The 55,888-nt window shown below is 67.5% G+C and carries 57 protein-coding genes (1 of these 57 cut by a window edge); 29 read left to right on the top strand and 28 right to left on the bottom strand.

Going from position 1 to position 55,888, the window contains the following annotated elements; translation table 11 throughout:
- A protein-coding gene (locus tag CQ040_RS16285) for a hemolysin family protein (RefSeq protein WP_105527896.1) crosses the window boundary here: on the top strand, positions 1-1,152 show its 3' portion. 165 nt of this gene lie to the left of the window's left edge; the window shows 1,152 of its 1,317 coding nt (coding positions 166-1,317); its start codon lies off the left edge, out of view; its stop codon occupies positions 1,150-1,152.
- Positions 1,149-2,210 carry a hemolysin family protein gene (locus tag CQ040_RS16280; protein WP_028502964.1) on the top strand — a complete coding sequence of 354 codons (1,062 nt, stop codon included), beginning with the start codon at positions 1,149-1,151 and terminating at the stop codon, positions 2,208-2,210. The genes CQ040_RS16285 and CQ040_RS16280 overlap by 4 nt, the downstream gene beginning before the upstream one ends.
- Before the next feature lie 67 nt (positions 2,211-2,277).
- Here CQ040_RS16280 and CQ040_RS16275 read toward each other — a convergent pair whose 3' ends face one another.
- Positions 2,278-3,345, bottom strand: a complete 1,068-nt coding sequence (locus tag CQ040_RS16275; RefSeq protein WP_105527895.1) for an NADH:flavin oxidoreductase/NADH oxidase — start codon at positions 3,343-3,345, stop codon at positions 2,278-2,280.
- A gap of 56 nt (positions 3,346-3,401) precedes the next feature.
- On the opposite strand from CQ040_RS16275, the gene CQ040_RS16270 reads away from it, so the two are divergent.
- The 6 genes from CQ040_RS16270 to CQ040_RS16245 are packed head-to-tail and all read left to right on the top strand — an operon-like array spanning position 3,402 to position 8,145.
- A complete protein-coding gene (locus CQ040_RS16270; RefSeq protein WP_105527894.1) occupies positions 3,402-4,235 on the top strand; it encodes an NAD(P)H-hydrate dehydratase in 834 nt (277 codons plus the stop codon).
- The gene (locus CQ040_RS16265) at positions 4,232-5,467 is read left to right on the top strand and encodes a hypothetical protein (protein WP_105527893.1); all 1,236 of its coding nucleotides are present in this window, start codon (positions 4,232-4,234) and stop codon (positions 5,465-5,467) included. Before CQ040_RS16270 ends, CQ040_RS16265 begins: the two co-directional genes overlap by 4 nt.
- 4 nt (positions 5,468-5,471) lie before the next feature.
- Positions 5,472-5,816: a thiamine-binding protein gene (locus CQ040_RS16260; RefSeq protein ID WP_105527892.1), complete on the top strand. Its 345-nt coding sequence runs from the start codon at positions 5,472-5,474 to the stop codon at positions 5,814-5,816.
- Positions 5,809-6,285, top strand: coding sequence for a GNAT family N-acetyltransferase (locus CQ040_RS16255; RefSeq protein WP_105527891.1), 477 nt, complete (start codon positions 5,809-5,811; stop codon positions 6,283-6,285). The genes CQ040_RS16260 and CQ040_RS16255 overlap by 8 nt, the downstream gene beginning before the upstream one ends.
- A 9-nt stretch (positions 6,286-6,294) precedes the next feature.
- Complete coding sequence (locus CQ040_RS16250; protein ID WP_105527890.1) at positions 6,295-7,524, top strand: MFS transporter; 1,230 nt, start codon at positions 6,295-6,297, stop codon at positions 7,522-7,524.
- A gap of 9 nt (positions 7,525-7,533) precedes the next feature.
- Positions 7,534-8,145 carry an NUDIX domain-containing protein gene (locus tag CQ040_RS16245; protein WP_105527889.1) on the top strand — a complete coding sequence of 204 codons (612 nt, stop codon included), beginning with the start codon at positions 7,534-7,536 and terminating at the stop codon, positions 8,143-8,145.
- A 10-nt stretch (positions 8,146-8,155) separates the two neighbouring features.
- Here the strand turns inward: CQ040_RS16245 and CQ040_RS16240 are convergent, their stop codons facing one another.
- From CQ040_RS16240 to CQ040_RS16230, 3 genes are all read right to left on the bottom strand, one after another.
- On the bottom strand, positions 8,156-9,361 hold the full coding sequence (locus CQ040_RS16240) for a homoserine O-acetyltransferase (RefSeq protein ID WP_105527888.1): 1,206 nt from the start codon (positions 9,359-9,361) through the stop codon (positions 8,156-8,158).
- 124 nt (positions 9,362-9,485) lie between these two features.
- Positions 9,486-10,430, bottom strand: coding sequence for an endonuclease/exonuclease/phosphatase family protein (locus tag CQ040_RS16235; protein WP_181156974.1), 945 nt, complete (start codon positions 10,428-10,430; stop codon positions 9,486-9,488).
- Positions 10,431-10,556: 126 nt separating this feature from the next.
- The gene (locus tag CQ040_RS16230) at positions 10,557-11,879 is read right to left on the bottom strand and encodes a bifunctional o-acetylhomoserine/o-acetylserine sulfhydrylase (RefSeq protein ID WP_028502954.1); all 1,323 of its coding nucleotides are present in this window, start codon (positions 11,877-11,879) and stop codon (positions 10,557-10,559) included.
- Positions 11,880-12,074: 195 nt separating this feature from the next.
- On the opposite strand from CQ040_RS16230, the gene CQ040_RS16225 reads away from it, so the two are divergent.
- From CQ040_RS16225 to CQ040_RS16215, 3 genes are read left to right on the top strand one after another with little or no spacing between them, the layout of a single operon-like run.
- Positions 12,075-12,857 (top strand): SDR family oxidoreductase, encoded by a 783-nt coding sequence (locus CQ040_RS16225; protein WP_028502953.1) that lies wholly within the window; start codon positions 12,075-12,077, stop codon positions 12,855-12,857.
- 2 nt (positions 12,858-12,859) lie between these two features.
- Complete coding sequence (locus CQ040_RS16220; RefSeq protein ID WP_105527886.1) at positions 12,860-13,573, top strand: uracil-DNA glycosylase; 714 nt, start codon at positions 12,860-12,862, stop codon at positions 13,571-13,573.
- A gap of 4 nt (positions 13,574-13,577) precedes the next feature.
- Positions 13,578-14,195: a GNAT family N-acetyltransferase gene (locus CQ040_RS16215; RefSeq protein WP_105527885.1), complete on the top strand. Its 618-nt coding sequence runs from the start codon at positions 13,578-13,580 to the stop codon at positions 14,193-14,195.
- Between the two features lie 12 nt (positions 14,196-14,207).
- Here the strand turns inward: CQ040_RS16215 and CQ040_RS16210 are convergent, their stop codons facing one another.
- The 6 genes from CQ040_RS16210 to CQ040_RS16185 all read right to left on the bottom strand — a co-directional run bounded on the left by CQ040_RS16210 (position 14,208) and on the right by CQ040_RS16185 (position 20,163).
- A complete protein-coding gene (locus CQ040_RS16210; protein ID WP_105527884.1) occupies positions 14,208-15,005 on the bottom strand; it encodes an ABC transporter ATP-binding protein in 798 nt (265 codons plus the stop codon).
- Positions 15,002-15,793, bottom strand: a complete 792-nt coding sequence (locus CQ040_RS16205) for an ABC transporter ATP-binding protein (RefSeq protein WP_105527883.1) — start codon at positions 15,791-15,793, stop codon at positions 15,002-15,004. The genes CQ040_RS16210 and CQ040_RS16205 overlap by 4 nt, the downstream gene beginning before the upstream one ends.
- Entirely contained in the window at positions 15,790-16,659 is an 870-nt protein-coding gene (locus CQ040_RS16200) for an ABC transporter permease (RefSeq protein ID WP_105527882.1), read from the bottom strand. Before CQ040_RS16200 ends, CQ040_RS16205 begins: the two co-directional genes overlap by 4 nt.
- Positions 16,656-17,606 (bottom strand): ABC transporter permease, encoded by a 951-nt coding sequence (locus CQ040_RS16195; RefSeq protein ID WP_105527881.1) that lies wholly within the window; start codon positions 17,604-17,606, stop codon positions 16,656-16,658. Before CQ040_RS16195 ends, CQ040_RS16200 begins: the two co-directional genes overlap by 4 nt.
- 17 nt (positions 17,607-17,623) lie before the next feature.
- A complete protein-coding gene (locus tag CQ040_RS16190) occupies positions 17,624-19,144 on the bottom strand; it encodes an ABC transporter substrate-binding protein (RefSeq protein WP_105527880.1) in 1,521 nt (506 codons plus the stop codon).
- A 92-nt stretch (positions 19,145-19,236) separates the two neighbouring features.
- Positions 19,237-20,163 carry an alpha/beta fold hydrolase gene (locus CQ040_RS16185; protein ID WP_105527879.1) on the bottom strand — a complete coding sequence of 309 codons (927 nt, stop codon included), beginning with the start codon at positions 20,161-20,163 and terminating at the stop codon, positions 19,237-19,239.
- Positions 20,164-20,334: 171 nt separating this feature from the next.
- Between CQ040_RS16185 and CQ040_RS16180 the strand changes: the two genes are divergently transcribed.
- From CQ040_RS16180 to CQ040_RS16170, 3 genes are read left to right on the top strand one after another with little or no spacing between them, the layout of a single operon-like run.
- Positions 20,335-20,811: a carboxymuconolactone decarboxylase family protein gene (locus tag CQ040_RS16180; protein ID WP_105527878.1), complete on the top strand. Its 477-nt coding sequence runs from the start codon at positions 20,335-20,337 to the stop codon at positions 20,809-20,811.
- Positions 20,808-21,551, top strand: coding sequence for a tyrosine-protein phosphatase (locus CQ040_RS16175; RefSeq protein WP_105527877.1), 744 nt, complete (start codon positions 20,808-20,810; stop codon positions 21,549-21,551). The genes CQ040_RS16180 and CQ040_RS16175 overlap by 4 nt, the downstream gene beginning before the upstream one ends.
- Before the next feature lie 44 nt (positions 21,552-21,595).
- Positions 21,596-22,066: an SIP domain-containing protein gene (locus tag CQ040_RS16170; protein WP_105527876.1), complete on the top strand. Its 471-nt coding sequence runs from the start codon at positions 21,596-21,598 to the stop codon at positions 22,064-22,066.
- A gap of 33 nt (positions 22,067-22,099) precedes the next feature.
- On the opposite strand, the gene CQ040_RS16165 is transcribed toward CQ040_RS16170, so the two are convergent.
- The 4 genes from CQ040_RS16165 to CQ040_RS21085 all read right to left on the bottom strand — a co-directional run bounded on the left by CQ040_RS16165 (position 22,100) and on the right by CQ040_RS21085 (position 26,242).
- Positions 22,100-22,543 (bottom strand): Fe-S oxidoreductase, encoded by a 444-nt coding sequence (locus CQ040_RS16165; protein ID WP_105527875.1) that lies wholly within the window; start codon positions 22,541-22,543, stop codon positions 22,100-22,102.
- Positions 22,540-23,343 carry an arginase family protein gene (locus CQ040_RS16160; RefSeq protein WP_105527874.1) on the bottom strand — a complete coding sequence of 268 codons (804 nt, stop codon included), beginning with the start codon at positions 23,341-23,343 and terminating at the stop codon, positions 22,540-22,542. The genes CQ040_RS16165 and CQ040_RS16160 overlap by 4 nt, the downstream gene beginning before the upstream one ends.
- 63 nt (positions 23,344-23,406) lie before the next feature.
- A complete protein-coding gene (locus CQ040_RS16155) occupies positions 23,407-24,150 on the bottom strand; it encodes a PspA/IM30 family protein (protein ID WP_028502939.1) in 744 nt (247 codons plus the stop codon).
- Positions 24,151-24,208: 58 nt separating this feature from the next.
- Entirely contained in the window at positions 24,209-26,242 is a 2,034-nt protein-coding gene (locus tag CQ040_RS21085) for a TPM domain-containing protein (RefSeq protein ID WP_105527873.1), read from the bottom strand.
- Between the two features lie 122 nt (positions 26,243-26,364).
- Here CQ040_RS21085 and CQ040_RS16145 point away from each other — a divergent pair, with 122 nt between their 5' ends.
- Genes CQ040_RS16145 through CQ040_RS16125 form a run of 5 tightly spaced genes read left to right on the top strand, consistent with a single transcriptional unit; the run spans position 26,365 to position 30,438 of the window.
- Positions 26,365-27,204, top strand: coding sequence for a DUF3097 domain-containing protein (locus CQ040_RS16145; protein ID WP_105527872.1), 840 nt, complete (start codon positions 26,365-26,367; stop codon positions 27,202-27,204).
- Positions 27,205-27,257: 53 nt separating this feature from the next.
- Positions 27,258-27,983 (top strand): tRNA (guanosine(46)-N7)-methyltransferase TrmB, encoded by a 726-nt coding sequence (gene trmB, locus CQ040_RS16140; protein ID WP_105527871.1) that lies wholly within the window; start codon positions 27,258-27,260, stop codon positions 27,981-27,983.
- Entirely contained in the window at positions 27,980-28,870 is an 891-nt protein-coding gene (locus tag CQ040_RS16135; RefSeq protein WP_105527870.1) for a CPBP family intramembrane glutamic endopeptidase, read from the top strand. Before trmB ends, CQ040_RS16135 begins: the two co-directional genes overlap by 4 nt.
- Before the next feature lie 53 nt (positions 28,871-28,923).
- Positions 28,924-29,316, top strand: coding sequence for a DUF1304 domain-containing protein (locus tag CQ040_RS16130; RefSeq protein ID WP_105527869.1), 393 nt, complete (start codon positions 28,924-28,926; stop codon positions 29,314-29,316).
- 45 nt (positions 29,317-29,361) lie between these two features.
- Entirely contained in the window at positions 29,362-30,438 is a 1,077-nt protein-coding gene (locus tag CQ040_RS16125) for a DNA polymerase IV (RefSeq protein WP_181156976.1), read from the top strand.
- Between the two features lie 43 nt (positions 30,439-30,481).
- Here the strand turns inward: CQ040_RS16125 and CQ040_RS16120 are convergent, their stop codons facing one another.
- From CQ040_RS16120 to CQ040_RS16105, 4 genes are all read right to left on the bottom strand, one after another.
- Positions 30,482-30,883 (bottom strand): RidA family protein, encoded by a 402-nt coding sequence (locus CQ040_RS16120; protein ID WP_105527868.1) that lies wholly within the window; start codon positions 30,881-30,883, stop codon positions 30,482-30,484.
- 56 nt (positions 30,884-30,939) lie between these two features.
- Entirely contained in the window at positions 30,940-31,917 is a 978-nt protein-coding gene (locus CQ040_RS16115; protein WP_105527867.1) for a zinc-binding dehydrogenase, read from the bottom strand.
- Positions 31,918-31,944: 27 nt separating this feature from the next.
- Complete coding sequence (locus CQ040_RS16110) at positions 31,945-32,409, bottom strand: MarR family winged helix-turn-helix transcriptional regulator (RefSeq protein WP_181156978.1); 465 nt, start codon at positions 32,407-32,409, stop codon at positions 31,945-31,947.
- Between the two features lie 94 nt (positions 32,410-32,503).
- Positions 32,504-32,890, bottom strand: coding sequence for an SHOCT domain-containing protein (locus CQ040_RS16105; RefSeq protein WP_105527866.1), 387 nt, complete (start codon positions 32,888-32,890; stop codon positions 32,504-32,506).
- A gap of 194 nt (positions 32,891-33,084) precedes the next feature.
- Here CQ040_RS16105 and CQ040_RS16100 point away from each other — a divergent pair, with 194 nt between their 5' ends.
- The 3 genes from CQ040_RS16100 to CQ040_RS21190 all read left to right on the top strand — a co-directional run bounded on the left by CQ040_RS16100 (position 33,085) and on the right by CQ040_RS21190 (position 38,556).
- Complete coding sequence (locus CQ040_RS16100) at positions 33,085-34,755, top strand: SulP family inorganic anion transporter (RefSeq protein WP_258131522.1); 1,671 nt, start codon at positions 33,085-33,087, stop codon at positions 34,753-34,755.
- A gap of 121 nt (positions 34,756-34,876) precedes the next feature.
- Positions 34,877-35,857: an FUSC family protein gene (locus CQ040_RS16095; RefSeq protein ID WP_258131520.1), complete on the top strand. Its 981-nt coding sequence runs from the start codon at positions 34,877-34,879 to the stop codon at positions 35,855-35,857.
- A gap of 143 nt (positions 35,858-36,000) precedes the next feature.
- Positions 36,001-38,556 carry a LuxR C-terminal-related transcriptional regulator gene (locus tag CQ040_RS21190; RefSeq protein WP_181156982.1) on the top strand — a complete coding sequence of 852 codons (2,556 nt, stop codon included), beginning with the start codon at positions 36,001-36,003 and terminating at the stop codon, positions 38,554-38,556.
- A 30-nt stretch (positions 38,557-38,586) separates the two neighbouring features.
- On the opposite strand, the gene CQ040_RS16085 is transcribed toward CQ040_RS21190, so the two are convergent.
- From CQ040_RS16085 to CQ040_RS20775, 6 genes are all read right to left on the bottom strand, one after another.
- Positions 38,587-40,929 carry an arylsulfatase gene (locus CQ040_RS16085; RefSeq protein WP_105527864.1) on the bottom strand — a complete coding sequence of 781 codons (2,343 nt, stop codon included), beginning with the start codon at positions 40,927-40,929 and terminating at the stop codon, positions 38,587-38,589.
- 125 nt (positions 40,930-41,054) lie between these two features.
- Positions 41,055-41,771: a GAP family protein gene (locus CQ040_RS16080; RefSeq protein WP_105527863.1), complete on the bottom strand. Its 717-nt coding sequence runs from the start codon at positions 41,769-41,771 to the stop codon at positions 41,055-41,057.
- A 45-nt stretch (positions 41,772-41,816) separates the two neighbouring features.
- The gene (locus CQ040_RS16075; RefSeq protein ID WP_105527862.1) at positions 41,817-42,488 is read right to left on the bottom strand and encodes a GAP family protein; all 672 of its coding nucleotides are present in this window, start codon (positions 42,486-42,488) and stop codon (positions 41,817-41,819) included.
- Positions 42,488-44,140, bottom strand: a complete 1,653-nt coding sequence (locus CQ040_RS16070) for a SulP family inorganic anion transporter (RefSeq protein ID WP_258131519.1) — start codon at positions 44,138-44,140, stop codon at positions 42,488-42,490. The genes CQ040_RS16075 and CQ040_RS16070 overlap by 1 nt, the downstream gene beginning before the upstream one ends.
- 157 nt (positions 44,141-44,297) lie before the next feature.
- Positions 44,298-45,437, bottom strand: a complete 1,140-nt coding sequence (locus CQ040_RS16065) for an AI-2E family transporter (protein ID WP_258131518.1) — start codon at positions 45,435-45,437, stop codon at positions 44,298-44,300.
- Positions 45,438-45,459: 22 nt separating this feature from the next.
- Positions 45,460-46,326 carry a mechanosensitive ion channel family protein gene (locus CQ040_RS20775; protein WP_181156983.1) on the bottom strand — a complete coding sequence of 289 codons (867 nt, stop codon included), beginning with the start codon at positions 46,324-46,326 and terminating at the stop codon, positions 45,460-45,462.
- A 148-nt stretch (positions 46,327-46,474) separates the two neighbouring features.
- Between CQ040_RS20775 and CQ040_RS16055 the strand changes: the two genes are divergently transcribed.
- Together CQ040_RS16055 and CQ040_RS16050 are read left to right on the top strand one after the other, a co-directional pair.
- Positions 46,475-47,542 (top strand): DUF998 domain-containing protein, encoded by a 1,068-nt coding sequence (locus tag CQ040_RS16055; protein ID WP_105527860.1) that lies wholly within the window; start codon positions 46,475-46,477, stop codon positions 47,540-47,542.
- A gap of 147 nt (positions 47,543-47,689) precedes the next feature.
- Positions 47,690-50,146: a LuxR C-terminal-related transcriptional regulator gene (locus CQ040_RS16050; protein ID WP_105527859.1), complete on the top strand. Its 2,457-nt coding sequence runs from the start codon at positions 47,690-47,692 to the stop codon at positions 50,144-50,146.
- A 26-nt stretch (positions 50,147-50,172) separates the two neighbouring features.
- On the opposite strand, the gene CQ040_RS16045 is transcribed toward CQ040_RS16050, so the two are convergent.
- Positions 50,173-50,619, bottom strand: coding sequence for a DUF6325 family protein (locus tag CQ040_RS16045; RefSeq protein ID WP_105527858.1), 447 nt, complete (start codon positions 50,617-50,619; stop codon positions 50,173-50,175).
- 4 nt (positions 50,620-50,623) lie between these two features.
- Positions 50,624-51,010: an SHOCT domain-containing protein gene (locus CQ040_RS16040; protein ID WP_105527857.1), complete on the bottom strand. Its 387-nt coding sequence runs from the start codon at positions 51,008-51,010 to the stop codon at positions 50,624-50,626.
- Positions 51,011-51,175: 165 nt separating this feature from the next.
- On the opposite strand from CQ040_RS16040, the gene CQ040_RS16035 reads away from it, so the two are divergent.
- From CQ040_RS16035 to CQ040_RS16020, 5 genes are all read left to right on the top strand, one after another.
- A complete protein-coding gene (locus CQ040_RS16035; RefSeq protein ID WP_181156985.1) occupies positions 51,176-52,318 on the top strand; it encodes an AI-2E family transporter in 1,143 nt (380 codons plus the stop codon).
- Between the two features lie 86 nt (positions 52,319-52,404).
- Positions 52,405-52,839, top strand: a complete 435-nt coding sequence (locus CQ040_RS16030) for a DUF6325 family protein (protein WP_105527855.1) — start codon at positions 52,405-52,407, stop codon at positions 52,837-52,839.
- A gap of 1 nt (position 52,840) precedes the next feature.
- A complete protein-coding gene (locus CQ040_RS16025; RefSeq protein ID WP_308736906.1) occupies positions 52,841-53,083 on the top strand; it encodes a hypothetical protein in 243 nt (80 codons plus the stop codon).
- Positions 53,016-53,183, top strand: coding sequence for an SHOCT domain-containing protein (locus tag CQ040_RS21285; RefSeq protein WP_308737030.1), 168 nt, complete (start codon positions 53,016-53,018; stop codon positions 53,181-53,183). The genes CQ040_RS16025 and CQ040_RS21285 overlap by 68 nt, the downstream gene beginning before the upstream one ends.
- A gap of 61 nt (positions 53,184-53,244) precedes the next feature.
- Positions 53,245-54,654 (top strand): hypothetical protein, encoded by a 1,410-nt coding sequence (locus CQ040_RS16020; protein ID WP_258131517.1) that lies wholly within the window; start codon positions 53,245-53,247, stop codon positions 54,652-54,654.
- A gap of 66 nt (positions 54,655-54,720) precedes the next feature.
- Here CQ040_RS16020 and CQ040_RS16015 read toward each other — a convergent pair whose 3' ends face one another.
- The gene (locus CQ040_RS16015) at positions 54,721-55,668 is read right to left on the bottom strand and encodes an HAD family phosphatase (protein ID WP_105527854.1); all 948 of its coding nucleotides are present in this window, start codon (positions 55,666-55,668) and stop codon (positions 54,721-54,723) included.
- On the bottom strand, positions 55,665-55,888 hold a 224-nt coding region (locus CQ040_RS20890; protein WP_219844766.1), incomplete at its 5' end, for a hypothetical protein. The genes CQ040_RS20890 and CQ040_RS16015, both read right to left, overlap by 4 nt.

Below are 55,888 nucleotides of genomic sequence, written 5' to 3'. Positions count from 1 at the left end.
TCGACGCATCTGTCCGCTGCCCAGCTCGGCATCACGCTGACGACGCTGCTCACCGGATACACGATGGAGCCGGCACTGTCGAACCTGCTCCGCCCGACACTTCACACGTGGAACTTCCCCGAAGCGGCGATAGCGCCCTTCGCGACCATCGTGGCGATGCTGGTCGCCACCGTGCTCTCGATGATCCTCGGTGAGCTGGTCCCCAAGAACTTCGCTCTCGCCCTGCCGCTCGCCACGGCGAAGCTCGTCATCCCCTTCCAGGTGGCGTTCACGACCGTCTTCAAGCCCGCAGTCGTCGTGCTCAACGGCAGCGCGAACGGCGTGCTGCGCAGCATGGGGATCGAACCGAAGGAAGAACTCTCCGGCGCCCGCAGCGCCGAGGAACTGTCCTCGCTCGTCCGTCGCTCCGCGAACGCAGGTCTGCTGGAAGCCGACACCGCCTCGCTGCTCGATCGCACCCTGATGTTCTCGCGGCTCACCGCCGCCGATGTGATGACGGCTCGCCCGAGCATGCACGCGATCGCCGCCGGCGACTCCGCGGACGACGTCATCCAGCTCGCGCGACGCACCGGCCACAGCCGCTTCCCCGTGTATGACGAAGATCTCGACGACATCATGGGCGTCGTGCACTTGAAGGCGGCGATCTCGGTTCCGCGCGAGCGTCGAACGGAGGTTCCCGTCGGTGCACTTGCGACCGAGCCGCTCCGCGTTCCGGAGACCGCGCACGTCGACGGTCTGATCGCGGAGCTCCGTGCCCGCGGCTACCAGCTCGCCGTCGTCGTCGACGAGTACGGCGGTACTGCCGGACTCGTGACGTTGGAAGACCTGGTGGAGGAACTCGTCGGCGAAGTGTCCGACGAGCACGACCGCACCAGGGCCGGTGTCATCCGCAATCGCGAGGGCGTCACGTTCCCCGGTGAGCTGCGACCGGACGAGCTGCGCCGCCGAGCCGGAGTCGAGGTGCCGGAAGGCGATGTGTACGACACGGTCGGTGGCTACGTCATGAGCGTGCTCGAACGAGTCCCCTCGGTCGGCGACGAGGTGCCGCTGGACAGCGGCACCCTGCAGGTGGTCCGGATGGACGGCAGGCGCGTCGATCGAGTCCGCTACGTTCCGAGTCCGGTCGACGGCGCAGAGGAGGCCACCCGATGAACGATTGGGGAGGACTCGCCTGGCTCGTCGTGCTGCTGGTCGCGAACGCGTTCTTCGTCGGCGCCGAGTTCGCGGTGATCTCCGCGAGGCGCTCGCAGATCGAGCCCCGCGCCGATCAGGGTTCACGTGCGGCCAAGACGGCGCTATACGCGATGGAGCACGCGACGCTCATGCTCGCGACGTCGCAGCTCGGCATCACGATCTGCTCGCTGCTCATCCTGAATGTCTCCGAACCTGCGATCCACCACCTGCTCTCCGTTCCGCTGCACGCGCTCGGCTGGCCGGATGGTGCCGTCGACGCGGTCTCGTTCACGATCGCGCTGCTGATCGTGTCGTTCCTGCATGTGGTGTTCGGTGAGATGGTGCCGAAGAACCTGGCGTTCTCGGTCCCGGATCGAGCCGTGCTGATCCTCGCGCCGCCGCTCGTGTGGGTGTCGAAGGTCTTCATGCCGGTGATCTGGGTGCTCAACGCGGCGGCGAACGGCGTGCTGCGCCTGTTCCGTGTCGAGCCGAAGAACGAGGCGGCATCGACGTTCACGCTCGACGAGGTCGCGACCATCGTCAGCCAGTCTCGACGTGAGGGTCTTCTCATGGATACGGCGGGAACGGTCGCCGCTGCGGTCGAGTTCACCGACAAGAAGGCGCGTGACGTCGCGGTGCCGCTGAGCGATCTGGTGACACTGCCGCAGTCGACCACCCCGGACGACATCGAGAAGGCCGTCGCCCGCTACGGCTTCTCGCGCTACGTGATCGTCGACGACGAAGCGGTGCCGATCGGATACGTGCACCTGAAGGACATCCTTCGCGCGTCCGAGGGCCCGGATGCGGAGACCAAGATGGTCGAACCGCTCCCTGCCAAGCGCATCCACCACATGGTGCCGGTGCAGGAGGACACCGACCTGGAGGACGCCCTCGCAGTCATGCGCCGTGCGGGCCGGCACCTGGCCAAGGTGCGCGACGCCCAGGGGAACACGACCGCCGTGCTGTTCCTGGAAGACATCCTGGAGGAACTGGTCGGAGAGGTGCAGGACGCGACCCGTCGATTCCGCGGACGCTGATCCAGGAACGCAGTTCGAAGGCCGTCGACCCCTCAGGGGGTCGACGGCCTTCGTCATGAAGGAGCGCTCAGCGCGGGCGTGCGCGCTCGTACTGCGGTGGCCACGTGATCTCGGTGCCCAGCTCGTGCGCGGCCCGAAGTGCGAAATGCGGGTCGCGCAGCCACTCCCGCCCGGCGAAGATCGCATCAGCCGCACCATCGACGAGTACCTGCTCGGCCTGTGCGGCCGCGGTGATGAGACCGACCGCCGACACCGGGATCCGGCCGCCCTGCCGCACGGCCTCGGCGAGAGGCACCTGGTATCCCGGGAAGACACTGATCTGCTGGTGCGCGACGAGGCCTCCGCTGGAGACATCGATGAGGTCGGCTCCGCGCTGCGCCGCCCATCCGCCGACTGCGGCCGCCTCCTCGGGCGTGAAGCCGCCCTCTGCGTGGTCGGTGGCCGAGATCCGGACGAACAGTGGCACCTCGGCGCCGGCGGTCTCACGCACGGCTTCCACGACGCGCAGGAGCAGTCGCGCGCGGTTCTCGAGGCTGCCCCCGTACTCGTCGTCGCGAAGGTTCGACAGCGGCGAGAGGAACTGGTGCAGGAGGTAGCCGTGCGCGCCGTGGATCTCCAGCACGTCGAAGCCGGCATCGAGTGCACGGCGTGCCGATGCCGCGAAGGCCTCGACCACCCGATCGATGCCCGCGATGTCGAGGGCGACCGGCTCGTCGAAGCCGTCGAACGCGATCGCCGATGGTGCGGATGTCTGCCATCCTCCCGCGGCATCCGGCACGGATCCTCGCTCCGCGGCCCACGGCCACCAGGTCGATGCCTTGCGTCCCGCGTGCGCGAGCTGGATCCCGGCGTGGGCTCCGCGGTCGTGGATCGCCCGGACGATGGGGGCCAGGGCGTCGCGCTGCTCGTCGTTCCACAGTCCGACGTCGCGCGGAGAGATCCGACCCTCCGGGACGACGGCGGTCGCCTCCGCGTTGATGAGGCCGGCGCCGCCGGAGGCGAACTGGGTGAGATGTGTGTGATGCCACTCCTGCACGACGCCGTCGACCGCGCTGTACATGCACATCGGAGAGACCCAGAGGCGGTTGCGGAAATGGACGGAACGGATGCTCAACGGGGAGAAGAGAAGACTCACCATTCGACGCTACCGCCGCGCGGGTGCAGGACGGGCCGTCGCACTAACGTGGAGTCATGTTCGAGGTGCACGAATGGACACGCGGCGACACGGCGCGGTTGTTCCGTGCACCGACCGTGGATGACGACAAGTACGCCCGCGGCGTCGTGGCCCTTCGCACCGGATCACCCGCCTATCCCGGCGCCGCAGTGCTCGGCGTCGAGGCAGCATGGCGAACGGGGGCCGGTTTCGTCCGTTACGTGGGCGCGGAGCGGGTGGCGGATGCCGTTCTCGCCCGACGCCCGGAGACGGTGGTCGGGGCGGATGCGGGCCGCTCGCGGGTCGACGCCTGGGTAATCGGCTCGGGGACCGACCCGACACACCGCAGCGAGGCCGAGTCCAGCGCGCTGCGTGAGGTCCTCTCCGGCACGGCCAGCGTCGTGATCGACGCCGGAGCGCTCGACCTCGCCGAGGGGACGACAGCGCCGTTCCTCGTGACGCCCCACGCATGGGAGTTCGCCCGGCTGCAGGAGAAGCTCGGAGTCTCCTTGACCGAGGAGGATCGCGCGCAGGCCGCGCGGCACATGGCCGGCGCACTCGGGGGCACCGTGCTGCTCAAGGGGGCCCGCACGCTGATCGCGGCCCCGGACGGAACTGTCATCGCCGTCGACGCGGGGACCGGATGGCTGGCCACCGCGGGGACGGGAGACGTGCTCGCCGGAGTGCTGGGCGCAGTGCTCGCGGCGAATCCCGCAAGCCCGATCGCCGAGGTCGCCGCCGCAGGAGCGTGGGTGCACGGTCATGCCGGCCGGATCGCCGCCGGGATGCGCGACGGCGGGGCGGGCCATCCGATCGTCGCGATGGATGTCGCGGAAGCCCTGCCGTACGCGGTCGCGGACGTTCTGGCATGAACCGCGCCTCGACGATCAGGGTCGCGGTGCTGTGGTGCGCGTTCCTGTTCGTGCATCTGCTCACCGCCTGGCTCGGCTGGGTGTACCCGAGCCAGCCCATGGGCGACGTCGTGCTCGTCTACGAGCCCTGGGCGTCATCGGCGCTCGGCGGCGGACCGATCGTCGGCATCACCGAGACGTGGGTCTACCCGCAAGTCGCCCTCGTGCCGATGCTCATCGCCGCCGCACTCGCCGCCCCCCTCGTGCCGGTTCTCGGCGTCTCGAGTGCCTACCTGGTGGGGTGGGCCGCGCTGGTGATCATCCTCGACGCGATCGCCTTCGGTGTGCTCGTCGGGCGTTCTCCGTCTCACGCGCGAAGGGTCGCGGCCTGGTTCTGGTGCGCCGCACTGCTTCTGCTCGGCCCCATCGCGCTGTACCGGATCGACGCGATCACGGTGCCGCTTGCGGTGATCGGCGGACTCTGGCTCGTGTCGCGACCGGCTCTCGGCGCCGCGATCCTCACGATCGGCGCCTGGATCAAGATCTGGCCCGGCGCGCTCGTGCTCGCAGCGGTCGTCGCGGTACGGGCGCGCGTGCGAGTCGTGCTCGCCGCAGCCGTCGTCACCGCCGGGGTCGTCGCGGCGCTGTTCCTCCTCGGAGCGGACACCGAGATCCTCGGATTCCTGACTGAGCAGACCGGGCGGGGACTGCAGATCGAGGCCGTGGCGGCGACGCCCTTCCTCTGGCTCGCCGTCGCCGGGGCCGCACGAATCGAGTACAGCTTCGAGATCCTCACCTTCCAGATCACCGCGCCGGGGGTGGATGCCGTCGCTGCGGCGCTCACACCGTTGATGGTGATCGCGGTGCTGGCAGTCACCGCGCTCGGTGCGTTCAAGGCTGCGCGCGGGGCATCGTTCCCGAGGTTGTTCCCGCCGCTCGCTCTCACCCTGGTCACGCTGCTCATCGTCACCAACAAGGTCGGGTCTCCGCAGTTCCAGACCTGGCTGATCGCCCCGGTGATCCTGTGGATGGTGCTCGACCGAGTCAGGGCGCGAGTGCCGGCGGTCGTCGTCCTCGCGCTCTGCCTGCTCACCTGCATGGTCTATCCGCTCGGCTACGACGCCCTGCTGCGCGCCGACGCCCTCGTCGTCGCAGTGCTCACTGTGCGGAACATCCTCCTCGTCGTCCTTCTCATCCTCGGAGTCCGCGCTCTTCTGCGCGTGCCCGTCCGTCAACCGAAACCCCAGGAGTGAAACCATGCTGATCGCCTTCTCCGTCGCCCCGAGCGGTATCCCGGCCGAAGGGACAGAGCGCACCGACGCCTCCGTGCACGATGCGGTGGCAGCTGCCGTGCGCGTCGTACGTGAGTCGGGACTGCCGCACCGCACCACGAGCATGTTCACCGAGATCGAGGGCCCCGACTGGGACACGGTGATGGACGTCGTGAAGCGCGCGACCGAGGCGGTCATGCCGTTCGGGTCGCGGGTCTCGCTCGTGCTCAAGGCCGACATCCGCCCCGGGTATTCCGGGGAGCTCGACGCGAAGATCGAGCGTCTGGAGGCGGCGATCGAGGAATCGGCGCCCGAGCAGTCCGGTGACTGATCCCCGTTCGTCCGTCGCGGTCGCTCTCCGCCCGGCGTCGGCCGACGATGTCGAGTGGATCGCCGAGTTGCGGGCCGACGTGCTCCGCGACGACCTGGAGCGGCTCGGGCGTTACGACGAGACCCGTGTCCGGCAGCGGTTCCGTGATGCGTTCGAGCCGGCCGACACCCGGATCATCGTCGTGGACGGGGCCGATGTCGGCTCAGTCGCCATCCGTCCGGACGGCGATGCCTGCTGGCTGGAGCACTTCTACATCGCGACCTCTTACCAGGGGCGCGGTGTCGGCAGTCGCATCCTGGCGATCCTCCTCGACGACGCTGTGATGTACAGGCTCAACGTGCTCCAGGGCAGTCCGGCACGCGGGCTCTACGAGCGCCACGGGTTCGTCGTCGAGACCCAGGATGACGTGGATGTCTTCATGAGGCGCGACCGCACGGGGCGCGCGATCGAGGAGTCCGACGGCCGCTAAGCTGATCCGGTGAATCCCTCGACTGAATCGAGGGGTGCGGCGAAGTGGGCGCTCCTCTCTCTCGCCATCGGCAGCTTCGGCATCGGCATGACCGAATTCGTGGTCATGGGCCTGCTGCCCAACATCGCCGCCGACCTGCTGCCCTCCCTCTGGGCGACCAGCCAGGAAGATGCGCTGAGCCAAGCCGGTTGGCTGATCTCGCTGTACGCGCTCGGAGTGGTGGTCGGTGCACCGACCATCGCCGGCTTCGTCGCGCGCTACCCGCGGCATCGAGTGATGATCGTGCTCGCCCTCGCCTTGACGGTGTTCAACGCGTTGACGGTGTTCCTGCCGACGTTCGAGCTCGTCGCGGCGTCACGGTTCCTCGCCGGGCTCCCGCACGGCGCCTACTTCGGCATCGGCGCACTCGTCGCCGCCGATGTGATGGGGCCGGGCAACCGTGCCAAGGGCGTGGCGTTCATCCTCACCGGGCTCACCGTCGCCAATGTCGTCGGCGTGCCGCTGGGGACCTTCCTCGGGCAGCAGTGGGGTTGGCGCGCCGCTTTCGCCGTCGTGGCGCTGGTGTTCGCCCTCGCGACCGTCTGCATCGCACTGTTCGTCCCGGAGCACCCCGGCGACCCCGGCCGCACGATGCGGCAGGAGCTGCGGGTCTTCCGCATCCCTCAGGTGTGGTTCACGCTCGGCGTCGGTGCGATCGGCTTCGGCGGCTTCTTCGCGGTCTACAGCTACATCGCGCCTCTGGTGACCGAGGTCGCGGGGTCACCGGAATGGGCAGTGCCGATCATCCTCGTGCTGATGGGGATCGGAATGACCGCGGGCAACCTGGTCGGCGGGCACCTCGCCGACATCGACCTGCGACGAACGCTGCTGTTCGGGCTCGCTGCGATGACGCTCGTCTTCGCCCTGCTGGCCTTCCTGTCGTTCTGGATCGTGAGTCTGGGAGCGGTGGTGCTCGTCGTCGGGTTCGTCTCGTCCGTGTTGAGTCCGACGATCCAGACGCGCCTGATGGACGTGGCCGGCGACAACCAGTCGATCGCAGCGGCGATGAACCACTCCGCCCTGAACATCGGGAACAGTCTCGGTGCCTTCCTCGGAGGTGTCGTGATCTCCGTCGGCTGGGGCTTCACCGCGCCCGCGTGGGCGGGAGCGGTACTGGCCGCCGCCGGCCTGCTCATCGCACTGCTGTCATATCGCCTCGAGGCTCGTCGCCCCGCTGCAGCCGCTCTCGTCGCGTCGTAGAGTGACGGGGTGGACGCCCCTGAACACTCCCTGCCTGTCGCCGGTACCGTCGTGCTGCTGCGTGCCGCGGATCCCGGTTTCGAGGTCTTGGTGATCCGTCGACCCGATCGTGGCTCTTTCGCCGGCGCCTGGGTCTTCCCCGGTGGCAAGGTCGAATCCGGTGACCGCCGCGATCGCGCCTCGGAGGGCGAGGATGCCCGTCGGGCGGCGATCAGGGAGACCTTCGAGGAGGTGGGGCTCGTGGTCGACGGCCTCGTGGTGCTGTCCGAGTGGCAGCCGCCGATCGAGGCGCCGACACGCATCCGCACCTGGTTCTTCCTGGCGGAGGCGCCGGACGACGAGCCATCGCCCAGCGCGGATGAGGTGGCGGAGATCGCCTGGGTGACGCCGTCCGAGGCGCTGGCTCGGCACGGAGCGGGGGAGTGGATGCTCTATCCGCCGACCTGGATCACGCTGCACCAGCTCACCGCCTTCACCGACCTGGCATCCGCTCTCTCCTCCGGTGGCGCGGCACAGCTGTTCCAGACTCGAGTGCTCGACACAGCCGCCGGTCGCGACTTCGCCTGGAAGCAGGGGCGTCTCGAAGCGGGCGCGCTGCCGTGGCGGTTCATCGCCGGCTGAGCGTCGCCGCTCAGCTCTCGAGCAGCCGCCGGAGGTTCGAGCCGACGGCCTCGGTCTCGATGAGGAAGCCGTCATGCCCGAAGTCGCTGGTGACGACCACAGCTTCGCCGTCGATCACGTTCGGGATGCTGCGAGCGATGCGCTGCTGCCCGTCGACCGGGAACAGACGGTCGCTGTCGATGCCGAGCACGAGCGTCGTGGCCGTGACCGCGTGCAGCGCCTCTTCGACGCCGCCGCGTCCGCGGCCGACATCGTGCGAGTTCATGGCCTCGACGAGCGTGATGTAGCTGTTGGCGTCGAAGCGACGCGTGAACTTGTTGCCGTGGAAGTCGAGGTACGACTCGACCGCGAAGCGTCCGCCGTGTCCGAGTGGCGACACATCCGACTGCCACGACCGCTGGAAGCGCTGGTTGAGCTCGATCGGGCTGCGGTAGTTCAGCAGCGCCATCCGACGTGCCAGCGCCAGGCCTCGATGCGGACCGTCGCCGTCGCCGAGGTCGTAGTACTCGCCGCCCTGGAACCGCGGGTCCATCCGGATCGTCTCCAGCTGCACCGTGTTCAAGGCGATCTGGTCGGCGGTCGTCACCGGGGGAGAAGAGAGGACGGCGAGCCGCTGCACACGGTCGGGATGTGTCGCCGCCCACTCCAGGGCGTGCATGCCGCCCATCGATCCGCCGATGACCGCGGCCCAGCTGCCGATGCCGAGAGCGTCCGCGAGCCCGACCTGTGCCGCGACCTGATCGCGGATGGTGAGGTAGGGAAAGCGCGATGCCCATTCGTAGCCGTCGGGGGCGACGCTCGCCGGTCCCGTTGACCCCTGGCAGCCGCCCAGCATGTTCGGTGCGATCACGAACCATCGATCCGTGTCGAGAGGGGCGCCGGGGCCGGTGATGTCCTCCCACCAGCCCACGGTCGGGTGACCTGCCCCTGCGGCGCCGCGCACATGGCTGTCGCCGGTGAGCGCGTGCAGCACCAGGATGGCGTTGTCGCGGGCGGTGTTCAGCTGGCCCCAGGACTCGTAGGCGATGCGGATGCCGGGAAGCTCCGCCCCGCTCTCGGTGGCGAAGGAGCCGAATGCGGCGAAGCGCCTGCCCCCGACCGGGTCGCCGTCGCGCCACGCACCGGTCGCCGGTGGGCGGGCACGGAGCAGCCGCACGTCGGCCTCCGTCACGGGTGCCGACGGCACCGTGTCCTCGGAGGTCGTCTGCCAGTCCATGCTTCCATTGTCGCGTGGTCCAGGACCCACCGGTGGCAGGTTACGACCCGATGTCCGTTCCGGCTCTGCGGAGCCGGCCGATCGAGAAGTCGGATTCTGCGCACTCGGGCCGACGCAGTCCGGGTCAGCGCACTCGAGTCAGGGTGGCGAGATGGTCGCTGTTCCCGGCGCGCATCGTGTCCGAGGTGATGACATCGAGCCCGCGCACGAAGACCTGGTCGATCCGCACGAGGGGAAAGGCGACGGGCCAGGTGAATCCGAGGGTCCCATCGGTCGGCCGCACCCAGTCCGCCTCCGCACGCAAGGCGGCCAGACTCGGATCGGTCGACGGCGCGTTGAAGTCGCCGACGGCGATGAGAGATTCCGCGGGATCGGCGGCGACCTGTTCCGCTATGCCGCTCAGCATCGTGTCGCGGTCCTGCTGATGTCCTGGCCGCACCGATGCCGCATGCAGCACGTACACCGCGACCGGAGCCGACGGAGCCTGCACCTCGACCCGGAGAGCGCGCTTCCAGCTGAGCCCCAGCGTGAGCGGCTCGGCGTTCGCGAGCGGATACCGGCTCCAGACGCCGACGGTTCCCACCGTGTACGAGTGCGGGTATTCGGCCGCGAGGGCGTCCTGCGCCGCGGAGAGGCTGTCTCCGTCGAGCTCGACGAGGGCGATGACGTCGGCATCGCTCTGCGCGAGCGCGGCCGCAGACTCCGCGGCCCCGCCGGATCGGGCGCGCACGTTCTGGCTCACGACGGTCAGCTCGGACGCGGATGCCGACTCCGAGCTCGTCTGACCGGGAAGGCCGGGAAGCGCCGGTGCCATCGCGAGGATCCACAGGAGGGCGGGGACCAGGATGAGGACGATCACTCGGCGCGCGAAGAACAGCGCGACGACCAACAGCGCGAGAACGACGAGACCGAGCCAGGGGAGTGCGGCCGCGACAGCCGTGCCCACGATCCCGGGGATCCAACCGCAGGCCACGACGAGCAGCAGCACGACGCTGGCGACGGCGAGCCATCGGGCGGTGGCGGTCCTGGGTCGCCGGACGCGCGGCGGTCGGTGTTCGACGTCGATCATGCTCTCCTCACGGCGGGATCCCATTCTCGATGGAACCGCCTGTGGGTCGGCCGGGTGACGCCGTCACCCGCACGCGAAGATGCCCCGGAGCAAGAGGCTCCGGGGCATCTTCGCTGTGCGAGCGGGTCAGGCGCGAGCGGCCTCAGACACGGCGCGTGCGGCTGCGAGAGCCTGCTCCAGGTCGGCCTTGAGGTCATCGACGTTCTCGATGCCGACGGAGAGGCGCACGAGCCCCGGCGTGACGCCGGCGGTCAGCTGCTGCTCAGGCGTGAGCTGCGCGTGCGTGGTGGATGCCGGGTGGATGACGAGCGAGCGCACGTCACCGATGTTGGCGAGGTGGCTGAACAGCGAGAGGCTGTTCACGAACTCGCGACCGGCTTCGACACCGCCCTTCAGCTCGAAGGAGAGCACCGCGCCGACGCCCTTGGGGGCGTACTCGTTGGCCTTGGCGTACCAGGGCGACGAGGGCAGGCCCGAGTAGTTGACCGTCGCGACGTCATCGCGGCTGTCGAGCCACTCCGCGATCTCCTGCGCGTTCTGCACGTGGCGCTCGATGCGCAGCGACAGCGTCTCGATGCCCTGGATGAGGTTCCACGCGCTCTGCGGGGCGATGGCCGATCCGAGGTCGCGCAGCAGCTGCACGCGGGCCTTGATGATGTAGGCGAGCGGGTCGCCGACCGCGGCGGTGTAGCTGGCACCGTGGTACGACGGGTCCGGAACCGTGAGGCCGGGGAACTTGTCGACGTTCTTCGACCACTCGAACTTTCCGCCGTCGATGATGGCGCCGCCGATGGTGGTGCCATGGCCGCCGAGGAACTTGGTGACGGAGTGCACGACGATGTCGGCGCCGAACTCGAACGGACGGATCAGGTACGGGGTGGCGATCGTGTTGTCGACGATCAGCGGCACACCGTTCTCGTGTGCGACATCGGCCACCGTGCGGATGTCGAGGATGTTGATCTGCGGGTTGCCGATCGTCTCCGCGAAGAACAGCTTCGTGTTCGGGCGGACCGCACGGCGCCACTCCTCGGCGTCGTCCTGGTTCTCCACGAACGTGACCTCGATACCGAGCTTCGCGAGCGTGTACTTGAAGAGGTTGTAGGTTCCGCCGTAGATCGAGCTCGAGGCGACGAAGTGGTCGCCCGCCTCGGCGATGTTCAGCACGGCGAAAGTCGATGCCGCCTGACCGCTGGCGAGCACGAGAGCGCCGGTGCCGCCTTCGAGCGCGGCGAGACGCTGCTCCAGGACATCCTGCGTCGGGTTCTGGATGCGGGTGTAGATGTTGCCGAACTCCGCCAGGGCGAAGAGGTTCGCCGCGTGGTCTGCGCTGTCGAACACGTACGACGTGGTCTGGTAGATCGGCGTGGCACGCGCCTTGGTGACCGGGTCGGGGGCAGCGCCCGAGTGGATCTGCTTGGTCTCGAAACGCCAGGACTCGGGTGCGGACATGTGATTCCCCCAGGAGTGGTCGGAAGGTCGGGTGGCGGATGCCGTTCCAGCGACAGTACGGAATATCGGTGCTTGTCAACAACAGACGGGAAATGTGACGTAACAGAGCGGAGCCCCGGAATCACGCGGCTGAGCGATCCGCGACAGCCCCGTGGGGGAGTCCGCAATCCGTGGGGAACGCCGTACGGTGGAGGCATGGTGAACAGACGTGCAGTGGTGACAGGTGCGAGTTCGGGCATCGGCGCGGCGACGGTGCGTGCGCTCCGTGCCCGGGGATGGGACGTCGTGGGGGTGGCGCGGCGGGAGGATCGGCTGTCCGCTCTCGCCGCGGAGACCGGAGCCTCGGCCATCGCCTGCGACCTGACGGATGCCGCAGCCGTCGAGGCGCTCGTGCGGGAACTCGACAGGTCGGGTCCGGTCCACGCTCTCGTGCAGGTGGCCGGAGGAGCCCGCGGGACCGACCGCATCGAGGATGCCTCGGTCGAGGACTGGCAGTGGATGTTCGATGCGAACGTCCTGGCGAGCCAGCGCCTCGTGGCAGGCCTTCTTCCGCTGCTGCGTCGAGCGGCCGAGGCGGACGGTCATGCCGACACGATCTTCGTCACCTCCACTGCCGCGCAGACGGCGTATGCCGGGGGCGCGGGCTACAACGCCGCGAAGGCCGCGGAGGGGATGCTGGTGAAGGTTCTCCGACAAGAGCTCAACGGCGAGCCGATCCGCGTCGTCGAGGTGGCTCCGGGGATGGTGCACACCGAGGAGTTCACGCTCAACCGTCTGGGTGGGGATGCCGTCGCCGCCGAGGCCGTGTACTCGGGTGTCGACGCCCCACTCGTGGCAGACGACGTCGCCGATGTGATCGCGTACGCTCTCGAGTCCCCTGGGCACGTGAACCTCGACCTGATCACGATGCGGCCGGTCGCGCAGTCGGCACAGCATCTGCTCGCCCGCGGTCCGCTGCGAGTGCGCTCCATCGACTGACGATGGCGCAGACTCTCGCACAGCTCGCAGAAGACGGGCTGATCGATCCCGGTTGGGCTGAGGCGCTTGCTCCTGCCCAGGAGACGATCACGGCTCTCGGTGAACGGCTCCGCGCCGAGCAGGAGGCAGGGCACGGTTACCTGCCGGCCGGCGGGAACGTGCTCAGAGCCTTCCAGCGGCCGCTGTCCGACGTGCGGGTGCTGATCATCGGACAGGACCCGTACCCCACGCCCGGGCATCCCATCGGCCTGTCGTTCGCGGTCGATCGCGAGGTGCGTCCGCTGCCGCGCAGTCTCTCGAACATCTACAAGGAGCGGGAGAGCGACCTCGGCATCCCGCCCGCGCCGCACGGCGATCTCACCGCGTGGAGCGATCAGGGCGTCCTCCTGCTCAACCGCGTGCTCACCGTGCGCCCAGGTGCTGCCGCATCGCACCGCGGCTGGGGTTGGGAGCAGGTCACCGAGCTCGCGATCCGCACACTCGTCGACCGCGATCAGCCGCTCGTCGCGATCCTCTGGGGCAAGGATGCGGCGAACCTGCAGCCGCTGCTCGGCGAGACGCCCGTGATCTCCTCGGCGCATCCGTCTCCGCTCTCAGCTCGTCGCGGCTTCTTCGGATCCCAGCCGTTCTCCCGGGCGAACGCCCTGCTCGAAGAACAAGGTGCAGATCCGGTGGACTGGCGGGTGGAAGGCGAAGCCGCTCCCTCTCTAAGCTGAGCGCATGCAGTTCGAGCCGGGGGACCGTCGCCGCGTTCTGCCGCGCCACCTGCGGCCGGCACCAGCGCCCGAGATCTTCTCGTACACGATTCGCGCCGTCCGGCCCGCAGACCTGCCCCACGTGCGGGAGATCTACAACCACTTCGTGAGCAACTCGGCTGTGACGCTCGATGAGCGGCGCAGCAGCATCCCGTACTGGCGTGACAAGTACGCTCTGCTCACTCGCCTGGAGCTGCCGTTCCTCGTGGCCGCTTCATCGGGTGGTGCGGTCATCGGGTACGCGCTCGCGCAGCCCTGGGCGGGGAAGAACGCCTACAAGTACACGGTCGAGGACTCGATCTACCTCGGTCCCGGCGCGGGCGGCAAGGGGCTCGGTGCGGCCCTGCTTCAGGCACTCATCGACGAGTGCGAGCAGATCGGTCTGCGTGAGATGGTCGCCGTCATCAGCGACCACGGTGCGGAGGCTTCGATCCGACTGCACGAGAAGCTCGGTTTCGTCGAGGCAGGACGGATGGGACGAGTCGGGTACAAGTTCGGCCGCGACCTCGGAACGGTCTACATGCGCCGCGTGCTCAAGCCGACGGGGCGGCGACGAGGAAGTCTCTTCGGCTCGCGGCGCTGAGGTGACGCTCGCTCAACGACCGGGTGTGCCGGGGATCACCGGTATCGCCGACAGCAGCGCCTTCGTGTAGTCCTGCGTCGGATGCAGGAGCACGTCACTCGTGGAACCTCGCTCGACGATGTGCCCGTCCGTCATGACGACGACCGTGTCGCACAGATTCTGCACAACGCCGATGTCATGCGACACGAGCACGAGGGTGAGGTCGGTGGTCTGTCGCAGCTCGATCAGCAGTGCCAGGATCTGCGCGCGCACCGTCACATCGAGCGCCGACAGCGGTTCGTCGCCCACCAGGATCCGCGGGCCGTGCACGATCGCCCGCGCCAGGGCGACCCGCTGTCGCTGTCCGCCGGAGAACTCGTGCGGGTAGCGGTCGCCCATCTCGGGCTCTAGACCCACCTGCGCGAGCACCTCGCGGACCCGCGCACGGTGGTCGCCTTCGATGCCCAGCGCCCACAGCGGTTCGCGGACGATCTGACCCGCCGTCATACGCGGGTCGAGTGAGGCATACGGGTCTTGGAACACAAGCCCGGTCTCGCGGCGCAGCCAGTGCAGCGACCTCGCAGATGCCGCGGCATCGACAGGCCGCCCGTCGATGGCCACGGTGCCGGAGGACGGCCGGTCGAGCCCGAGCAGCAGTCTCACGAGGGTGGACTTGCCGGACCCCGATTCGCCGATGATGCCGACGGATGACCCTTCGACGATGTCGAGGTCGGTGGGCGCCAGAGCGGTCTGCGTGCGAGTGCGCTCGAATGCGGAGCGCTTCGGGACGACGAATTCGCGGCCGAGTCCCCGGGCCTCGATCAGAGTCATGCGGCACCGCCGTCCGGGCGCCAGAGCGTCGCGGTCGCGTCACGCAGCAGCCCCTGAGTGATCGGTGAGGCGGGAGACGACAGGAGCGTCGAGACGGGCGCCGCCTCGACGACCTTCCCGTGTTCGAGCACGACGCCCTCGGTCGCGACCTGGGCGAGGACGGCGAGGTCATGCGTGATGAAGACCAACGACATGCCCTCGTCGGCGACGAGCGAGAGCAGCAGGGAGAGGATCTCAGCCTGGATCGTCACATCGAGCGCCGTCGTCGGCTCGTCGGCGATCAGCAGGCGCGGCCGGCAGGCGAGGGCCATCGCGATGGCGACGCGCTGCCGCTGGCCACCGGAGAGCTGGTGGGGGTACCGATCGATGATCGACTCGGGGTCGGGCAGCCGCACGCGAGCGGCCTCCGCGATCGCCCGCTCCCTCGCCTCGCGGCGTCCCAGGCCCTCGTGGATGCGGATCGACTCCGCGATCTGCCGACCGACTGTCCTGATCGGGTTCAGGGCGGTGCGCGGCTCCTGGAACACGATGCCGATGTCGTCGCCGCGAAGGCGGGCGAGCGCGCGATCAGGCATCCCGATCAGCTCGGTTCCTCTCCAGCGGATGCTGCCGCTCGCGGTCGCGCCGTCGGGGAGCAGACCCAGCACGGCGAGGGCCGTGAGCGACTTGCCGGAGCCGGACTCGCCGATCAGTCCGAGTCTCGCGCCGTCCGGCACCTCGAAGGAGATACCGTCCACGACTCGACGTCCGTCGATCTCGATCACGAGGTTCTGCACCGACAGGCTCATGCGACCACCCCCGGGGTGTGGATCTCGGCGGCGCGGTGCCGCAGGGTGGGGTCGGTCGCCTCGCGCAGGCCGTCGCCGAGGAGGTTCAATGCGAGCACCGTGATCGTGATCGTGAGTCCCGGCCAGATCACCGACAGCGGATGCACCCCGATGTACCGCTGGAGGTCGGCGAGCAGCAGGCCCCAGCTCGGCTCGACCACCGACGCGCCGAAGCCGAGGTACGACAGGCCCGCCTCAGCCAGCACGGCGACGGCCATCGACCACGACAGCTGCACGATGAAAACCGGGGCGACGTTGGGCAGGAGATGGCGCGCGAGGCTCTGCGCCGGTGTCAGCCCGGACGCGCGTGCGGCGAGGACGAAGTCGCTCTGCTGCACGCGGCGCAGCTCGGGTCGTGTGACCCTGGCGATGTTCACGCCGAAGCCGATGCCCACGGCCCAGATCACGACCCAGAGCGATCCGCCCCAGACCGACGAGATCATCATGGCGATCAGCAGCACCGGGAAGGCGATCAGGATGTCGACGAGCACCGAGACGGTCTCCCGCATCCAGCGCGCGGTCAGCGCCCCGAGTGCGGCGAGAGCGATGCCGACCACGGTGGCCACGATTCCGGCGCCGATGCTCACGAAGACGGTCGTGCGTGCTCCCGCCATGAGCAGGCTCAGGATGTCGCGGCCGGTGTCATCCGTGCCGAGCAGATGCGGCCAGCTCGGCGGCAGCCATCGATCGCCGATATCCGAGGCCTGAGGGTCGAACGGCGTCCAGAACAGCGACACGAACGCGGCCACGACGATCACGATGACGACGATGATCCCGAAGCGCCCGGTCGAGGTGCCCCAGAGTCGGCTGAGCCAGCGCGGAGTCATGCCGCCTCCCGCTGTCGGGGGTCGATCGCGCGATGCAGGAGGTCGACTACGAAGCCCACGATCAGCACGAACCCGGTGAGCACGAGGAGCTCGCTCTGCACCTTGATGAGATCGCGGGTTCCGACATCGGCCACGAGCATGCGTCCGATCCCCGGGAGGGTGAACAGCTGCTCGATCACGACCGAGCCGACGATGATGCCGGCCACCTGGAGCCCGAGGACCGTGATGATCGACAGGCCGACGGCGGGGATGCCGTGCTGGATGAGGGCCCGGGTGCGGGTGAGTCCCTTGGCCGCGGCGGTGCGGACGAAGTCCTGCCCGGCGGCCTGCAGGGTCGCGCTGCGGACGAAGCGCATCAACATGGCGCCCTCGACGATGCCGATCGTCAGCGCAGGGAGCAGCAGCGATTCGATCGCTTTGCCGGGGGTCGACCATCCGGTGCGGGGGAAGCCCTGCGGCGGCAGCCATCCCAGCCAGACCGAGAACACGACGATGAGCATCATCCCGGCCCAGACGACGGGTACTGCTGCCAGCGTCTGGGCGCCGACGCTGAGCGCTGTGCCACCCCGGCGGTTGCGCAGGAGCGCGGCGAGGATGCCGAAGGGGACGGCGATGAGTACCGCGATCAGCAGCGACATGATGCCCAGGGGGACAGTGACCTGAGCCTTGAGGAAAAGCTCCTCGCCGACGGATGCTCCGGAGAGCAGTGAGGTGCCGAGGTCGCCGCGGAAGATCCCGCCGATCCAGTCGGTGTACTGCGCGAGCAGAGGGCGATTGAGCCCCAGGGACTCGCGGAGCGCGTCGACTTCGGCCGGGGAGGCCTGCGTGCCGGCGATGAGCTGCGCGACGTCACCGGGGAAGACTCGAAGGGTCAGGAAGATGAGCACGCTCGACACGAGGAGCCCTGCTATGAGCAGGGCTCCTCGGACGAGCGTGTAGCGGATCACGAAGGGGTGACCGCTCGCTATTTCTCAGCGGAGACGGTGACTCCGGCCAGGTTGATGCGCGAGTTGATCGAGTCCTCGGGGAAGCCGGTCACGATCGGGCTCACGGCGGTGATGGTCTCACCGTTGTACAGCCAGTCGGCGGCGTGATCCTCTGAGACGATCTTCGCGGCCTGTGCGAGGAGTTCGGCCGACTTCTTCGGGTCGACCTCCGCGAGGGCCTTCGCGTACAGATCCTGGACCTTGGCGTTGTCGTATCCGAAGTAGTAGTCGGGGTTCGCGAAGTTGCCGAAGTCGCGCGGCTCGACGTGCAGCACGAAGCTGAGGTCGTAGTCGTGGTTGGTGTAGACGTCCTCGAGCCACGTCGGGAACTCGACCGACTTCACGTCGAGGGTCACGCCCACCTTCTTGAAGTCCGAGATCAGCACCTTGGGCACCGTCGTGCCATAGAACGAAGGGATCGTGAGGGTCAGCTCCAGGTCTTCCTGGCCGGCTTCGGCGAGCAGCTTCTTCGCCTTCTCCGGGTCGTAGGAGATCACATCCGACAGGTCTTCGTAGCCGGGGTCGAGCTCGGGGATCGGACCGTACAGCGCGGTACCGGCGCCGACGGCCTCGATGAGCGCCTCATGGTCGATGGCCAGGCGCAGCGCTTCGCGCACGCGGACGTCGTCGAGGGGTGCCTTCTTGTTGTTGAATGCCAGGGTCGCCTTGTCGGTCGTGCGCCCCTTCGTCAGAGCGAAGTCACCGGAGTCCTCGAGCTGAGGCGCGAGGTTCGGGTCGACGGCGGTGAGCACGTCGACATCGCCTGCCAGCGCCGCGTTGACGCCGGCGGTGAAGTCGGGGATGTACTGGAACTCGACCTGGGCGACACCGGCCTGCTCGCCCCAATAGGCGTCGTTGCGCGCGAACGTGATGGTGCTGCCCTTGTTCCAGCGTGTGAGCGTGAAGGGGCCGGTGCCGTTCTCCGCCGTCTTGAGGTCGGTGGTGTCACCGCTCTTGAACACGAGGCCTGCGGGACCGGTGAGTGCGAACAGGAAGTTCTGATTCGGTGCGGACAGCACGATCTCGACCGTGGTGGGGTCCGGTGCCGTGATCGATGTGACCGAGGCGAAATCGGCGTTGCCCTGCACGGTCGCATCGGTGCGCACGGTCTCGTACGAGGAGACGACGTCGGCAGACGTGAGCGGCGTGCCGTCGTGGAAGACGACTCCGTCGTTCAGGGTGAACGTGTAGGTGAGACCGTCGGATGACACCTCGTAGTCGGAGGCGAGGCGGCCCTCGATCTCGTTGTCCTGCGTGCGGGTCACGAGGCCTTCGTAGATGTTGTCGATGAGGATCTGCTCGAGCGCGGCGCCGCTGGTGTGCCGGATGTCGAGGTTGGTCGGTTCGAGGACGAGACCGACGTGGAGGGTGGCGCTCGGGTCGGGTGTGCTCGGGGCGCTGGTGGGCTCCTGGTCGGGAGTGCCGGAGCAGGCGCTCAGGATCACGGCGGTGGCCGCGAGCGCGGATATCAGCGCGAGACGTCGGGTACGTCGGAACATGGGCGTTTCCTCTCGGTGCGGCAGGTGCTGTGTGCCGTTGGATCGAGCCTAGGGTTGCGTGGCGGGGTGCGGGTCGGGTGTGGAACGGAACGTCATATTCCGCGGGCGGAGGATGCCGATTCGATGAGGGTGGCCAGAGCGACCGGTGCCGTCTCCTGCACGTTGTGCGTCGCGTCGAGGACCACGAGGCGAGCGTCGGGTACACGCCGGCGGAACTCTGCGGCATCCGCTTCGCTCACGAACCCGCGCGCGGCGCGCACGAGCGTGATGGGGGCGCTGACCGCGGCGAGGTCGTCCCACCCCGTTTCGTGCAGGGCAGACGGAGCCGTCGCCGATCCGGCGTCATGGGCTGCGAGTGTCTGCGCGGCGAGATGCGCGAAGTGGTGCTTCCACTCCACGCGCCCGTCCGCGCGCTCGCGCGTGTTCAGGAAGACGCCGCGCTCGGTCTCCGGACGGGAACCACCGAACCCGAGCGACATCGCCTTGTCGACCAGCTCGTCGCGGGAGGCGAAGTCGGTGGGACCGGCGTAGAACTCCCTCAGAGCCGCTGGCCCGGCCGTGACGTCGATGCCCGGGGTGATGTCGATGATGATGAGCTCGGACACGAGGTCGGGTCGAGCGGCCGCGAGGGCGGCACCGGTCAGTCCGCCGAGCGACTGTCCGACGACCACCTGCGGCTGCGTGGTCCAGGCGTCGAGAGCTGCGGCCACGTCGCCGGCGAGCGTGCGTGGTGTGTAATCTATGTCATCTCGCCAGGAGGAGTCGCCATGGCCGGCGAGGTCGATCGCGAGCAGGGGCTGCTGCAGAGCGAGTGATGTGGTGTCCCAGGTGTGTGCGTTCAAGCCGGCTCCGTGCAGCAGCGTCACGCGCGGGGCGTCGGTTCCGAACCTCAGGGCGCTCAATGTGCGGCCGTCGGCGAGGGAGAGCGTGAGTCGCTCCACTTCGGGGAGCGGGACGCCGAGCGCATCGGCTTGTGCGGGAAGATAGCTGAACTCGCTGATGTCGATCGCCACGTCCATATTCTGCGCCCTCGTGCAGACATGCAGGAAATGGGAGAGCAGAATCGCAAGTGATTGCGTCTCGCCGTCTCGCATTATGACTCAGAGTTACGTCGTTTTGTTATCAATCTGCATTTCATCGATGACGCACCGCACTGGGCCTCGCCGCCGCACGCCGAATATCATGGAGTCATGAGCGAGACGCGTGTGCACCTGTCCAAGACCGAGCCTGCCGCGTATCAGGCACTTGACGCGTTCTCGAAGACGGTGGGGCAGATCTGCGCGGCCAACGGCATCGATGATCGTCTCAAGGAGATCGTCATGATCCACTGCTCGCAGCTCAACGGGTGCGCCTACTGCGCGCGGATCCATGTCGACAGGGCGGTCGCGGCCGGCATCGACGCCGATACGCTCACGCAGATCCCGACCTGGCGCGAGAGCGGTGTCTTCAGCGACCGGGAGCGCGCGGCGCTCGAACTCGCCGAGGCTTTCACCTTCATCGCCGACGAGGGGATCTCCGACGAGGTCTACGATCTCGTCGGCGGCGTTTTCACCGAGAAGGAGTACGCGGCTCTCAGCTGGGCCTGTGTCTCCATCAACGCGTTCAACCGGGTCGTGATCGCCGGCCGCTACCCCGTGCCGGTTCGCGCCACGCAGGCGCAGGCATGACCATCCTCGAGGTCGAGGGTGTCTCGAACGTCCGCGACGTCGGTGGCATCCCCGCGAAGGGCGGTCGTATCCGCTCCGGCGTGCTGCTGCGGTCCGGACAGCTCTCGGGTGCGACCACCACTGGCGCCGCCGCGCTGCGTGCGAACGTGCAGCACATCGTCGATCTTCGTGACGGTGAAGAGGTCGCGGCGGAGCCGACCGAGATCGAGGGGCCGGACACGACGCACCTTCCTCTGTTCCTGGGGTCGGTCCGATCGTTCTTCGAGGCCGACACCAGCCTGGAAGACCTCTATCTGCATCTCCTCGAAGAGAGTGGGGAACGGCTCGTCGAGGCCATCCGCATCATCGCCGCGGGGGAGCGCACGTTGGTGCACTGCACCGTCGGCAAAGACCGGACGGGCGTGACCGTCGCTCTCGCGCTCTCCGCAGTCGGCGCCGATCGGGAGGCCGTGATCGCCGATTACGCGCTCACCGAGTCTCAGCTTCCCGTTCAACGCACGCATCGGATCGCCGAATACCTGCGGACCCAGCACCCGGAAGCGGTGCACGCGGTGGCCCTCGCGACACAATCTCCGGCACCCGTCATGCGTCGTCTGCTGGAGCAGGTCGACGAACGGTGGGGTTCCGCTGCCGGGTATCTGCGCGCGCAGGGGATGACCGAGTCCGAGTTGGCCGCGCTGTCGGCGGCGCTCGTCGAGCCCTTTTCCTCGCCGGAGACCGCGGGGCTGGCATCCAGCTGATGCAAGGTTAGGCAAGCCTTCACTTGGTGTACGATAAATACACCATGAACACCTCGCTCGAGACCCGCGGCACGCGCGCCGAACGCCGCGCAGCACGTCAGCGCGCGCACCACCTGGTGACTGCCGACGAGCAGTCGCTCACCGAGCTCGAGTTGTTCCTGACGACTCTGCCGCTGTGCGCTTCCGGCCGCATCTTCATCGAGGTACCCGAGGTCGCCGACATCGGCGTCATCGATGCACCCGGTCGGATGACGGTCACCTGGCTCGCTCGCGAACAGCGCTCCGGCGCCCCCGGCAGCGGCCGGGCGTGCGCTCCCGGACAGGCCCTGGCGCGTGCGACCTGTGCCTGGGCGGATGAGATGATGTGCGACGACGAGATCGAGACTCACGTCACGTTGCTCGGCGGCTACCTGGGAACTGCCGACATCGTCGAGCACCTGACGAGTACGTTGGAGATCTCGCCAGCGCTCATCCATGCTCCTGAGCGCTTCGGTCTGCTGCCCGTCGAGCGCTGATCTGCGCTCTTCTGATCGGCAGACTGCGCTCCGTCAGCGCGACCGCCGCACGTAGTTGCCGTCTTCGAGCCCCGCTTCGATCTCAAAGCGATTGCGCAGCGGGTCTCTCCCGGCGAACAGATACAGCACCGGCATCAGGAAGCCGTAACGCAGCCATTGCGCCTTGTGTACGGCCTCGTGGCGGAGAACGGCATCCGTCGGGCGCACGTCGCCGGTGAGGAAGCATCCGCCGACGCACACTCCGCCACGATTGAAGGTCCACTTCGGCATGCCCTGGAAGACCCAGAGTCCTGCGCGACGTTCGACGGGGCCGGTGCTCCAGAGCGAGCCCCAGAGCCAGCCGACCGCGGTGCCCCATGCATAGCCGAGACGACTGACCGGTGAGCGCAGCAGGAAGGACGGGATGCGACGGTCGCAGCGTCGTCCGCGGGCGAGGGCCTTCTCTGCCGCGGGCCGCCAGTCCGTGCTCGCGGTCATGCCACGGCTCCTACGAGGCGAAGCAGTGCTCCGAGGTCGTCGACGGAGTCGGCCGGAGACCTCGGTGCAAACCCGGAGATCGTCGCCCCCGCGAGGGGGATCTCGGTGCGCAGCGCACGGATCGCGGTGCTCAGCGCAGCCGGGGAGAGGCCGAACGGCACCGATGACGACACACCGGCGAAGTCGGAGGGGTCGAGCACATCCACATCGATGTGCACCCACACGCGTGAAGCGCCTGTCGCGCGGACGGCGTCGAGCAGCGCATCGGGCCGTTCGAGGTCGGCAACCGAGAGATTCGACAGCGGTTCGAGCTGCTCGACTTCCGCGTCGTCGAGATTGCGCATACCGACCGTCACCACACGGTCGGCCCGAATCGGGGGAGAGAGCACCAGCTGCTCCTCACCCTCGCCGAGCAGCGCACGCAGCGCCATGCCCGAGAAAGCGCCCGACGGCGAGGTCTCGGGGGTGTGCATGTCGGCGTGGGCATCGCACCACACCACCGCGAGGCCGTCGGTACCTCCGGGGATCGAGTCGAGGGCGGCGACGGTGACGCTGCAGTCGCCGCCGATCACCACGGTGTCGGAATCGACGTGTCCATGCACGAGTTCACGGGTGCGCAGCAGAGCGCTCAGGCGGCGGACTCCGGTTCCCAGTGACTCACCGGCCTCGACCGGGACGTCGAGCACGGTCGTCGCAGCCCGGGGGAGATCACCGGCGATCGCTGCGGCGCCGTCGGTGAGGAGCATCGCGCGCGGTGCGGGCGAGCCCTGCCACTGCGGGATGACGAGGAATCGCACCATGGGTGCCTCCGAAGAAGAGAGGGCGGATGCCCCGGCACGGGGCCGGGGCATCCGCCAGTCGTGTCAGTTGCCTTCGATGGCCTGACGGGGAGCGCTCCCGCCGGCCTTGAGCTCGGCGAGACGAGCTTCGACCTCGGTCAGCTCGCCGAGGTCTTCCAGGCTCTCGAACTGGGCGTCGAGGCTCGATGCTGCGAGCTCGATCTTGCCCTGCGCGATGGCCTCCTGGCGGCGGACCTTGTCCTCGAACCGGCCCAGCTCGCTGGTGGGGTCGAGCACGTTGATCGAACCCACCGCGTCCTGCACCTTGGTCTGCGCCTCGGCGACCTTGGCGCGCGCGAGGAGCTCGCTGCGCTTGTTCTTGAGCTCGACGAGCTTGTCCTTCATGCCGTTCAGGCCGCTCTTGAGCTTGTCGACGATCTCGGTCTGCGCGGCGATCTGCGGCTCAGCACCCGTGGCCTCGCGCTCCGCACTGATCTGGCGCTGCAGAGCGATCTTGGCGAGGTTGTCGAACTTGTCGGCGTCCGCGGCATTGCCGCTTCCGCGCATCTCGTCGGCCTTGCGGCTGGCGGCGAGGGCCTTGTTGCCCCATTCGGTCGACGCCTGGACGTCTTCCTCGTGGTCGCGCTCCAGCAGGCGCAGGTTGCCGATGGTCTCCGCGATGGCGGACTCGGCGTCGGCGATGCTGTTCGTGTAGTCGCGAACGAGCTGGTCGATCATCTTCTGCGGGTCTTCTGCGGAGTCCAGCAGGGAGTTGATGTTCGCGCGGACGAGGGTCGAGATACGTCCGAAGATGGACTGCTTGGTCATGCGTGATTCCTTTCAGAGGGCGTCTTCGAGAGCTTGTCGTAAGTGTCTGTGTAGCGGATCAGAAGCGTCTACCTCCCGATCGTCCGCTGCGGCCGCTGCTGCGCGAGCCGCCGCCGCCGAAGCCCGAGCTGCGGAAGCCTCCGCCTCCGGAGGATCGCCAGCCGCTGCTGCTCCCGCGACGCGAGGATCCGCCGCCGCCACCGGCGAGCAACCCGCCGATGATTCCACCGAGGATATCGCCGCCGATTCCCGAGCCTCCCGACGAGGAGCCGCCGAAGGGTCCGCCCCCGTTCTGGTCGTAGCCGGGAGGGGCGTAGGCCTGGACGTCGGACTGCGCAGCGGAGGTCGCCTGGCCCGCGAGCGCGAGCGCCCGATTGGCTTCGGCCAGGGCGGCGTCGGGATCGGTCGCGCGCAGATTCAGCGCCTGGGTCAGGCTGGCCTCGGCGTTGGCGAGACGAGTGCGTGCGGTGGAACCCACCGTCCCGCGACGAGTCTCGATGAACTCCCGTGCCGCGCGGATCTCGGAGTTCGCCTGGGCGAGGGTCTGTTCGAGCACCTGTTGCACTCGGCGGGCGCGTTCGACGCCCTCTCGGCCCTGCGCGATGGCGGCATCGATCTGGGCATTCGCGGTGGTGAGCGCTTCCAGCACCCGCTGCGGGTTGCGTGCGGAGCTCGAGAGGTCTGCCTGCGCGAGCTGGAGCTGCTGGGCGGTCGCGGAAGCGGCGGTCGCGATGGCGCCGGTGGGATCGCGCAGCTGCTGCGCCGCCGCCAGGTCTCCCTGCAGCTCGGCGACGAGGGCCTGGGACTGGGTCTCGATCGCTGCGAGTTCGGTGCCGAGTGTCGTCACCGCCTGGGCGAGCTGCGCGGCCTGGGCCACGGACTGTTCGGCGGTTCGGATCGCGAAGGCCGCTTCTCCTGATCGGCCGGCGGCGATCGCCTGAACGGCCGCCTCGATCGAACGATCTGCGAGCTCGGCGCGCTCTCGGGCCTGGCCGGGGTTGTCAGCCACCATGCTGAGTGCCGCGGGATCGTACGTCGCCGACAGGGCTGTGAGGGCCGGTGCAGCGGCGGCGAGGACGGTGTCCAATGCCGCACGCTCACCGCGAACCCGCTCGAGTTCCTGAGGCGCATTCTGCTCGAGCTTTCGGAGGGCGTCGAACGCCGCCGTGTTGTCGTCGAGCACATCGTCGATCTCGTCAGCGATCTGGATGATCCGGATGTGCCAGGCGCGGCGGTCGTGGATCGTGTCCTCGATCTCGTCGTCGAGCTTCTGCTTGAGGTCGAAAGCCTCGGAGATCTTCGCCTTCGCGGCATCGACGACGCGTGTGAACTCCTCGGTCGCTCCTTCGCCGAACTGGGCTACGGCGAAACCGAGCTCTTCCCTGCTCGAGGTGATGGCGTCGTCAGCCTGCACGAGGGCGAGCCCTGCCTGCGTCTCGACCTGCTGGTCGGTGAGCGTGGAGAACGGGTCAGCAGGGTCGGGTGTTTCCGGCATCGCTCCGCGCTCGCGGATCTCGGCCCTGCGGCGGGCACGGCGCACCAGCGCGATGACGAGCCAGAGCAGCAGGGCGACCGCGATGACGGCGACGACGATCAGGCCGATGCGAAGTGCGCCGGCACCGCCGTCTCCCTGGATCTCGTCGGCGGCGAGCGTGATCGCCCCGACCCAGTCGGAGTCGGCCGCGAGGGGAACCATCTTGTCTTCGATGCTGTCGAGCTGGCTGAAGCTCACCGGGCCGTCGGGCGCCGCGGAGATGTAATAGCTGCGCCCGTCGACAGCGATCGCGAGGAGGTACTGCTCGGTGCCGAGGTTGTTGTTCTGAGCGACCGTGTCGGCCCACTGCACGTTGTCGGTGGGATTGGTGAAGTCGTCGACGAGAACGACGAAGAGATCGGCGTTCGAGTTGTCGGTCAGCTCCTGGAGGCGGGCTTCGACGGTTGCCTCTTCATCCGCGCTCAGCACGTCGGCCTGGTCGGTGACGTACCCGGCGTCGAGGGTGACCGGGTCGGTGGCCGATGCCGCAGAAGCGCCGAATGCTCCGGCGACTGCGGCCAGCGTGAGTGCGGCCAGCGCGAGCCACCGTTTCGTCATCGTGTTCCCTCCGACCGGCAGCCGAGCACCATGTGATGAGTCTATGCACTGGGCCCGACACGCGACAGCACTCGGCGCGGGTTCGCCGTTCGCCCTCAGCGGAGGCACATACGCTGGGAGGCATGGACGACATGTACGGTTCGGATGTGCTGGCGACAGGCTGGCGCGACCGCGGCGCGAAGCAGGTGCCGCAGGTCGCGGCCGAGGCGGATCTCGTGGTGGAGGTCGCCGACGACGGATTCTGCGGTGCGGTGACGCGCGTGCAGGGTGGGAACGTCGAGCTGGAGGACCGCCTCGGACGCCGAAGACTGTTCCCTCTCGGCGGTGGATTCCTCATCGATGGAGCTCCGGTTCGCCTGGTCGTCCCGGCAGCGAAGGCGCAGGGCCCGCGGCGCACCGCATCCGGATCGTTCGTCGTCGCCGATCAGCGCGCCCGCGTCGCCCTGCCCAGCCGCATCCTCGTCGAGGGTAAGCACGACGCCGAACTCGTCGAGAAGGTGTGGGGGGCCGATCTGCGCGCCGAAGGCGTGGTCGTCGAGTTCCTGCAGGGTGTCGACCTGCTCGACGACCTGCTGGCCGCCGAACCGCCGAGCGCGACGCGTCGCTACGGTGTGCTGGTGGACCACCTGGTTCCCGGTTCCAAGGAGTCGCGAATCGCCGCGGCCGTCGAGCGCGGCCCGCACGGACGTCATCTCCGCATCGTCGGGCATCCCTTCGTCGACGTCTGGCAGTGCGTGACTCCGCGCGCGCTCGGCATCGCGAAGTGGCCCGAGATCCCGCGCGGCATCGAGTGGAAGGTCGGGATCTGCCGTGCGTTCGGCTGGCCGCACGAGACGCAGGCCGACACCGCTCGCGCATGGCAGCACATTCTCTCGAAGGTCACGACGTATCGGGATCTGGAGCCCGCACTGCTCGGTCGCGTGGAAGAGCTCATCGATTTCGTGACGGCACCGGCAGCCTGAGCGACGCTCCGGAAGGCGCCGGAGGCCGAGGCGCCGACGGCTACCCTGGAATCATGCCCGAACCCCGTACTTTCCGAGACGAGCCGGTGTCGTTCGTGCGCCGCAGCGGACGGATGTCCGACGCGCAGGAACGCGCCTTCTCCGAGCTCGGCCCGCACTACCTGCTCGATGTGCCGCGAGACGTCGCCTGGACGTCTGTGCACCCGGAGGCCCGACTCGACCCGTCGGTCGAGTACGGACGCGCGGCCGACCTCTACGTCGAGATCGGTTCGGGTCAGGGGCACGCGATCGTGGCTGCGGCCTCATCTCGGCCGGACGACGATTTCCTGGCCGTCGAGGTGTTCCGCGCGGGCCTCGCGCGGACGATGCTCGACGCTGATCGCGAGGGTGCCCGGAACCTGCGCGTGGTCGAGGCGAATGCCCCGGAGGTGTTGACGTCATACCTGCCGGAGGCCGCCGCCCGCGAGGTATGGATCTTCTTCCCCGACCCGTGGCACAAGAAGAAGCACACCAAACGACGCTTGGTACGACCCGGATTCGGAGACACCGCGGCGAGGGCGCTGCGCGAGGGTGGACTGCTGCGGCTCGCGACCGACTGGGAGGACTACGCACTGCAGATGCGCGAGGTGCTCGATGCCGAACCGCTGTTCGAGCGAGCGTTCGACGGAGAGTGGGCCGATCGCTTCGACGGACGTGTGATGACCGCGTTCGAGCGCAAGGGCATCGCCAAGGGCCGACACATCCGCGACCTCGTGTATCGGCGCAGGGCCCGCCCGTGACCGACGCGCGGCGAGACACGAGGCAGCAGTGGAGCTTCGTGCCGGCACTGCTCGTGTGCGCCGCAGCTCCTGCGTTCTTCGTGCTGGAGATCCCCTGGATCGGGTGGATGCTCCTCGCGGTCGGCATCGCTGTGGCGGCGCTGATCGAGCGGGGCAGCCAGGCCGAGGATCAGGTCGTGCGCGTGGGAGCTCGGCGGGAGACCGCGGACGTGGTCGGTGTGCACAGGCCGCCGTCTCTCACGCGGGACCTCTCCCTGATCGCGATCGGTCTTCTGGTCGTGAGCATCATCCCGTTGGCAGCGGAGCTCGACAACCTCGCGATGCTGCGATTCACCCTCGCGCTGGGCGGTGCGGTCGCGGTGCCGTACGTCATCTCGAGGTTCGTCTACCGCGATCGCGCGATCAGCTTCCCTTGGCGGACCCATAAGCGCTGGGGGCGGTTGCAGTGGGGCTGGCTCGTGGCGGTGCTGGTGCTCGGCTGGCTGATCCTGCCCTTCTACTTCATCACCAGCGGGGTCTACCAGAACTGGCCGGTGGTCGACACGCCCGACCTCATCGCGAGGCTCTTCGTCGGCGTCGGAGCAGTCGGCATCTGGGACGAACTGTTCTTCATCTGCACGGTGTTCGCGCTGCTGCGTCGGCACTTCCCCGATCTCGTCGCGAACCTGTTGCAGGCGATCGTGTTCGTGTCGTTCCTCTGGGAGCTGGGCTACCGCGAGTGGGGACCGCTGCTGACCATCCCGTTCGCGCTGCTCCAGGGATACATCTTCCTCCGCACGCATTCGCTCGCCTACGTCGTCACTGTGCACCTGCTGTTCGACGCCGTCGTGTTCGCGGTGCTCGTGCACGCACACAATCCCGGGCTGCTCCCGATCTTCCTCGTCTAGGTAGCGGTGGCGGTCGGCTTGCTCCGAGCGTCCATGGACGGGAGAATCAGCCCATGCTCATCGTCGGACTCGTCCTCGCCGCAGCTGCCGCTGCGTTCCACGTCTTCATCTTCGCGCTCGAATCGCTGAGGTGGACCGACCCGGAGACGAGGAAGATCTTCGGTGTCGCCAGTGAGGCGGATGCCATCACCATGAAGCAGTTGGCATTCAACCAGGGGTTCTACAACCTGTTCCTGGCGCTGACGACGCTTCTCGGGATCGGTCTCGTGATCGTGGGTGCCCAGACCGTCGGGCTGACGCTGGTCTTCGCGGGAACCGCGATGATGTTCGCTGCAGCTCTCGTTCTGGTTCTCTCCGACCGTTCCAAGGTGCGAGCCGCGACGATGCAGGGCGCGTTGCCGCTGCTCGCCGTGGTCGGCACTGCGATCGGTGTGGCGATCAGCTGACGATCGTGGGGTGACATCGGCCCCGACAGCCGTCACACTCGTTGCATGGCCGACTGGGTGCTGCACGTGGATATGGACCAGTTCATCGCCGCGGTCGAGGTACTGCGCCGACCGGAGCTCGTCGGCCTCCCGGTGATCGTCGGAGGCCGGGGTGACCCCACCGAGCGCGCCGTCGTTTCGACGGCCTCATATGAGGCGAGGGCGTTCGGCATCGGTTCGGGGATGCCTTTGAAGATCGCCGCACGGAAGGCGCCGGAAGACGCTGTCTTCCTCCCGGTCGACCACGAGGCGTACGCAGTGGCCTCCGGCGAGGTGATGGCCGCTCTTCGAGCTCTGCCCGACGTGGTGCTCGAGGTCGTCGGCTGGGACGAGTGCTTCCTCGGTGTGACGACGGATGACCCGGAAGCCGTGGCGAGGTCTGCGCAGGCCGCAGTGTTCGACGCGACAGAGCTGCACTGCTCGGTCGGCATCGGCGACAACAAGGTGCGAGCGAAGATCGCGACCGAGTTCGGCAAGCCCCGTGGCGTCTTCCGGCTCACAGCGGACAACTGGTTCGAGGTCATGGGGGAGAAGGCGACGCGCGACCTCTGGGGCGTCGGATCGAAGGTGCAGAAACGTCTGGCGGCACAAGGCATCACGACCGTCCGCGAGCTCGCTGACGCCGACGAGCAGACGCTCGTGACCGAGTTCGGTCCGCGGATGGGCGTCTGGTATCACGGGCTGGGATCAGGGCAGGGGCCGAGCACGGTCGACGACACGCCCTGGGTCGCGCGCAGCCACAGTCGCGAGACGACCTTCCAGCAGAATCTGACGAACCCGGAGCAGGTCGAGGCGGCGATCCGCGACCTCGCCGCCCAGGCATTCGATGACTGCGCCGCCGAGGGCAGACCGGTCGTCAGAGTCCACCTCAAGGTGCGATATGCCCCCTTCGAGACCAAGACGATCGGCCGCAAACTGGCCGGGCCCACCGCCGCTCGTGAGGACTTCGTCTCTGCGGCAGTGGCGCTCGGGGCGACACTCGACACCGACCGCGAGGTGCGGCTTCTCGGCGTGCGCGCGGAGATGACGATGCCCGACGAGACGGACACCGCCGCGCGGACGCCGGTGCGGGGCCGGATCTAGCAGCCACGTCATCGCAGGTGTCCACCCGCGGCGCACACCCCGCTCAGTTGCGGATGACGGCCGCGACTGCGCTCACCTCGATGAGGGCACCGGGAACTCCGAGTCCTGCCACGAGGGCTGCGGTCACGAGGGGTGGTGCTCCTTCCCGCGCGAGCCTCGATGCCACCGCTCCGTATGCCGCGCGCAGGTCTGCGTCCTGGTGGATCAGAACGGTCCAGCTGATCACGTCGTCGAGTCCGGCGCCGACGGATTCGAGGGCGATTCTGGCGTTCTCGACGGCGCGCAGGGATTGCTCGCCGGCATCGGCAGAGACGATCGATCCTGTGGCATCGACGCCGTTCTGACCGCCGACGTAGACCGTCGTCGCCCCGGGCGGTACGACGGCCACGTGGCTGAAAGCGGGGCTGACGACGAGTCCTTCGGGTTGGGTGAGTGAGATCTCCATGCGCACACTCTGCTCCTGAGCGCCGACATCGGAAAGCCCCAGCGGGCGAGACGCGTTCAGAAGCGGAGCAGCACCTTGCCGACGCGTCCTGGCGTGTTGCTCGCCTGCACTGCCGCGCTGATGTCGGCGGCATCGAAGACGCCAGCGACGGGCAGAGTCAGGCTGCCGTCGGAGAGACGCTGGAAGAGCTCGCCGAACAGCGCGCTGCGAGTGGTCGGATCGAGGCTCGGGATCACCTTGCTGCCCCAGAAGCCCTTCACGGTGGCCTGCTTGAAGATCACATCGGAAGAGGCGATCTCCATGGTCGGGGAGTCCATCGCGCCGAAGGCGACGAGGGTTCCTCCCTCGGAGAGGAGCGAGAGCACCTGCCCGGCGGCGGGACCCCCGACGGAGTCGACGCCCGCGATGATGGGTGCGCCGTCGGCGAGGGCCTCCACCTGCTCCTTCCAATCGGGCTGATCGGTGGCGACGATCCTGTCGATGCCCTGCTCGTGGAGCTCCTCGACCCCCGCGGTTCGACGCACCAGGCCGACGACGTTCACGCCACGCGCCGAGCCGAGCTGCGCGAGCATGCGTCCGACGGCGCCGTTCGCGGCGTTCTGGACGATCCAATCGCCCTCCTGCGCACCGAGGAAGTCCAGCAGCGTGATCGTGCTGAACGGCATCGACACGAGCTGCGCGGCCGTCTCGTCGGGGAGCCCGTCCGGGACGGGGATGAGCCCGGCGGCGTTCGTCACGATGTACTCGGCCCACGCGCCGAAGGTGCCACCGGTGGCCACTCGCTGGCCGACCGCGAGATGTTCGACGCCCGCGCCGAGCGCATCGACGACGCCCAGAGCCTCGGTGCCGGACGCAGCGGGCAGCTCGGGCTTGAAGCCGTAGGTCCCGCGGACCGTCCAGAGATCGTGGTTGTGGATGGGGGAGAGCACTACCCGCAGGCGCACCTGGCCTGTACCGGGCTCGGGAAGGGGACGGTCTTCGACTCGGAGGACCTCTTCCGGGATGCCGAATGAGGGGTGGATGAGTGCGCGCATGGCGATTCCGTTCTGTCTGAGGCGTGGTCAGCGGGCGTCGCCCTGGTGGGCGCTGCCGAGGTCGTTGGTCGCCTTCTGGAGGCGGTCGGTGATGTCGTGCAGTTCGGCGATGAGCCGCCTGCGGTGGTCGTCGTCGTGAAGCCCGGAGATCGACGTGATCGTGGAGTGGATCGGTGCGACCTCAGAGCGAAGGTCTTGTCCCTTGTCGGTGAGCGTCACCGTGACGACGCGCTCGTCTTCTCGGCTCCGGGCCTTCGTCACGAGCCCGGCCTGCTCGAGACGGCGGACGAGAGGGGAGAGGGTTCCGGAGTCCAGGCGCATCACCTCTCCCAGGGAGCTGATCGTCTGGTCCCCGTCGAGCCAGAGAGCGGCGAGCACCAGGTACTGCGGGTAGGTCAGCCCCCAGGGGGCGAGCAGAGCGCGGTATGCCTGCGTCGTGGCACGCGCAGCGGAATAGAGCGAGAAGCACACCATCTCATCGGTCACCGGCATGATGTAAGCATTGCACGCGATGCAGTTGTGCACAACTCGAAACGGGAAACTGTGGGCGTGCCCGGAATAGCCGGGCACGCCCACAGTCCAGCTTCTAGCGGAGAACCTTGGCCTTGATGGTGTTGTACTCCTCGGCCGTGATGGTGCCGGAGTCCAGGAGCGCCTTCGCCTTCGCGATCTCCTCGCTCGGGCTCGAGCCGGCGACCTGCTGGATGTACGCGTCAGCGGCGCTGCGGGCGTTCGCGGCCTCGGCATTGCTGCGCTCCGCCATCCCGGAGCCACGTGCGATCAGGTACACGAGCGCGGTGAGGAACGGGACGAAGATCAGGAAGATGATCCACACGGCCTTCCACCAGCCGTTGAGCTTCCGGTCACGGAAGAGATCGGCGATGATCGCGAACAGGGCGAACAGGTAGGAGATGAAGATGAATGCCAGGAAGAACCACCAGATGATGTCCCAGAACGATCCCCAAAAACTCATGACTACTCCTTCAAAAAGTTGTTCCGCGCGATATCGGCGGCTCGTCGGACGATACTCGGTACTCAGGAGTCCACGCACTGCTCCTGACGGGACTTCACCAGGGTGAGCCGCTAGTTCGAGCTCCCGACCCGTGTTCCTCCGGGTTCCCGTCGCAGTACGCTTCTGACGACCCGATGACGGAGAGGTGGAGGAGCGTGACGAGACGACCGCCATGGCTGTTCAGTACGGTCGAGGGCTATCACCGGAACTGGATTCTCCGCGATGTCGTCGCCGGGCTCTCGGCGGGTGCCGTGGTCATCCCGCAGGCGATGGCCTACGCGACGATCGCGAATCTGCCCGTGCAGGTCGGCCTGTACGCCTGCATCCTGCCGATGCTCGTCTACGCATTCCTCGGCGGGAGTCGGGCGATGAGTGTCTCGACGACCTCGACCATCGCGACGTTGACGGCGACGACCCTGGTTTCGGCTGGAGTGGCCGCCGGATCGGACGACGCGATCGGCGCTCTGATGATGTTGACGCTGCTCGTGGGCGCGATTCTGCTGATCGCGCGGCTCTGCCGGCTCGGCTCGCTCGTGGAGAACATCAGCGGCGCCACGGTCCTGGGGCTGAAGATCGGCGTCGGTGCGACGGTCGCGGTCGGGCAGCTGCCGAAGCTGCTGGGGGAGAGCTACAACTTCTCCGGCCATGGCTTCCTCAAGTCGCTCGGGGCGGTGGCGCAGGCGTTCGGAAGTGTGAACTGGCCGACGATCGCCCTGTCCGCCGGATCGATCGCGGTAATCCTCCTCCTCAAGCGCTTCGCCCCCAAGATCCCTGGCACGCTGGTCGTGGTGGTCGGCGGCATTCTCCTGGTCTGGCTGGCCGGCATCGATCAGCTCGGAGTCGACCTGATCGCACCGGTACCGGGCGGCCTGCCCGTTCCGGGCATACCTGACTTCACCCAGTCGGTGGCACTCGTGCCTGGAGCGCTCGCGATCGCCGTGATGGCGTTCCTCGAATCCGCGGCCGTCGCTCGCAGTCTCCGCGTGGTCACCGAGCCCCAGATCGACAGTGATCAGGAGCTGTTCGCAACCGGAGCCGCAAACACGGTCGGGGCCTTCTTCGGAACGATGCCTGCGGCCGGCGGCTTCTCGCAGAGCGCGGTCAATCAGAGCGCAGGGGCGCGCTCGCAGGTGGCGACCCTCGCCACCGTGGTGCTCGCAGTTCTCGTCGCCCTGTTTCTCGGACCGGTTCTCAGCCTTCTGCCCGAGGCTACGCTCGCCGCGATGGTGTTCGTCGCCGTCGCAGGTCTCATCAACATCCCCGAGCTCGTGCGCTGGGCTCGGATCAGCCGTGTGGACTTCTGGATCGCGCTCTCGGTCGCCATCCTCGGTCTCACGGCAGGTCTGCTGCCGGCTGTCGCCATCGGCGTCGTCGTGACCCTGATCCTCGTGCTGCGGGAAGTGAACGTACCGAAGGCGACCATCGTCGGCCGGTCGGGCGGTGCCCTGGGGCTCCACCTGGAACGCGGTCTCTACACGGCGAACGCGATGGCGAATGAGCGGATGATCCTCGAGACGGTCGGCGCGCAGGCCGAACCGGTCCACGCGCTCGTGCTCGGCCTGAAGCAGCAGGAGGTGATGACGATCACCGTGCTCGAGGCGCTGGAAAACGTCGACCGCGAGCTCTCTCAGCTCGGAGTCGTGCTGCACCTCGCCGCGCTGCCGGAGGCCGCGACGGCCGTCGCCGAGCGTACGCCGTGGTTCTCGGGTCTCGAATCCGCGGGGCGCGTCCACGACTCCGTGCGGGAGGGCATCGCCGCCGCCGAATCGACGATCGCGGCCACAGCTCTCGGCCTTCACCAGGGTGAAGTGACCGACGCGCCCTGACGCTCGCCCGATGACGTCCCTAGGCTGGCTCCACACAAGTGGGGCGGCCAGCTGTCCCTCGTGAGAGGGGGGCTGTCGTGTCGAGCGACATGCGGGTGACAGTAGGGCCGAGGTGGACAGGGTGGACGAGCACGCAGGTCTGAGCTGGCGGTGGTCTCGGTTCAGTCTCGGGCTCCTCTTCGCGGTGCCAGCGATGGCCGTCGCTCCCTTCGACCTGTCGTTGGCCGTCGCCTTCGGAATCGGGGTGGTTCCGGCGGCGGCGTTCGGTCTCCCACCGCGTCGGCGCGGTCGGGCGGTCATCCCGTTCGTCGGTGCGCTCAGTGCGGTCGGTCTCCTTCTCGGATCACTCCTGTCGACATGGCCCGTCATCGCTGTCGCCGCGGTCTTCGGACTCGCGGTCCTCGCAAGCCTGAATGCGACCCGTGGGCGCTGGGGGCAGCTGGTCCTCGTCCTGGCGCTGCCGATGACCGGAATCGGGTTGAGCTTCTCGTGGTCGCCGTCCGTGCTCGGATTCGCGGCGTGCATCGTCGCCGGTTCGGTCTACGCCTGGATCCTCACACTGCTCTGGCCGGAACGCGATGAGAAGCCCCATCCGCCGCCTCCTGTTCCGCGCGGTCGAGCGATGCTGGTCTACGGACTTCTGCTCGGCACCGCGGCGGCGGCGGCGGCGACGCTCGGCTTCCTGCTCGATCTCGAACACGTCGGATGGGCGACGGGTGCCGTGCTTCTGGTCATGAGACCGGTGCGGGGCCAGCTCATCGCGCGAAGTATAGGGCGTGCGGCCTCGGTGTTGATCGGCGCTCTCGCTGCGGCGGCGATGGCTGTGCTCAGCCCCGCCGATGCGGTCGTCGGGATCGTGGTCGGACTCGTCATCGGGGCGGCATGTGCGATCCAGGAGAGTCGTTGGTACATCGTCCCGGGATTCACGACCTTCCTCGCGTTGACGCTCATCATGACGACGTCCCCGGAGCCCCCGGGGGAGCGGTTCGTCGAGCGTGCCGTCGAGACCCTGATCGGAGTCGGGCTCGCGCTTCTCTTCGGCGCGGTGGTCCCCTCTGTCGTCTCGCTCCTCGTCAGGAGCCGGCGGACGTCATCCGTGTGACTCGCGGCTAGACGAAAGTCGCTTGAGCCTGCGTTCTCCAGGGTGGGATACTTCGTATGGGAGAGGGGCGAGTATCGCCTAACATGTTACGGGGGGTTCCGATGACATCAGTATTACCAGACCCGGATTCGGCGGGGGCTCTCATGCCCTCAGCGGTCGCGGGCGACGTCGAACGGCCTCGACTGCTTGCCCGGCTCACGGCCGCTATGGATGAGCCTTGGACGTTGACGGTGGTGTCGGCGCCGGCCGGTGCGGGAAAGACGCGACTGCTCACCCAGTGGGCGCACGTGCTCGACGCCGATGAGGACGTGGACACGGCGGTGGTCTGGCTCACGCTGCAACGCGGAGACACAGATCTGGAGTCATTGCGACTCGCACTGGAACGTGTCGATGACGAGCGGCTGCGCGAGAGCCTGGCGAGAATCGCCCGTACGTGGTCGACCGATACGGCCCGCGCGCTGGCGCGGTCCTTGCGAGCTGCCGAGCCACGCATCGTCATCATCCTCGACGACGTCCACCTCGTCGAGACCGATCGGCTCGGCGACATGCTGTCCGCTTTCGTGAACGCTGTACCGGGGAACGCGCATGTCGTGCTCTCCGGACGCGGAACGCGCCGGATCCCGCTCGCCCGACGACGCATCGCCGGGATCGCGCTGGAACTCGATGCCAAAGACCTCGCCTTCACCCCGGCAGAGGTGAGGTCGTTCTTCCTCGGGAGAGGAATGAGCCTCTCGCAGGGCGAGATCACATCGGTGCTCCTGCGAACCGAGGGCTGGGCGGCAGGGCTCCGGCTTCTGGAGCTGGCCGCGCTTCATGACTCCTTCGCGACCGTGCTCCCGTTGCGCGGTGACTCTCAGACGGTGACCGACTACTTCGTGGAGGAGGTCTTCGCAGACCTCGACCATGAACTCAGCGAGTTCCTCGTGTTGACCTCCGTCCCCGAATCGTTCACCCCTGAACTGGCTTCTCGGCTGACCGGCGGTGCTCCCGCAGCGGCCCTGATCGAGCAACTCATCCGCCTCAACGTGCTCATCAGCCGGAATCGCGACGAGCCGACGGGGTATCACTACCACCCGCTGCTGAGGGAGTTTCTGTACTCCCGGCTGAAGGAACGCGGGCACGGCGTGGTGGATGCGCTCGAGAAGGCGGCAGCAGAGTGGTTCGCTGCCGAGCAGGACTACCGGCTGGCACTGTCTCATGCGACGCGCAGTCGCGACGCATCCTCGATGTCCCTGATCCTGCGTCAGTGCGGGATGCAGCTCGTTCTCATGGGGTATGCCTGCGAAGTGATCGCCGCCACCGCTGAGCTTCCGCGTTCCATGCTCGCCGAACCCTCGGTGCAGCTGCTGATCGCCTCCGCACGACTTGCGCGAGGCGATGCGTCCGCGGCGGCAGCCGTGCTCGACTCGCCGACGAGCGGGGACGAGTCAGCAGTCGTTCGGCAGTGGCGGAAGGGCCTGGACCTGCACATCGCGGTCCGGCGCGGGGGAATCCCCGACACCCTCGACCGTCTGGAGCTCGTACTGGACGAGGTCACCGGTGAATCGCAGCTGGACACCTACGTGTTCCTCCAGGCTGCCATGGCCGAGCTGTACGTGGGGCACCTGGATCGCGCCGGCCGGTTCGCCGGGTTCGCGTCCGACCACGCGCTCGCCGCCGGCACCGTGGCAGCCGAACTGCAGGCCGCGGCCATCCTCAACACCGCCGAGCTGTTCCGCGGACGGATGAGCGAGGTACTCCGTTCGGGCGCACGCCTCGACCAGCGCTGGGCCGATCTCGGCAATCCTGACGACTCCTTCTACCAGGTCACGAGGGTGTGGCGTTACTGGGTTCCGCTCGAGCGGATGGTCGTCGGCGACGTCGATGAGACGTTGCAGGTGGCGACCGGCATCATCGAGTCGGGGGCAGAGCCCGCGATCGCGCGGGGCTTGCGAGGGATGATCGCGCTCCTGAACGCCGACTCCGCGATCGACACTCATGCGGCGGCGATCACTCTGCTGGAGAACCTTTCGCCTCGCGAAGAGATGCCGCTGCCGGTTCATTGGTACGCGATGATGAGCGCTTCCGCGGTACGAGTGTTCGACCGTCTCGGCGAGCACTCTCTGAGAGACCGCTTCATCGTCGAGATCGAGCGCGCCATCGGTTCCACCGGCGACGTCGCGGTGCTCCGTGCGATCGCGGCTCTCGACGACCAGGACTTCGCCCGCGCCAGGCGCGCCATCGCGCCCGTGCTGGAGGGGAGCGCGCAGTGCCTGCTGCCCGTGTCGATGGTCGATGCGTGGTTGGTGTCGGCCTGTCTCGATGTCCAAGCCGGACACCCCGACCAGGCGCAGGTGTCACTCGCGTTCGCGCTGGCCCTGGCGGAGCCGGAGGAGCATGTCAGGCGCTTCGCAGACGCAGGACCGGTCGTCTGGCGTCTGCTCGCCGCACGCGCCACCCCCGGGGCCCGCGGACGTTTCGCCGACTGCGTCCGTGAGCGTCTCGCAGCGGCGGGGGTGCTCATCAACGAAGAACTCACGCGACGCGAACGCATCGTGCTCGCGGCGTTGAGTCAGAACGCCACGCTTCGCGAGATCGCTCAGCAGGAGTTCATCTCTCCGAACACCGTGAAGACCCATGTGCGCAACATCTATCGGAAGCTCGGGGTCTCCGACCGTGAAGGGGTGACAGCGGCTGCGCACGCACTCGGTATCGAGTGAGCGTGCGCAGCCGCCGCGGCCAGACGATCCTCAGTCCCGCGCCAGGGCTGCAGCCAGGTGCGATTCCAGATCGAGGTAAGCGTCGTCTGCGATGTCGAAGACGACCTTGGTGATCTCACCACCGGTGAAGTCGAAGCCGTACCCGTAGAGCGACGACACGGGATCAGCGCTGTCCCGGCCGATGGTCAGCCCCTCGCCGCAGAGTGAGAAGTGCCCGAGGACGGTGCGGATCTGCTTCTCTCCGACGACCTGATCATCGATGTACAGCTTCACCGGGCCGACGCCCTCGCGGTGCTCACCCATGCCTTCCTTCGTGAACTCGACGCCGATGATGTGCTTTCCGGACGTCGGTACGGGCGCTGATACGCGGTCTTCCGGTGGAATCCCCAAGAAGTTGTACACGTAGTGCACCTGCCCGTCCTTCACGACCAGCGCGTGCCCTCCGAACCGGGAGCCGTGGGCGAAGATCACGCCCTCGGTCTCGGGAGTGAACTCGACCTCTGCCGCGATCTTGTACGAGACGCCGTGGGTGTTGGCTGCCGAGCGCTCAGGCACCTCGCTCGTGCCCGGGTAGTACACGAACTGTCCGGAGGGTGGTGCGGGCTGATGGAACTCCATCGCGACGAAGGTCTCGAAATCCTTCGGGTTGCCGATGATCTGCAGATCGTTCAGAGGCAGGACGTTGTTCGTCCTCGCTTCCTCCATCCAGAGGGCCTTGAGCTCCTCGAGCTTGTCGGGGTGCTCTCCCGCCAGGTTCTTCGCCTCGGCCCGATCGATATCCGTGTGGTAGAGCTCCCATTCGTCCTTGTCGAAGTTGCTCACCCCGCTCATCGGACCGTGCACCGTGACGGCCTTCCACCCCTCGTGCCAGATTCCGCGCTGACCGAGCATCTCGTAGTACTGCGTCTTCTTCTGCGTCGGACCCTCCGGCTCGGCGTCGAAAGAGTACGCCATGGAGACTCCGGACAGGGGCGTCTGCTCGACACCGTTGTAGACGTCGGGGAACTCCACGCCGCATGCCTCGAGGATGGTCGGCACGATGTCGGTCGAGTGGTGGTACTGATGACGTACTTCGCCGCGGGCCTTGATGCCCGCGGGCCAGTGGATCACCAGCGGATCGCAGACGCCACCCTGGTAGGTGTAGCGCTTGAACATCTTGTACGGAGTCGAGAACGCCGCCGCCCACCCGGTCGGGTAGTGGTTGTAGGTGTCTGGTGATCCGAGCTTGTCGACGAGTCGAAGGTTCTCCGCCTCGTCATCGGGGTATCCGCCGAAGATCTTGCCCTCGTTCACGGATCCGTTCGGGCTGCCCTCGCCGGATGCGCCGTTGTCGGCGCAGTACAGGATGAGCGTGTTGTCGAGCTGCCCCGATTCCTCCAGGTAGTCGACGATGCGGCCGACCTGGGAGTCGGTGTACTCGCTGAAGCCGGCATACACCTCCGCCATCCGGGAGAACATCGCCTTCTCCTCGGCGTTCAGCGTGTCCCAGGGACGAACCTCGTCGGTCGGATTGAACGTCCCGTCGGTCATCGGGTTCAGTTCGGTCAGGTCGGTGTCGGCCGGGAGGATGCCCTTTTCGACCATGCGCGCGAGCACCCACTCGCGGTAAGCCTCGTAGCCGTCGTCGAACTGACCCTTGTACTTGTCGATGTACTCCTGCGGGGCATGGTGGGGTGCGTGGTTGGCGCCGGGGCAGAACCACAGGTACCAGGGCTTGCCCGGCTCCGTCTGCTTGACGTCGCGGATCATGGTGAGCGCCTGATCGGCGAGATCCTTCGAGAGGTGATAGCCCTGCTCAGGCAGGTACGGCTGATCGATGTAGTGGTTGTCCTCGGCGAGCGAGGGGTACCAGTTGTTGGTCTCACCGCCGATGAATCCGTAGAACCGGTCGTAGCCCTGAGCCAGCGGCCAGTGCTTCTTCGACGCTCCTGCGGTCCACTCATCGATCGGGACGTTGTGGTTCTTCCCGACCCAGAACGTCGACCACCCGGCATCGCGGAGCACGTGCGCCATCGTGGCGTTGGAGTCAGGGATGTGCGAGTTGTAGCCCGGGAAACCGGTCGACGACTCCGAGATCGTCGCGAACCCGTTCAGATGATGGTTGCGCCCGGTCAGGAAGGTAGAGCGGGTCGGGGAGCACAGGGCGGTCGTATGCCACTGCGAGTATGTCAGGCCGTTCTGGGCGAGCCGATCCATCGTCGGCATGTTGATGCGCCCGCCGTAGGGCGACCACGCGGCCATACCCGTGTCGTCGTAGAGCACGACGAGCACGTTCGGTGCGCCCGTCGGCGGCGTCGTCGGGCGGAATGCATCCCAGTCCGCGACGGAGTCGCGCACATCGAGTTCGATCTTGCCCTGGAATTCCCGAGCCATCTTCGGTCTCCTTCATCTCGTTGAACTATGCGGTGTCCCGTCGGCAGATGCACTACCGCGGGGGTCGTCTGGTAACCGAAGCTCATCACCGCTCGTCCGGTGATCTCTCGGTGGTCCGATGCGGATCAGATCAAGGCGGCGATTCCCTTCTCGAGCTGGAGGGCGCCGATCACGAGGAGCAGCGCTGCGTTCAGGACATGGGTATTCCCGGCGATCCAGGTCCGCACCCGGTCGAGGAGCGGCTGAGCCTCGGCGCCGCGCACCACCACATACAGCACAGGCAGCGCGATGGGAAGAGTGCCGATGACGACGAAGACGACCGCGACCCACAGGCCGGTGGTCTGGCCGACGCCCGAAAGGGAGATGTCGAGTGCGGCGAGGATTGCGCACGAGGCATCGACCGGATTCAACACGAAGAGCCCGAGCCCGAGAAGCAGGGTGCGCCCCGGCCGGAAGGATTCCACGGAGTGCAGCCAACCCGGTAACTGCGGTGAAGCGGCCACTACGTCGCGTGGTGACGATGCCGCCGCCATCCGTGCGATGTGCACGCGTCCCTTGCGGTACACCCAGACGGCGGACCCGATCAGGAACACACCGAGGATCACACGGACGATCGGAACCCACAGCGGCGGCTCGCCGAGCTGGTGCACCGCGAGCAACGGAAACAGCCAGAGACACAGGGCCATGAGCCCGCCCAAGCCGACGAACCATCCCACGAGGTAGGTGATGCCGTTCATGCGCGCATTGCGCGAGAGGAGCACGGCGACGAGCGCCATGATCGCGAGCGGACTCAGGACGACGCCGAGAGCCACCGGGACCAGAGCGAGTATCAATTCACCCATGTCCACGTCCCTCCTGTGTGCCGGTCGCCCCGGCTGGTGGTGTTTCTAGAAGCTGCCGATGCCCTTGCCGATCATCGAAACACCGATCACCAGTAGCAGGACGGCCATGATGACGGCGTTCTCCGCGGCCAGCCAGCCGCGCAGGGCATCCAGCGGTGCGCGAAGTCGATCGGCCGCGATGAGGTAGCCGACAACCGGAATCAGCACGGTCGATGAAGCGATGAGGGTGTAGATGACGACCACGACGACGGTCGACCCGGCAGAAAGTGCCGCACCGCCGATGTCGGTGCCCGCTCCCGCCGCCATGATCAGGTTCTTCGGGTTGAGCGCGGACAGGAGGAACCCGAGTCCGAACGCCATCGGGAACGTGACCGTGTCTATGGCCTTCATCCACTTCGGAAGCTCGGCGTCTTCGCCCGCCTTGGGGCGCTTGCGCCACTGCCCGAACGCGAGGAGGAAGAGCAGCAATCCGAGGACGAGTTGCACCACGCCGCGGATGGGGCGGGAAGCGTCTGGGTCGTCTTCCGGGAGCACCGACGACACGAGCGTGAAGACGGTGACGGCGGCGACGATCCCGATGACCCAGCCGAGGAGGAAGCCGACGCTCGTCACGCGTGCTTTCGGCGAGAGCAGCATCAGGATCGCTGCGATGATGGGAATGGGACTGATCGCGACGCCGAGCGCGAGGGGGAGCATCTCCCCGATTGCGGTGCCCATCATCGTCCTCTCTCCGGTGCCGACTCCGACGAGGAGGCGGCCAGTTGCGTGATCGCTTCGCGGTTGGTCGCGTAGACGTCTTCCGATTCGAGCAGCCCGAGATCGGTGAGGCGATGCAGCGTGTTCGGCCGCACCCTGCTGAACGCGAGGGAGACCGACTGACGCGCGAGCCATTCTTTGAGTGCGACGAACGACTCAGCACCCGTGACGTCGACGTCGGTGACGGCCTCCATGTCGACGACGAGGTGGCGGACCTTCCCCTCTCCAGCGGAGCGGATGGCCTCTTTCACCGCCGATGAGAAGACAGCACCGTTGGCGAAGAACAGCGGCGCAGCCAGCCGGATCACGATCACGCCGGGAGCGGTCACCGTTCCCGCCGGGGCATCCTCGAGCAGCGATTCGCCGGGATCACCGCTGGATTCGAGCACGTCGATGGCCGGGTTCGACGCGCGCTTGGCGATGTTGATGAGCGCGAGGACGAATGCCACGAGGATGCCGGGTATCGAGCCGATCAGGAGGGTGACGAGGAAGCAGGTGGCGCCGATGAGGAACTCGAACCTGTCTTTGCGCCACAGATCGATGAAGTCGCGGATACCGAGCAGGGGGATGATCGCCACTCCGACGATCGCACCGATCGCCGGAGACGGGATGTCGGCGAGGAGTGCCGTGCCGAACATGAGCAGCAGCAGGGTGCCTGCCGCGAGGATCAGCGCCGGGAACTGCGTGCGCGAACCCGCCTGGTCCATTGCCGCAGTACGGGAGGTCGACGAGCCGACGGCGAAGCTGCCCTGTGCACCGGCGATGATGTTCGACGCGCCGAACGCGAGGAGATCCCGGTTCGCGTGGAACGGGTATCCGTGCTTCTCGGAGTACGACCGCGACACGAGGAGCCCCTCCGCCGTCGTGACGAGCGTCAAGGCGATCGCGGAGGGGATCAGCATGAGCCAGAGGGACCAGTCGATCATCGGCCATGTGAGCACAGGCGGCCCTGCAGGAACCTCTCCGAGAACGTCGACTCCGCGCTGGTCGAGCCCGGTCAGGACCACGACGAGGGTCGTCGCCACGAGGACGATCAGCGCCCAAGGCACGGCACGGAGCAACCTGCGTCCCAGCAGCAGCACGGCGACCGAGCAGACCGAGATCAGAACAGCCCAGCCGTTGAGGGTCGTGAACCCGCCGACGAGGTCGCCGACCTTACCGATGAAGTCCTTTCCGGAGTCGATCTTGACGCCGAGCATCTTCGCCACCTGGCTGACCATGATGTCGAGCGCGAGCCCGCCGACGAACCCGACGAGGATCGGCTTGGAGAGGAAGTTGGCGAGGAAGCCGAGCTTGAAGACCGCCAGCAGCAGGAACATGACACCGCAGATGATCGCCTGGGCAAGCGCGAGGGTGGCGTAGTCGGCGCTGCCGGCGGCGGCGAGGCCCCCGATCGAGGAGGCGACGAGTGCGGCGGCCGCGGCATCGGGTGAGGCGACCAGCTGTCGGGAAGAGACGATGAGGGCATAGACGATCGTGGGGACGATCAGTGCGTAGAGACCGGCAGTGGGCGGGAGGCCGGCGATCTGCGCGTAGCCGATGTTCAGCGGGATCGCGATGGCGAGCAGGGTGACCCCCGCGGTGAGTTCCGTGACGAAATTCCGCTTGGTCAATCCCGCGAGTGGACGTTGCACATCGCCTCCATCCGCCAGCGCTCCGGTCGAGCGCTCCCGCCTCCACGATCCCACCGGGAGGGTTCCACGGACCACGTATCGGCCGCAACCTCACCCCTGGTGATTTACCCGGATCATGCGGCTCGCAGCGCGACAGTCAGCCGCGGCGGAGGGTGCGGCGTCGGCGACGTCGAGGGGTCTCGGCAGGCTCAGGCTCAGGTGCCGGAGGCACGGCCGTGCGGTCGCCGGAGAGCCATCGCAGCCAGGTGGCATCGGGATCGCCCTCGAAGACGAGCGTCCGGACGAGCAGCGTGAGCGGGATGGAGAGGATCGCACCGAGCGGGCCGATGATGAAGGTCCAGAAGATCACCGAGAAGAAGCTGAGCGTGAGACTGAGATCGACGGCATCGCTGACGAACTTCGGCTGGACGAGCACCTGAAGGACCACGTTCACGACGCAGTACACGGCGATGACACCGAGTAGCAGGGGCCAGCCGCCGACGACGAAGGCCAGGATCGCCGGCGGGACGAGGCCCAGGACGAAGCCGATGTTCGGGATGAAGTTCGTGACGAAGGCGAGGATCGCCCACACGACCGGGGCCGGGACTCCCATCCACCAAAGAGCCAGACCGTCGATGATCGCGACGACCGCACCGAAGCTCGCGTTGACGATGTAGTAGCGGCGGACGCCGGTGTTCAGGCGTGAGACCCGTGCGATGACGGCGCCCTTGGTCGCCCCGAAGACTGATGGAGCCTGCCGGTATCGGGCAGCGTCGACGGCCATGAAGATGATGTACGCGCACACGAAGAACAGCGCCGTCGCGACACTCACCACTGTGCCGCCGATGCTGCGGGCGAGCCCGAGCAGCGTCGTGGGATCAAGGACCGAGGCCGCGGCATCCGAGGCTTCCTGGTCCAGGCCCAGGGTCTGCAGCCAGCCGACGAAGTCGTCGACGGTTTTTGCAAGGCCGCCTTCCGAGACGAGATCGCCGATCAGTCGGGCGAACTGCGTGCCGGCGAGCCAGAGCAGCGCCCCCATGATCAAGAGGATCAGGTAGGCGACCACGATGACCGCTGTGGTGCTCGCCCACTGGGGCCAGCCGCGTCGATCGAGTGGACGGCGGAGGGGCTCGCAGATGACCACGATCACGATCGCGAGTGCGATGGGTCCGAAGAGATCCCGCGCGAAGTAGACGCCGGCCAGGGTCACCGCGCTCGCCGCGAGCATGAGCATCACCCGCAGACTGGGGGAGAGCATCCGGTCGGGGGAGCGCTCCGGCGCAGGCGAGGTGGTCACGCGGACAGCGTAGTCGACGAGCTCAGAAGGGCTCAGGAATCACGAGCGGCGGCGATCCCTGCTGCGGCGCGACGACAGCCTTCACCCCGGCGGATTCGAGCGCCTCCGCGACGCCGCGAACCGTGGCCGACACGACCGCGGACCCGTGAAGCGGGTGATGCCAGATCTGGAGCGTGAGCATCCATCTCGTCGGCGAGATCGAGGCGAACGACACCCCTGGATGCTCGCGCGCATGAACCCCTTCGACCGCACCGGCCGCGCGAGAGACGATTGCGACCACATCGTCGACATCGAGACCGTCCGACCGCGCGACTCGGATATCCACGGCGCTGCGCCTCGCGCCATGACGGGAATCGTTCACCAGAACCCCGGTGAGCAGTGCTGCGTTGGGCACATGCACAGTTCGGCCGTCCACGGTCGACAGGATCACTGCGCGTCCGTTGAGCTCCTGGACGACGCCGCGGACCAGTCCGTCCGGCCCCTCGGTCTCGATCTCCTCGCCGATCTTCACGGACTGGCGGGATTGGATCAGCACCCCGGCCGCGAAGTTGTCAGCGACGCCGCGGAGGACGAGGATCAGGACGACCACGGCGATGGCCGTCATCGCGAGGAGCGGCTGCACATTGGCGCCGAGGAAAGCCAGTCCGACACCGATGCCGACCAGGAGCAGGGCGTACTGGGTGAACCGGGCCGCCAGCTGCGCAACGGAGTCGGATATCCCCGGTGTCCGTTTCGTCAGCTTGAGCACGCCCTTGCGGGCGAAGCGGGAGAGCAGCCAGCCGATGAGGATGGACAGCACCGCCAGCACGATCTGCCACGGTGAGAGCCCATCGGGGAACAGGGCATCCAGGGTCACGATCGTCGACCGCTCGGTCGTAGGCTCCTCCACATCATCGCTCCAGGATGCTCGGTGCGCGCTCCCTGCGGGTGCACACCTCATCCCGGCCGGGTGAGCGCGGTGAGGCGTGAACTCGGGCATCGCCCGATGAGGATGACCGCCGCTGGCTAAGAAGGAGGCAGAGCCCGAAACTGACAGCATGTCGTCGACGTCACCCTCACCGGACCTTCTCACGGCGGCCCGCTCGCATGGGGCGACACGGGAGCGCGCGCGGGAGGCCATCGGGCTCCAGATCTCGATCTTCGCCTTCGTCCTGGCAGGGCTCGTGGCCCTCGTGGTGTTCCGTCTGCATTCGGCACCCATCTCCGGCCCTGATTCGCTCGGACAGTTCGCGGCTATCGCTTCGGCCGTCACGGCGATCGTCGTGTTCGTGCTGGGGCGCGTCATCGCCGCCGACCCGGCCAGGCACAAGCGGCTCGGCGTGCTCGACATCATCGACATCGCAGCCTTCGCCTTCGCGCACGCCATGATCGCTCTGCTCGGGTGGACGCTCGCTGCGACGATCATCGAGGCCGGCCTCATCGGCGCGGTCGTGTTCCCTCTGCCGGTCCTGATGCTCGCCGGTGCCGCAGCCGGACTCACGGCGTATGTGACCTACTATTCCGCGACGCACCTGGACCTGCAGCTGCTGGCCACAGTGCTCGCAGTGTTCCTGGTCCTGGGAATCCTGGCGAGCATGCTGACGGCCAGCGATCCGCAATGGTGGAAGGAGAATCTCAGCGCGCTCGGCATGACCGACGACATCTCGGCACGCGCGTTCAACCTGACGTTGATCGTCGCCGGAATCCTCGTGACGACACTCGCCCGCTACGCGACGAAGGCGATTCCGACGACGCATCCGCGCGGGGTGAGTTCGGTTCGCACCTGTCTCATCATCGTCGGCATCTTCCTCGGGATGGTCGGTGTGTTCCCCGTCGACGAGCACTTCGCGCTCCATACCGGCGTTGCGTCGGGAATGGTGGTCGCCTATGCGGTGCTCGTCATCGCGGTGCGCTGGTGGGTGCCGGGCGTCTCGCGCACGTTCCTGCTGCTGGGGTATGTGTTCACCCTGCTGATCGTCGTGCTGTCGGTGTTCTTCGCCGTCGGCTACTACACGCTCACGGCGGTCGAGTTGGTGGCCGGGACCGTCGTGTTCACCTGGATCATCCTCTTCATCCGCACGGCTGACGCGCTCAAACGTGATGCCGGGGCGGGCGCGGTCGAGTAAATATCACCCGGGGGATGCCCTTGAAGGTGTATCCCGCACGCCACTAGCTTTGGTGCCATGTCGCACCCAGTACGCTCGACGAGACCGGGACCCACGGTGCGATTCCGGCCGCCGGCACCCCAGCCCGGTGCTATCCGTCGTGATCGGGTGACCGCGGCCTTAGCCGAGGCCGCTGCGCACGATCCGCTGACGGTGATCAGCGCCCCGAGCGGATTCGGGAAGACGACTTCGGTGGCCGATTGGGCTTCCGGACTCGAGCAAGTGGGGTGGCTGGGACTCAACACGTTCGACTCCGACCCCTCGCGGTTGACCCAGGGCGTCGTGAACGCGCTGCTCACCGGTGCCGAGCGCTCCGGGAGCGTTCTCGACCTTGACCGTGATCTCGACGACCCGTACCGGGCTTATCAGGAGATCTGCCGGGCGCTGGAAGACTCCGACGAGCGCGTGCACCTGATCATCGACGATGCGCAGCGAGCCGGGGAGGACTGGCGCAAGGGGCTCCTGGGGATGCTGGCGGAGCAGGCACCGGAGTGTCTCCGGGTCGTGCTGGTCGGGACGACGCTGCTCGAGGTGACACTCTCGCGACATCGCATCATGCATCCGGATTCTTTCGTCGGCGCCGACACGCTCAGCTTCACAGAAGAGGAGGTGCAGCAGCTGCTCGACGGGGAGCCAGTCGATCTTGCCCCGGAGACCATCCTCGAGGAGACCCGGGGATGGCCGATCGCCGTCAGGCTGATGATGATCGGCGGAGCCAAACCCGATTCGCGTGCGCAGAGTGCCGCAAGCTTCCTCGGCAACTACGTACGGGAGCACGTACTCGGAACGCTTCCTCCCGACGTCGCCGACTTCGTTCTCGAGGGGAGCGTCTGCGGTGAGCTGACCCCTGAGCTCGCGGCCGCGGTGACCGGGCGCCCCGATGCCGCCGTGCTGCTGGAGACGTGTGTGCGGCTCGGGCTGTTCCTCGACCGGTTCGAAAACCCGCACGGAGTCGTGTACCGATGGCACACCTCGTTCGCGAGACGATGCGCCGAGATCCTGGGTATGGACGTGGAGCGCGCTGCTGAGTGCCACCGTCGTGCGGCGGCTGCCCTGGAGGCGACGGACCCGACAGCGTCGATCACTCACTCGCTCCGTGCGGGGGAACTCGTCACGGCCCGGGAGACGCTCCTTCACCACTGGCTCGGACTCGTGGTCGGGGCCAGGGCGGATGAGATCGAGCGCACGGCGATGGAGATGCTGCGCCGCGCCCCCGATGACGCGCAGGTGCTGCTGGTACGCGCGTGCGCGAGCGACGTGCTCGGTGATCATCGCGTGGCCCGCGAGCTGTTCCGACGCGCCGAGGCGATGGTCGCTCGGACAGCCGACGGTGAGGAACCAGCGGTGCTGCAGATCGCCCGGCTGTTCATCGCCGACGAGCGCGCAGAGGTCGCGAGTGCGAGTGCGAAGGTGCAGCAGATGCTGCTCGACGCGGACTCGACGGAACTCGGCGACAGGGCGGCGCTCAACTATCTGCTCGGGTGGACCGAGATCCGACACCGTGGCAACCCGATGATCCCGCTGGAGTACTTCTCGGCCGCGGCCAGGGAGGCGCAGCACTCGGGAGATCGTGAGCTGGCGAAGCGGTCGCTGGGGCATCTCGCCTTCGGGCAGACCTGGGCCGGTCGCTTCGTCGAGGCTCGGCGCTCGCTCCTCGCCACCAAGGGGGCGGACGCCGTCGGCCTTCCCTGGAGCACGTACGCCGGAGGGAGCGCGGCCGCCGCGGCGGGCTACGTCGCCTATTGGTCGGGTGAGTTCGAGGATGCGATCCGAGAGTTCGGCACCGTGATCGCGAACGGCAGTTCCGACCGCTCTTTCACGAGCGTGGCGCGCATGATGATCGCCTACGCCGCGGCGGAGACGGGTGATGTCGCCGCCTGCCGCCGTGCGGCGATCGGCATCCAGGACATCCCGTTGGAAGTCGTCCACGGCGTATCGTGGCCCGCATTCCGGGAATCATCGGTCGCCCTGCTCGAAGAAGCCGTCGGCCGGCAGGATCGGGCGATGCGGATCGCGCGGAAGTACATCCACTGCCCGGACCTGCCTGTCGTCAATGTCGCGCTCGCCGGCGTGCTGCGCCGCGCCGGCGAGTACTCCGCAGCCCTGGAGATGCTGCGATCCCTGCGTGCATTCGGGGAGGTGTCCTACGTGAAATCCGCGACGCTGATCACCGCAGCCGTGCTGCGCCGTCATGCCGGACACCACGACGAAGCGCACGAACTGTGCGAGGCGGCCGTCGCTGTCTCCTCGGGGGAGAACATCCGCCTTCCCTTCGGGCCGCGTGAGACGGCGGTGCGCAAGCTGCTGGGCGAACATGTGCATTTCGGCACCCAGTTCGAGGACTTCATCGGCAGGTGTCTCGCGAGCGACGTGGTCGGGTCGGTGGTCGACGCTCTCTCCGACCGGGAGCGCGATGTCTTCCAGCAGCTCCAGACCGCACGCACTCTGCACGAGATCGCTCATGAACTGGACGTGTCGATCAACACCGTGAAGACACACCAACGTGCGATCTACCGCAAGCTCGGGGTGTCGTCACGGCGCGAGGCTGTGCGCACCACGGTCTGATCGGCGATCCGTAGACCGCACCGGTCTCACCGTTGCCGCAGCGCCGAGGAGAGGATCGTGTTCGCGATCGTGGCCGGAATCGGCTGCGTCGCCAGGATATGGTCCTCACGGCGATCGATGTCGCGGGCGAACCGCTCCACCCAGGTGGGCTCCACCAGGATGAGCGCCGCCAGTGAGCCGATCGGGACGCTCGCCACGAAGTGCCGGGCATCGTCTTCGCACACGAGCCCTGGCGTGTCGAGGGCGAGACCCGCGAGCGTGAACTCATCTCGGTCGACCTCGATCAGGCGGTAGTCCTCAACACTGAGACGCTGGATCATCAAGAAGTCGAGGAGGCGGATGGCGCCGCTTTCCACCTGCTGCAGCAGGGCCTCGAGGAGGTTCGGGCTGAGGCGGTCGTGCTCGAGACGCACGACGACGAATTCGACGTCGCCGAGCGCCTGCAGGCTCGTCACATCGACCACCTCAGCCACGATGTCAGCTCAGCGCACGCGTCTTGATGGCCGCGAACTCGTCGGGGGTGATGGTTCCCGCGGCCAGCAGCTTGGATGCCTTGTCGATCTCGTCACTGGGACTGGATCCGGCGACGCTGCGGATGTAGGAGTCGGCGGCGTGCTGCTGCTCGCGGTACGACGACACGCTGCGCTCGCCCATGCCTCTGCCGCGCGCGATCAGATACACGAGCGCCGTGAGGAACGGGACGAAGATCAGGAAGATGATCCACACGGCCTTCCACCAGCCGTTCAGGGTGTGATCCCGGAACAGGTCGGCGACGATGTTGAAGAGCACCATCAAGTACGACACGAACACGAAGACCCAGAAGAACCACCAGATGATGTCCCAGAAGCTTTCCCAAATGGACACTTCGGACCCCTTTCGTTGAGTTACTGCGTACGGTGATAGTGACAGCGCGCCTCGGGACGCGGGGGAGCCGCTCACCCCGAGCGGGCGACCCCACCCGAGAGGCGGTCACCAGGAACGGGTGAGTAGCCGCCCACCGGATCCATGTCACGACGTAACGTGCAGCCTGTGGATCAGGAGCAGTCCGCGTCGAACGCGGAGCGAGTGAGCAGGCGGGGACCGTCGCGCCTCCTGCGCGTGCTGCCCGCGAATCCACTGCTATCCGGCTTCTCGGTCGCGGTCGGCGTTCTGCTGGCGATCGCCCTTGCTGCCACGATCGCCGGCATCTCCACGGTGCTCATCTCGATCTTCCTCGGCATGTTCCTCGCGCTCGGCCTCGACCCCGCCGTTCGCGCCTTCGAGCGACGGGGGATGAGCCGGGCGATGGGCGTGACGATCGTGGCGGTCATCTTCCTCGGCGCTGTGGCGGTGATCCTCCTCGTCCTCGTGCCGGCGACGGTCCGACAGATCGCAGCCGCGGTCGAGGGCGCACCCGAGACCATCGCCGCCATGCAGCAGAGCGACTGGTATCGCGCACTGGAGGCGAGCCTCGGCGTCGACCTGTCGGACGTCGTCTCGGAGAGCATCCGCTCGCTGACGACGCTCTCTTCCTTCCTCGCGATCTCTGGCGGGGTCCTGAAAGCCGGCTTCGGCATCGTCGGAGCCATCTCGAGCTTCGTCTTGGTCGTCGTCCTGACGCTGTACTTCGTGTCGTCGCTGCCGAGCATCAAAGTGGCGTTCGCAAATCTCGTCCCTCAGTACCGGCGGGCGCGGTTCACCGGGGTGCTCGAGGAGATCACGCAGTCGGTCGGCGGTGTCGTAGCCGGCGGAGTGACGCTCTCGCTGATCAATGCGGGGGTCGTCCTCGTGATCCAGCTCGCCGTCGGCTCGTCCGTCCCCGCTGTCATGGCGATCGTCGCGTTCTTCATCACGCTGGTGCCGATGATCGGCTCGCTCGTGTTCCTGGTGATCGGGGCAGTCGCGACGCTTTTCGTGAGTCCGACCGCCGCACTCGTCTTCGTGATCGCCTATCTCGTGTACATCCAGGTCGAGGCGTACGTGGTCACGCCGCGAGTCATGGGCAAGGCTGCTGCGGTGCCGGGGGTGCTCGTCATCATCGGGGCGATGATCGGCGCCACGCTGCTCGGGTTGCTTGGCGCGCTGGTCGCGATCCCGTTGACAGCCTCTCTTCTGATCGTCGTCCGCAAAGTCTGGATCCCGCGTCAGAACCGCCAGACCGCGCCGCCGGATGATGATGCACTCATCCGCTAGGGGTGAGGATGCCGGTCGCCTCGGCGACGGCGATGTAAGTATGGGTCGCAGTCGCGGTCCGTGTGCCCCGTGAGAAAGGACAATCCATGAATGACTTCCGTTTCGGCCCCGCCGAGTTCTACCTCGTCGGGTTCGAAGGAGCGCGTCCCGACCCGGCGACCTTTCGCGCACTGACGGACCTCGTCGACACCGGCGTCGTGCGACTGCTCGACTTCGTCGTGCTCGCGAAGTCGGCGACCGGAGAGGTCGACATCGTCGAACTCGACGATGAGGACGGGATACTCGAGCTCGATGACTTCGAGCCCATCGCGGCGGGTCTCGCCGGCGAGGAAGACGTCGAGGCGCTGGCCGCCTCGCTCGCTCCCGGGCAGTCCGCCGCTCTGGTCGTGCTCGAACTCGCCTTCGCCCGCACACTCGCACAGAATCTCGCCGCTGCCGGCGGACAGGTGCTCCGCAGCGAGCGCGTGCCGGCACCCGTCGTGAACGCCATGATGGACATCCTCGACCAGGAAGGTGAATGACATGCCCTTGAGAAGATTCGGTCGTCCCGGACTGATCGGCCTCGCCGCAAGGACCGCCGTCGTCGCCGGCACCGCAAGCGCCGTCGGGGGTGCGATGTCGCGGCATCAGCAGCAGCGTGCCCAGGGGCAGTACGAGCAGGATCAGTACGAGGCCGCGCAGCAGCAGGCGCAGGTCGATGCTGCCGCGCAGAACGCGGCAGCACAGTATTCGTCGCCGCCCCCCCGCTGCACCGGCCGCCACTGACGACCTGATCGCGAAGCTGCAGCAGCTCGCGTCGCTCAAAGACTCCGGGGTGCTCTCCGAGACGGAATTCGCCGCGGCGAAGCAGAAGCTCCTGAGCTGACGAGACGGATCGTCCGTGGTGCGGACGATGGCTGAACCCTGTGCCTCGAGGAGGAGAACGAATGAGTGAACTGGAAGACCTACGTGCCCGCGTCCTCCTCCTCGAGCAGGAGAACGGGAAGCTCAAGAAGCCCCGCCGACCGGTGGGCAGAAGCATCGTCGCTGGGATCGTGCTGACCCTGGCTGTGCTGATGGCTCCGATCGCGGCGATGGGGACCTGGGCTCGTCTGCAGCTGGTCGATGCCGACCGATTCGTCGCTACATTCGCACCTCTCGCCGAGGATCCCGATGTGCAGGACTTCGTCGCGGATCAGGTCAGCACGGCGATCCACGAGCAGGTGGATTTCAACGCGATCGTCGGCGAGGTGTTCGACGGAATCCGCGAACTCGATCTTCCGCCCCGTGCCTCGTCCGCCCTCTCGCTGCTGGAGGCTCCGGCGGCCAGCGGACTCACCTCACTCGTCGACGGCGTGATCCACGACGTCGTGGCATCGGACCAGTTCGCCGACATCTGGGCGCAGTCGCTGCGCTTCACCCATGAACGCGCGGTCGCGATCCTGCAGAACAGCCCCGACGCCGCCTTGCAACTCGCGGACGACGGAGTGCTCTCCATCGACCTCGGGCAGGTCGTCGACCGCGTCAAAGAGGTGCTGACCGAGCGGGGCGTCGGATTCGCCGATCTGATTCCGGAGATCGACAGATCCGTCCCGATCGCACAGGCGGACGCTCTCGTCCTGGTGCGCACGATCTACCAGATCGCGGTCGCGGCAGGGTTCTGGCTGCCCTGGGTCGTGCTCGGTCTCGTCGTCGCCGGCATCCTGATCGCACGGAATCGCACGCGCGCCCTCTTCTGGACCAGCGCCGCGTTCGCCGTCACCTTCCTGCTCCTCTCGGCGGGGATGGGGATCGGAAGGACGTTCTTCATCGGAGCGGTGAGCCCGTCGATCATGCCGGCTGCGGCGGCCCAGTCGCTGTTCGACGAGGTGACCTCGCTGCTGAGCTCGACCATCGTCGCGCTCGCTCTGGTGGGTGTGCTCATCGCGGTCTGGGCCTGGATCGCAGGATCGAGCCGCGGCGCCGTGGCCATCCGCGGAGTCCTGGAGAGCGGGTTCGCCGCGATCCGGAGCACCTGGGAGCGAAGAGGGCTGTCCACCGGACGGTTCGGCCTGGCGGTCGAGCGTTTCCACGGACCGATCCTCATCGTGGGGATGGCACTCGCACTGCTCATCCTCATCACGTCGCGACCAGTCTCGTTCGGCACGGTGTTCGGCGTGACGATCGGCCTCATCGTCTTCGCCATAGTGATCGAGCTGTTGCGGCGTCCGCAGCCGATCGCTGTCGCCGACGTGGCCGAGACCGACGAACCGGAAACGGTGACGGACGACCCCGATGAGCCGGAGTCGGCAGACGATGAGGCTGCAGATGATGAGGCAACGGGCCCGGACACCCGCATCTCCTCGACGACTACTTGATCGGTCGACCGGATCACACAGGAATGCCCGGAGAGCAGCGCTCCCCGGGCATCCTTGTGTGACGGCTCAGGTACTCGCTGAAGCGGATTCGGGGAACACGCTCGCCCAGTCGTCCTTGACGCTCACCACCGTGTATCCCTTGTCCTCGGCATCGGCGAGAGCCTTCTCCGCACCCGCGTCGTAGGGGATGTCGCCGCGCGACGGGTCGTCGTGGTGGACCAGGATCGCGAAGCCGGGCCGTGGACCGCGGCGTGCGAAATCCATCATGGCCATGTCGCCGTTGGAGTTACCGCCGACGAACAGGGGGCGCCGGCCGATGCGGGTCCAGATGCGGATGGGCTTCTCCGGGCCGTCGTCGAAGAAGGCGAGCGACGATGAGTACCGCACGGTCGCGTCGGCCTCGTTCCAGGCGAGCCCGAAGGCGGATCCCACGACGCGCTCCGGCGGGATGCCGTAGTTGGCCTGCGTCATGGGGCGCATGAAGTCACGCTCGCCTCCCGAGACGATATAGCAGGTGAAACCGTGGTGCTCCAGGTAGCGGAGCAACTCGACCATGGGCTGGTACACGGTCTCGGAGTAGGGGCGCTTCAAGCTCGGATGCTGCGCTGTGCGGTAGAACTCCTCGACGGAGCGCGCATAGTCCTCCACGCTCATCCCGTCGGTCAGCCCGACGAGCGACTGGATGATGATCTTCAGGTCGGAGTCGTCGCCACGGTAGTGCTTGTCGATCGCGGTGCCCAACCATCCGAAGTCGCCGCTCACAGCGGCGAGGTAAGGCTGGCGTTCGGCGAGTTCGGGTGTGCGCTCTGCTGCTGCCCGCCACTGCTCCACGACGTAGTGCAGCTGTGTCACCATCGGCTTCTCGGACCACAGGGTGCCGTCGTTGTCGAACACCGCGACGCGCTCCTCGACAGGGACGGCGTCGGGCCCCTCGGTGACGGAGGCTACGAACGCCTCGATGTCTCTCCGGGTGCGGGTGTCACGCCAGGAAGGCAGTGAGGGGTGTGCGGTCATGTCTGATCCTCGGTCTCGTCGAGTGCCGGCAGAAGCTCCAGGGTGGCATTCTCCCGGCGTTGTCGACATGTCTCGGTCACCCCGCGTGGGTGAGGACCTGGTGGGTCGAGGACCCCGTCCTCCGCGAAGAACGACCAGCCGCCGGTGCGCCCGCACTGTGCGAGGAGCGCGCGCTCGGGCAGTTCCGCGGTTATGGAGGTTCCTGCGTCGGGTAGGGGTG

The sequence above is a fragment of the Microbacterium sp. MYb54 genome, assembly GCF_002979515.1.
GTDB lineage: Bacteria > Actinomycetota > Actinomycetes > Actinomycetales > Microbacteriaceae > Microbacterium.
The sequence above is the reverse complement of the archived record's forward strand: the minus strand, read 5'-3'. Positions and strand labels throughout refer to the sequence as shown.

Coding starts and splice junctions, on each gene's coding strand:
- CQ040_RS16085 (WP_105527864.1), bottom strand. CDS start 40,929: ATGGCTCGGGAATTCCAGGGCAAGATCGAACTCGATGTGCGCGACTCC.
- CQ040_RS16170 (WP_105527876.1), top strand. CDS start 21,596: ATGAACACCTCGCTCGAGACCCGCGGCACGCGCGCCGAACGCCGCGCA.
- CQ040_RS16115 (WP_105527867.1), bottom strand. CDS start 31,917: ATGCGCGCACTCATCCACCCCTCATTCGGCATCCCGGAAGAGGTCCTC.
- CQ040_RS16225 (WP_028502953.1), top strand. CDS start 12,075: ATGGTGAACAGACGTGCAGTGGTGACAGGTGCGAGTTCGGGCATCGGC.
- CQ040_RS16280 (WP_028502964.1), top strand. CDS start 1,149: ATGAACGATTGGGGAGGACTCGCCTGGCTCGTCGTGCTGCTGGTCGCG.
- CQ040_RS16025 (WP_308736906.1), top strand. CDS start 52,841: ATGCCCTTGAGAAGATTCGGTCGTCCCGGACTGATCGGCCTCGCCGCA.
- CQ040_RS16190 (WP_105527880.1), bottom strand. CDS start 19,144: ATGTTCCGACGTACCCGACGTCTCGCGCTGATATCCGCGCTCGCGGCC.
- CQ040_RS16205 (WP_105527883.1), bottom strand. CDS start 15,793: ATGAGCCTGTCGGTGCAGAACCTCGTGATCGAGATCGACGGACGTCGA.
- CQ040_RS21085 (WP_105527873.1), bottom strand. CDS start 26,242: ATGACGAAACGGTGGCTCGCGCTGGCCGCACTCACGCTGGCCGCAGTC.
- CQ040_RS16230 (WP_028502954.1), bottom strand. CDS start 11,879: ATGTCCGCACCCGAGTCCTGGCGTTTCGAGACCAAGCAGATCCACTCG.
- CQ040_RS16180 (WP_105527878.1), top strand. CDS start 20,335: ATGAGCGAGACGCGTGTGCACCTGTCCAAGACCGAGCCTGCCGCGTAT.
- CQ040_RS16030 (WP_105527855.1), top strand. CDS start 52,405: ATGAATGACTTCCGTTTCGGCCCCGCCGAGTTCTACCTCGTCGGGTTC.
- CQ040_RS16130 (WP_105527869.1), top strand. CDS start 28,924: ATGCTCATCGTCGGACTCGTCCTCGCCGCAGCTGCCGCTGCGTTCCAC.
- CQ040_RS16215 (WP_105527885.1), top strand. CDS start 13,578: ATGCAGTTCGAGCCGGGGGACCGTCGCCGCGTTCTGCCGCGCCACCTG.
- CQ040_RS16265 (WP_105527893.1), top strand. CDS start 4,232: ATGAACCGCGCCTCGACGATCAGGGTCGCGGTGCTGTGGTGCGCGTTC.
- CQ040_RS16220 (WP_105527886.1), top strand. CDS start 12,860: ATGGCGCAGACTCTCGCACAGCTCGCAGAAGACGGGCTGATCGATCCC.
- CQ040_RS16120 (WP_105527868.1), bottom strand. CDS start 30,883: ATGGAGATCTCACTCACCCAACCCGAAGGACTCGTCGTCAGCCCCGCT.
- CQ040_RS16020 (WP_258131517.1), top strand. CDS start 53,245: ATGAGTGAACTGGAAGACCTACGTGCCCGCGTCCTCCTCCTCGAGCAG.
- trmB (WP_105527871.1), top strand. CDS start 27,258: ATGCCCGAACCCCGTACTTTCCGAGACGAGCCGGTGTCGTTCGTGCGC.
- CQ040_RS16175 (WP_105527877.1), top strand. CDS start 20,808: ATGACCATCCTCGAGGTCGAGGGTGTCTCGAACGTCCGCGACGTCGGT.
- CQ040_RS16080 (WP_105527863.1), bottom strand. CDS start 41,771: ATGGGTGAATTGATACTCGCTCTGGTCCCGGTGGCTCTCGGCGTCGTC.
- CQ040_RS16145 (WP_105527872.1), top strand. CDS start 26,365: ATGGACGACATGTACGGTTCGGATGTGCTGGCGACAGGCTGGCGCGAC.
- CQ040_RS16055 (WP_105527860.1), top strand. CDS start 46,475: ATGTCGTCGACGTCACCCTCACCGGACCTTCTCACGGCGGCCCGCTCG.
- CQ040_RS16200 (WP_105527882.1), bottom strand. CDS start 16,659: ATGACTCCGCGCTGGCTCAGCCGACTCTGGGGCACCTCGACCGGGCGC.
- CQ040_RS16015 (WP_105527854.1), bottom strand. CDS start 55,668: ATGACCGCACACCCCTCACTGCCTTCCTGGCGTGACACCCGCACCCGG.
- CQ040_RS21285 (WP_308737030.1), top strand. CDS start 53,016: ATGCTGCCGCGCAGAACGCGGCAGCACAGTATTCGTCGCCGCCCCCCC.
- CQ040_RS16185 (WP_105527879.1), bottom strand. CDS start 20,163: ATGGACGTGGCGATCGACATCAGCGAGTTCAGCTATCTTCCCGCACAA.
- CQ040_RS16110 (WP_181156978.1), bottom strand. CDS start 32,409: ATGCCGGTGACCGATGAGATGGTGTGCTTCTCGCTCTATTCCGCTGCG.
- CQ040_RS16075 (WP_105527862.1), bottom strand. CDS start 42,488: ATGGGCACCGCAATCGGGGAGATGCTCCCCCTCGCGCTCGGCGTCGCG.
- CQ040_RS16160 (WP_105527874.1), bottom strand. CDS start 23,343: ATGGTGCGATTCCTCGTCATCCCGCAGTGGCAGGGCTCGCCCGCACCG.
- CQ040_RS16240 (WP_105527888.1), bottom strand. CDS start 9,361: ATGGACTGGCAGACGACCTCCGAGGACACGGTGCCGTCGGCACCCGTG.
- CQ040_RS16105 (WP_105527866.1), bottom strand. CDS start 32,890: ATGAGTTTTTGGGGATCGTTCTGGGACATCATCTGGTGGTTCTTCCTG.
- CQ040_RS16260 (WP_105527892.1), top strand. CDS start 5,472: ATGCTGATCGCCTTCTCCGTCGCCCCGAGCGGTATCCCGGCCGAAGGG.
- CQ040_RS16165 (WP_105527875.1), bottom strand. CDS start 22,543: ATGACCGCGAGCACGGACTGGCGGCCCGCGGCAGAGAAGGCCCTCGCC.
- CQ040_RS21190 (WP_181156982.1), top strand. CDS start 36,001: ATGCCCTCAGCGGTCGCGGGCGACGTCGAACGGCCTCGACTGCTTGCC.
- CQ040_RS16270 (WP_105527894.1), top strand. CDS start 3,402: ATGTTCGAGGTGCACGAATGGACACGCGGCGACACGGCGCGGTTGTTC.
- CQ040_RS16210 (WP_105527884.1), bottom strand. CDS start 15,005: ATGACTCTGATCGAGGCCCGGGGACTCGGCCGCGAATTCGTCGTCCCG.
- CQ040_RS16235 (WP_181156974.1), bottom strand. CDS start 10,430: ATGATCGACGTCGAACACCGACCGCCGCGCGTCCGGCGACCCAGGACC.
- CQ040_RS16155 (WP_028502939.1), bottom strand. CDS start 24,150: ATGACCAAGCAGTCCATCTTCGGACGTATCTCGACCCTCGTCCGCGCG.
- CQ040_RS16125 (WP_181156976.1), top strand. CDS start 29,362: ATGGCCGACTGGGTGCTGCACGTGGATATGGACCAGTTCATCGCCGCG.